51 protein-coding genes and 1 tRNA gene (1 of these 52 running past the window's edge) are annotated in these 57,671 nt (G+C 71.4%); 33 read left to right on the top strand and 19 right to left on the bottom strand.

What is annotated here, in order from left to right:
• Both ACWD26_RS20595 and ACWD26_RS20590 read right to left on the bottom strand, forming a co-directional pair.
• Positions 1–422, bottom strand: partial view of an MFS transporter gene (locus ACWD26_RS20595; RefSeq protein ID WP_451271992.1) — the 5' end (the start) only. 868 nt of this gene lie to the left of the window's left edge; the window shows 422 of its 1,290 coding nt (coding positions 1–422); it begins with the start codon at positions 420–422; its stop codon lies off the left edge, out of view.
• Positions 423–687: 265 nt separating this feature from the next.
• Complete coding sequence (locus tag ACWD26_RS20590) at positions 688–2,289, bottom strand: potassium/proton antiporter (protein WP_451271990.1); 1,602 nt, start codon at positions 2,287–2,289, stop codon at positions 688–690.
• A 233-nt stretch (positions 2,290–2,522) separates the two neighbouring features.
• On the opposite strand from ACWD26_RS20590, the gene ACWD26_RS20585 reads away from it, so the two are divergent.
• Positions 2,523–5,324: a penicillin acylase family protein gene (locus tag ACWD26_RS20585; protein ID WP_451271988.1), complete on the top strand. Its 2,802-nt coding sequence runs from the start codon at positions 2,523–2,525 to the stop codon at positions 5,322–5,324.
• A 103-nt stretch (positions 5,325–5,427) separates the two neighbouring features.
• Here the strand turns inward: ACWD26_RS20585 and ACWD26_RS20580 are convergent, their stop codons facing one another.
• Entirely contained in the window at positions 5,428–6,036 is a 609-nt protein-coding gene (locus ACWD26_RS20580) for a 5-formyltetrahydrofolate cyclo-ligase (protein ID WP_451271986.1), read from the bottom strand.
• A gap of 103 nt (positions 6,037–6,139) precedes the next feature.
• Here ACWD26_RS20580 and galU point away from each other — a divergent pair, with 103 nt between their 5' ends.
• From galU to ACWD26_RS20545, 7 genes are all read left to right on the top strand, one after another.
• Entirely contained in the window at positions 6,140–7,042 is a 903-nt protein-coding gene (gene galU / locus ACWD26_RS20575) for a UTP--glucose-1-phosphate uridylyltransferase GalU (RefSeq protein WP_451271984.1), read from the top strand.
• A 5-nt stretch (positions 7,043–7,047) separates the two neighbouring features.
• Entirely contained in the window at positions 7,048–8,370 is a 1,323-nt protein-coding gene (gene glp / locus ACWD26_RS20570) for a molybdotransferase-like divisome protein Glp (RefSeq protein ID WP_451271982.1), read from the top strand.
• Between the two features lie 84 nt (positions 8,371–8,454).
• A complete protein-coding gene (gene moaC, locus ACWD26_RS20565; RefSeq protein WP_451271980.1) occupies positions 8,455–8,937 on the top strand; it encodes a cyclic pyranopterin monophosphate synthase MoaC in 483 nt (160 codons plus the stop codon).
• Entirely contained in the window at positions 8,934–9,512 is a 579-nt protein-coding gene (locus tag ACWD26_RS20560) for a MogA/MoaB family molybdenum cofactor biosynthesis protein (protein ID WP_451271978.1), read from the top strand. Before moaC ends, ACWD26_RS20560 begins: the two co-directional genes overlap by 4 nt.
• 20 nt (positions 9,513–9,532) lie before the next feature.
• A complete protein-coding gene (locus ACWD26_RS20555) occupies positions 9,533–10,180 on the top strand; it encodes a GNAT family N-acetyltransferase (protein ID WP_451271976.1) in 648 nt (215 codons plus the stop codon).
• Positions 10,181–10,421: 241 nt separating this feature from the next.
• Positions 10,422–11,729 carry a divisome protein SepX/GlpR gene (gene sepX / locus ACWD26_RS20550; protein WP_451271974.1) on the top strand — a complete coding sequence of 436 codons (1,308 nt, stop codon included), beginning with the start codon at positions 10,422–10,424 and terminating at the stop codon, positions 11,727–11,729.
• A gap of 125 nt (positions 11,730–11,854) precedes the next feature.
• Positions 11,855–11,928, top strand: a tRNA-Ala gene (locus tag ACWD26_RS20545).
• Between the two features lie 4 nt (positions 11,929–11,932).
• On the opposite strand, the gene ACWD26_RS20540 is transcribed toward ACWD26_RS20545, so the two are convergent.
• From ACWD26_RS20540 to ACWD26_RS20530, 3 genes are all read right to left on the bottom strand, one after another.
• Complete coding sequence (locus tag ACWD26_RS20540) at positions 11,933–12,088, bottom strand: hypothetical protein (protein WP_451271972.1); 156 nt, start codon at positions 12,086–12,088, stop codon at positions 11,933–11,935.
• An 88-nt stretch (positions 12,089–12,176) separates the two neighbouring features.
• Positions 12,177–12,593, bottom strand: coding sequence for a hypothetical protein (locus ACWD26_RS20535; protein WP_451271970.1), 417 nt, complete (start codon positions 12,591–12,593; stop codon positions 12,177–12,179).
• An 86-nt stretch (positions 12,594–12,679) separates the two neighbouring features.
• Complete coding sequence (locus ACWD26_RS20530) at positions 12,680–13,162, bottom strand: GNAT family N-acetyltransferase (RefSeq protein ID WP_451271968.1); 483 nt, start codon at positions 13,160–13,162, stop codon at positions 12,680–12,682.
• Between the two features lie 238 nt (positions 13,163–13,400).
• Between ACWD26_RS20530 and ACWD26_RS20525 the strand changes: the two genes are divergently transcribed.
• Together ACWD26_RS20525 and ACWD26_RS20520 are read left to right on the top strand one after the other, a co-directional pair.
• Entirely contained in the window at positions 13,401–14,195 is a 795-nt protein-coding gene (locus ACWD26_RS20525) for an exodeoxyribonuclease III (RefSeq protein ID WP_451272332.1), read from the top strand.
• A gap of 128 nt (positions 14,196–14,323) precedes the next feature.
• Positions 14,324–16,507 carry an ATP-binding protein gene (locus ACWD26_RS20520; protein ID WP_451271966.1) on the top strand — a complete coding sequence of 728 codons (2,184 nt, stop codon included), beginning with the start codon at positions 14,324–14,326 and terminating at the stop codon, positions 16,505–16,507.
• 85 nt (positions 16,508–16,592) lie between these two features.
• On the opposite strand, the gene ACWD26_RS20515 is transcribed toward ACWD26_RS20520, so the two are convergent.
• Together ACWD26_RS20515 and ACWD26_RS20510 are read right to left on the bottom strand one after the other, a co-directional pair.
• Positions 16,593–16,970, bottom strand: coding sequence for a hypothetical protein (locus tag ACWD26_RS20515; RefSeq protein ID WP_451271964.1), 378 nt, complete (start codon positions 16,968–16,970; stop codon positions 16,593–16,595).
• On the bottom strand, positions 16,967–18,229 hold the full coding sequence (locus ACWD26_RS20510; RefSeq protein ID WP_451271962.1) for a hypothetical protein: 1,263 nt from the start codon (positions 18,227–18,229) through the stop codon (positions 16,967–16,969). Before ACWD26_RS20510 ends, ACWD26_RS20515 begins: the two co-directional genes overlap by 4 nt.
• Positions 18,230–18,622: 393 nt before the next feature.
• On the opposite strand from ACWD26_RS20510, the gene ACWD26_RS20505 reads away from it, so the two are divergent.
• Positions 18,623–21,829, top strand: a complete 3,207-nt coding sequence (locus ACWD26_RS20505) for an AfsR/SARP family transcriptional regulator (protein ID WP_451271960.1) — start codon at positions 18,623–18,625, stop codon at positions 21,827–21,829.
• Between the two features lie 224 nt (positions 21,830–22,053).
• Here ACWD26_RS20505 and ACWD26_RS20500 read toward each other — a convergent pair whose 3' ends face one another.
• Positions 22,054–22,734, bottom strand: coding sequence for a MerR family transcriptional regulator (locus tag ACWD26_RS20500; protein WP_451271958.1), 681 nt, complete (start codon positions 22,732–22,734; stop codon positions 22,054–22,056).
• A gap of 157 nt (positions 22,735–22,891) precedes the next feature.
• On the opposite strand from ACWD26_RS20500, the gene ACWD26_RS20495 reads away from it, so the two are divergent.
• The 4 genes from ACWD26_RS20495 to ACWD26_RS20480 all read left to right on the top strand — a co-directional run bounded on the left by ACWD26_RS20495 (position 22,892) and on the right by ACWD26_RS20480 (position 26,735).
• Positions 22,892–24,502, top strand: a complete 1,611-nt coding sequence (locus ACWD26_RS20495; RefSeq protein ID WP_451271956.1) for a flavin-containing monooxygenase — start codon at positions 22,892–22,894, stop codon at positions 24,500–24,502.
• Entirely contained in the window at positions 24,499–25,434 is a 936-nt protein-coding gene (locus ACWD26_RS20490) for an alpha/beta fold hydrolase (RefSeq protein WP_451271954.1), read from the top strand. The genes ACWD26_RS20495 and ACWD26_RS20490 overlap by 4 nt, the downstream gene beginning before the upstream one ends.
• Positions 25,431–26,324, top strand: a complete 894-nt coding sequence (locus tag ACWD26_RS20485; RefSeq protein ID WP_451271952.1) for an SDR family oxidoreductase — start codon at positions 25,431–25,433, stop codon at positions 26,322–26,324. Before ACWD26_RS20490 ends, ACWD26_RS20485 begins: the two co-directional genes overlap by 4 nt.
• A 105-nt stretch (positions 26,325–26,429) precedes the next feature.
• The gene (locus tag ACWD26_RS20480) at positions 26,430–26,735 is read left to right on the top strand and encodes a hypothetical protein (protein ID WP_451271950.1); all 306 of its coding nucleotides are present in this window, start codon (positions 26,430–26,432) and stop codon (positions 26,733–26,735) included.
• A 185-nt stretch (positions 26,736–26,920) separates the two neighbouring features.
• Here the strand turns inward: ACWD26_RS20480 and ACWD26_RS20475 are convergent, their stop codons facing one another.
• Positions 26,921–30,220 (bottom strand): S41 family peptidase, encoded by a 3,300-nt coding sequence (locus tag ACWD26_RS20475; protein WP_451272330.1) that lies wholly within the window; start codon positions 30,218–30,220, stop codon positions 26,921–26,923.
• A 317-nt stretch (positions 30,221–30,537) separates the two neighbouring features.
• Between ACWD26_RS20475 and ACWD26_RS20470 the strand changes: the two genes are divergently transcribed.
• The 5 genes from ACWD26_RS20470 (at position 30,538) to ACWD26_RS20450 (ending at position 35,686) form a co-directional block, all read left to right on the top strand.
• Complete coding sequence (locus ACWD26_RS20470) at positions 30,538–31,140, top strand: TetR/AcrR family transcriptional regulator (protein WP_451271948.1); 603 nt, start codon at positions 30,538–30,540, stop codon at positions 31,138–31,140.
• A 222-nt stretch (positions 31,141–31,362) separates the two neighbouring features.
• The gene (locus ACWD26_RS20465; RefSeq protein WP_451271946.1) at positions 31,363–33,633 is read left to right on the top strand and encodes an MMPL family transporter; all 2,271 of its coding nucleotides are present in this window, start codon (positions 31,363–31,365) and stop codon (positions 33,631–33,633) included.
• Between the two features lie 214 nt (positions 33,634–33,847).
• Positions 33,848–34,357, top strand: coding sequence for a DinB family protein (locus ACWD26_RS20460; RefSeq protein ID WP_451271944.1), 510 nt, complete (start codon positions 33,848–33,850; stop codon positions 34,355–34,357).
• On the top strand, positions 34,354–34,695 hold the full coding sequence (locus ACWD26_RS20455; RefSeq protein WP_451271942.1) for a hypothetical protein: 342 nt from the start codon (positions 34,354–34,356) through the stop codon (positions 34,693–34,695). Before ACWD26_RS20460 ends, ACWD26_RS20455 begins: the two co-directional genes overlap by 4 nt.
• Before the next feature lie 118 nt (positions 34,696–34,813).
• Positions 34,814–35,686 carry an intradiol ring-cleavage dioxygenase gene (locus ACWD26_RS20450; RefSeq protein ID WP_451271940.1) on the top strand — a complete coding sequence of 291 codons (873 nt, stop codon included), beginning with the start codon at positions 34,814–34,816 and terminating at the stop codon, positions 35,684–35,686.
• Here ACWD26_RS20450 and ACWD26_RS20445 read toward each other — a convergent pair.
• Both ACWD26_RS20445 and ACWD26_RS20440 read right to left on the bottom strand, forming a co-directional pair.
• Positions 35,670–36,452: a histidine phosphatase family protein gene (locus ACWD26_RS20445; protein ID WP_451272328.1), complete on the bottom strand. Its 783-nt coding sequence runs from the start codon at positions 36,450–36,452 to the stop codon at positions 35,670–35,672. The genes ACWD26_RS20450 and ACWD26_RS20445 overlap by 17 nt on opposite strands.
• Before the next feature lie 139 nt (positions 36,453–36,591).
• Positions 36,592–36,930 carry an SsgA family sporulation/cell division regulator gene (locus tag ACWD26_RS20440; protein WP_451271938.1) on the bottom strand — a complete coding sequence of 113 codons (339 nt, stop codon included), beginning with the start codon at positions 36,928–36,930 and terminating at the stop codon, positions 36,592–36,594.
• A gap of 233 nt (positions 36,931–37,163) precedes the next feature.
• On the opposite strand from ACWD26_RS20440, the gene ACWD26_RS20435 reads away from it, so the two are divergent.
• From ACWD26_RS20435 to ACWD26_RS20420, 4 genes are all read left to right on the top strand, one after another.
• Positions 37,164–38,264: an energy-coupling factor ABC transporter permease gene (locus ACWD26_RS20435; RefSeq protein ID WP_451271936.1), complete on the top strand. Its 1,101-nt coding sequence runs from the start codon at positions 37,164–37,166 to the stop codon at positions 38,262–38,264.
• 1 nt (position 38,265) lies between these two features.
• A complete protein-coding gene (gene cbiQ, locus ACWD26_RS20430; RefSeq protein ID WP_451271934.1) occupies positions 38,266–39,027 on the top strand; it encodes a cobalt ECF transporter T component CbiQ in 762 nt (253 codons plus the stop codon).
• Positions 39,015–39,788 carry an energy-coupling factor ABC transporter ATP-binding protein gene (locus ACWD26_RS20425; RefSeq protein WP_451271932.1) on the top strand — a complete coding sequence of 258 codons (774 nt, stop codon included), beginning with the start codon at positions 39,015–39,017 and terminating at the stop codon, positions 39,786–39,788. Before cbiQ ends, ACWD26_RS20425 begins: the two co-directional genes overlap by 13 nt.
• 177 nt (positions 39,789–39,965) lie before the next feature.
• Positions 39,966–41,708 (top strand): penicillin-binding transpeptidase domain-containing protein, encoded by a 1,743-nt coding sequence (locus ACWD26_RS20420; protein ID WP_451271930.1) that lies wholly within the window; start codon positions 39,966–39,968, stop codon positions 41,706–41,708.
• Positions 41,709–41,721: 13 nt separating this feature from the next.
• On the opposite strand, the gene ACWD26_RS20415 is transcribed toward ACWD26_RS20420, so the two are convergent.
• Complete coding sequence (locus ACWD26_RS20415; RefSeq protein ID WP_451271928.1) at positions 41,722–42,390, bottom strand: RBBP9/YdeN family alpha/beta hydrolase; 669 nt, start codon at positions 42,388–42,390, stop codon at positions 41,722–41,724.
• Between the two features lie 211 nt (positions 42,391–42,601).
• Between ACWD26_RS20415 and ACWD26_RS20410 the strand changes: the two genes are divergently transcribed.
• The 4 genes from ACWD26_RS20410 to ACWD26_RS20395 all read left to right on the top strand — a co-directional run bounded on the left by ACWD26_RS20410 (position 42,602) and on the right by ACWD26_RS20395 (position 45,535).
• On the top strand, positions 42,602–43,117 hold the full coding sequence (locus ACWD26_RS20410) for a YbaK/EbsC family protein (protein ID WP_451271926.1): 516 nt from the start codon (positions 42,602–42,604) through the stop codon (positions 43,115–43,117).
• Positions 43,114–43,959 (top strand): EamA family transporter, encoded by an 846-nt coding sequence (locus ACWD26_RS20405; protein ID WP_451271924.1) that lies wholly within the window; start codon positions 43,114–43,116, stop codon positions 43,957–43,959. The genes ACWD26_RS20410 and ACWD26_RS20405 overlap by 4 nt, the downstream gene beginning before the upstream one ends.
• An 80-nt stretch (positions 43,960–44,039) precedes the next feature.
• Entirely contained in the window at positions 44,040–44,315 is a 276-nt protein-coding gene (locus tag ACWD26_RS20400; RefSeq protein ID WP_257565008.1) for a DUF1876 domain-containing protein, read from the top strand.
• 167 nt (positions 44,316–44,482) lie between these two features.
• The gene (locus tag ACWD26_RS20395) at positions 44,483–45,535 is read left to right on the top strand and encodes a helix-turn-helix domain-containing protein (RefSeq protein WP_451272326.1); all 1,053 of its coding nucleotides are present in this window, start codon (positions 44,483–44,485) and stop codon (positions 45,533–45,535) included.
• 309 nt (positions 45,536–45,844) lie between these two features.
• On the opposite strand, the gene ACWD26_RS20390 is transcribed toward ACWD26_RS20395, so the two are convergent.
• The 4 genes from ACWD26_RS20390 to ACWD26_RS20375 form a co-directional block, all read right to left on the bottom strand.
• Positions 45,845–47,017, bottom strand: coding sequence for a serine hydrolase domain-containing protein (locus ACWD26_RS20390; protein ID WP_451271922.1), 1,173 nt, complete (start codon positions 47,015–47,017; stop codon positions 45,845–45,847).
• Positions 47,018–47,109: 92 nt separating this feature from the next.
• Entirely contained in the window at positions 47,110–47,616 is a 507-nt protein-coding gene (locus ACWD26_RS20385; RefSeq protein ID WP_451271921.1) for an organic hydroperoxide resistance protein, read from the bottom strand.
• Positions 47,617–47,762: 146 nt separating this feature from the next.
• Positions 47,763–48,236 (bottom strand): MarR family winged helix-turn-helix transcriptional regulator, encoded by a 474-nt coding sequence (locus ACWD26_RS20380; protein ID WP_451271919.1) that lies wholly within the window; start codon positions 48,234–48,236, stop codon positions 47,763–47,765.
• 37 nt (positions 48,237–48,273) lie between these two features.
• A complete protein-coding gene (locus ACWD26_RS20375; RefSeq protein WP_451271917.1) occupies positions 48,274–49,908 on the bottom strand; it encodes a penicillin-binding transpeptidase domain-containing protein in 1,635 nt (544 codons plus the stop codon).
• A gap of 237 nt (positions 49,909–50,145) precedes the next feature.
• On the opposite strand from ACWD26_RS20375, the gene ACWD26_RS20370 reads away from it, so the two are divergent.
• Positions 50,146–50,490 (top strand): hypothetical protein, encoded by a 345-nt coding sequence (locus ACWD26_RS20370; RefSeq protein WP_451271915.1) that lies wholly within the window; start codon positions 50,146–50,148, stop codon positions 50,488–50,490.
• Here the strand turns inward: ACWD26_RS20370 and ACWD26_RS20365 are convergent.
• Positions 50,487–51,341 carry a YwqG family protein gene (locus tag ACWD26_RS20365; protein WP_451271913.1) on the bottom strand — a complete coding sequence of 285 codons (855 nt, stop codon included), beginning with the start codon at positions 51,339–51,341 and terminating at the stop codon, positions 50,487–50,489. The genes ACWD26_RS20370 and ACWD26_RS20365 overlap by 4 nt on opposite strands.
• Positions 51,342–51,662: 321 nt before the next feature.
• A complete protein-coding gene (locus ACWD26_RS20360) occupies positions 51,663–53,402 on the bottom strand; it encodes a dolichyl-phosphate-mannose--protein mannosyltransferase (protein ID WP_451271912.1) in 1,740 nt (579 codons plus the stop codon).
• Positions 53,403–53,590: 188 nt separating this feature from the next.
• Here ACWD26_RS20360 and rsmI point away from each other — a divergent pair, with 188 nt between their 5' ends.
• The 4 genes from rsmI to ACWD26_RS20340 all read left to right on the top strand — a co-directional run bounded on the left by rsmI (position 53,591) and on the right by ACWD26_RS20340 (position 57,663).
• Complete coding sequence (gene rsmI, locus ACWD26_RS20355; protein ID WP_451271910.1) at positions 53,591–54,439, top strand: 16S rRNA (cytidine(1402)-2'-O)-methyltransferase; 849 nt, start codon at positions 53,591–53,593, stop codon at positions 54,437–54,439.
• Positions 54,440–54,793: 354 nt separating this feature from the next.
• The gene (locus tag ACWD26_RS20350) at positions 54,794–55,198 is read left to right on the top strand and encodes a hypothetical protein (RefSeq protein WP_451271908.1); all 405 of its coding nucleotides are present in this window, start codon (positions 54,794–54,796) and stop codon (positions 55,196–55,198) included.
• Between the two features lie 57 nt (positions 55,199–55,255).
• Positions 55,256–56,158: a TatD family hydrolase gene (locus ACWD26_RS20345; RefSeq protein WP_451271906.1), complete on the top strand. Its 903-nt coding sequence runs from the start codon at positions 55,256–55,258 to the stop codon at positions 56,156–56,158.
• Between the two features lie 155 nt (positions 56,159–56,313).
• Positions 56,314–57,663, top strand: a complete 1,350-nt coding sequence (locus tag ACWD26_RS20340; RefSeq protein ID WP_451271904.1) for a ubiquitin-like domain-containing protein — start codon at positions 56,314–56,316, stop codon at positions 57,661–57,663.
• The last annotated feature ends 8 nt before the right edge of the window (positions 57,664–57,671 follow it).

Genomic DNA, 57,671 nt, shown 5'->3' with positions numbered 1-57,671 from the left:
CGCACCATGGGGCCGATCTGCGGTACCGAGGCACCCGTCGGCACGGCGGCCGCGAAGAGCGCCCACAGGGGGGCGTCCGCGAGCGCGAGCGCGGTCAGGGAGAGACCCGCCAGGCCGTGGACGAGGACGCCGGGGAGCAGGACGGCGCGCTGGCCGTGACGGTCGGCCAGACGGCCGCTGTACGGGGCGAAGAGCGCCATGGAGACACCGGTCACGGCGGCGACGGCGCCGGCCGCCCCGTAAGAGCCGGTGGTGTGCTGGACCAGCAGCACGATGGAGATGGTCAGCATCGCGAACGGCTGGCGGGCCGCGAAGCCGGGGAGGAGGAACGTCCACGCGCCCCGGGTGCGCAGCAGCTGCCCGTAGCCCGGGCGGGACGCCTTCGAGGTGTTCGAGGTGTTCGAGGTGACCGTGGATGCCACGGCCGTGCCTTTCCGCCGCCTGGTAGCGCGCCCGTGCGGGGGGCGCCGAGAGCTGTCCTCTTGCGCTACTGCGGTAGATGCCGGCGCCCACTGCGAGGGGCGTCCCGGCCGCCATACGGTCGCGCCAGCTCTGCGTCAGACAGAGTTGGTCCGATCAAGTGCGCCTTCATCGTACAGGGGGAACGGCAGAGCCACCTGTGAAAATGAGCACCCTGGGCGGCCGTACCCCTGATTCCAGAGGGTGTGAACGGTACGAAACGTTCCCTTAACGACGGGACCCGCCGTTTCCGTTGCCCGTGCCCAGCCAGTCGGCCAGCTTGCCGCCCTGGCCGACGGCCCTCAGACGGCGTTCCGCCTGGTCCCGTACGGGGTCCGTGGCGACGACGAGCAGTTCGTCGCCGCGTCGCAGAACCGTGGTCGGCAGGGGCACGAAGGACTTGCCGTCGCGGACGACGAGGGTGACGGCGGCGCCCGCGGGCAGGCGCAGCTCGTTGACCTCGACGCCGTGCATACGGGACTTCTCGGGGATGGCGACGGACAGCAGATGGCCGCGCAGCCGCTCCAGGGGCGCCGATTCGATGCCGAGGTCGGCGGCCTCGTCGCCGGAGCCGCCGAGGCGCAGCTTGCGGGCCAGCCAGGGCAGGGTCGGTCCCTGGACGAGGGTGTAGACGGCGACCAGCACGAAGACGATGTTGAAGATCCGGCGGCTGCCCTCGACGCCGCTCACCATGGGGATCGTCGCCAGGATGACGGGCACCGCGCCGCGCAGCCCGGCCCACGAGAGCAGGGCCTGCTCGCGCCACGGCACCCGGAACGGCACCAGCGCGGCGACGACGCTCAGCGGTCGCGCCACCATCGTCAGCACCAGGCCGATGACGAGCGCGGGCCAGATGTCGTCGCCCATCTCGTGCGGGGTGACGAGCAGGCCGAGCAGCACGAACATGCCGATCTGGGCGATCCAGCCGACCCCTTCGGCGAAGCCGCGCGTGGCAGGCCAGTGGGGCAGCTTGGCGTTGCCGAGGACCATGGAGGCCAGGTAGACGGCGAGGAATCCACTGCCGTGGGCCAGGGCGCCCGCCGCGTACGCGGCGACGGCGATGGCCATGACGGCGATCGGGTAGAGGCCGGAGGCGGGCAGCGCGATGTGCCGCAGGCCCCAGGAGCCCAGCCAGCCCACCGCGAGTCCGATGGCGGCGCCGATCGCGAGTTCCAGCGCTATCTCGCCGATCAGGACGTACCAGTGTTCGACCGGTCCGGCGACGGAGAGCGAGGCGACGAGGATGACGACGGGGGCGTCGTTGAAGCCGGACTCCGCTTCCAGGGTGCCCGTCACGCGCGCGGGGAGGGGGATCTTGCGCAGCACGGAGAAGACGGCCGCCGCGTCCGTGGAGGACACGACCGCGCCGATGATGAGTGCCTGCCGCCACTCCAGCCCGATCAGGTAGTGCGCCCCCGTGGCCGTGACGCCGACGCTCACCGCGACTCCGACCAGCGCCAGGGAGCTGGCGGCCGGCAGGGCCGGCTTGATCTCCTTCCACTTCGTGCCGAGGCCGCCCTCCGCCAGGATCACGACGAGGGCCGCGTAGCCGATGACCTGGGTCAGTTCGGCGTTGTTGAAGTGGATGTCGCCGATGCCGTCCTGGCCCATGGCGATGCCTATGCCCAGGTACACGAGCAGGCTGGGGAGCCCGCTGCGCGACGAGATCCGGACCGCGGCGACCGCGACTAGCAGGACGATCGAGCAGACGAGCAGGAGCTGGTTGAGGTCGTGGACAGTCAGAGGGCCGTACCTTTCTCGCCGAACCGCACGTGGTTCCGAGTGTGGGGATGACGAGCACCGGATGCGGGCACGCGCGCGTGTGGGCATGCGAAGCCGATCACGGAAACCGTGCTGTTGCGGTTACTTCGGTGCAAGTACTTCGTTACCTTACCTAACTCTTGACGATTTCTTGACGCTTCCGAGGGCATGATCGAACGTCCCTCCGCGCCAGTTCCCGACTCCGCGTCAAGTCGTGTCGGGCCCTGCGCCTATGGTTGCTCCAGCGTTCAGTACAAAGCACAGCCCGACCTGCCGCTCGTGTTAGGACAGCAAGGACAGCGATGCCCACCGACACCACCGCCTCCTCCGGCCAGCAGTCCGGCAAGTCCGGCAGGAAGAAGGGGCGCAAAGTCCGCCTTCTCCTGATCGTCCTGGTCCTGGCCATCATCGGTGGCGTCGGCTACGGGGCTTTCTGGTCCGTCTCCACCGTCCGCGCCTCCTTCCCGCAGACCAAGGGCTCGATAACCCTGGACGGTCTGTCCGGACCGGTCGACGTCAAGCGCGACGGCAACGGGATCCCGCAGATCTACGCCTCCTCCGAGGAGGACCTGTTCATGGCGCAGGGCTTCGTCCAGGCGCAGGACCGGTTCTACGAGATGGACGTGCGCCGCCACATGACGGCCGGCCGCCTCTCGGAGATGTTCGGCGAGAGCCAGGTCGACAACGACGAGTTCCTGCGCACCCTCGGCTGGCACCGGATCGCCGAGGAGGAGTACGAGAAGACCCTCTCGGCCGAGACGAAGAAGTACCTCGACGCGTACGCCAAGGGCGTCAACGCCTACCTCGCCGGCAAGAGCGGCGACGAGATCTCCCTGGAGTACGCGGCCCTCGGCTTCGCCAACGACTACAAGCCCGAGGAGTGGGCCCCGGTCGACTCGGTCGCCTGGCTGAAGGCGATGGCCTGGGACCTGCGCGGCAACATGCAGGACGAGATCGACCGCGCCCTGATGACCAGCCGCCTCGGCCCCAAGCAGATCGACGACCTCTACCCGCGCTACCCGTACGACCGCAACAAGACGATCGTGCAGGAGGGCTCGTACGACGAGCTCACCGAGACCTGGTCGGACGGGTCCGGGTCGACGCAGGGCAGCGAAAGCTCCAGCCAGGGCACCGGCGGCACGGGGACGGGAACGGGCACCGGCGGCACGGGGACGGGCACGGGCACCGCCGGCACCTCCACGGACTCCTCGGCCCTCCAGACGCAGCTGGACGGCCTCTACAACGTCCTGGAGGACCTGCCCGAGGCCGTCGGCGTGAACGGCAACGGCATCGGCTCCAACTCCTGGGTCGTCTCCGGCGACCACACCATCACCGGCAAGCCGCTGCTCGCCAACGACCCGCACCTGTCGGCCTCGCTGCCTTCGGTCTGGTACCAGATGGGCCTGCACTGCAAGTCCGTCTCCGAGAAGTGCCGGTACGACGTGGCCGGCTACACCTTCGCGGGCATGCCCGGCGTGATAATCGGCCACAACGCGGACATCGCCTGGGGCATGACCAACTCCGGCGCCGACGTCACCGACCTCTACCTGGAGAAGCTCACGGGCGACGGCTACGAGTACGGTCGCAAGGTCCTGCCGTTCGACACCCGCGAGGAGACCATCGAGGTCGCCGGCGGGACGCCCAAGAAGATCGTCGTCCGCACCACCAACAACGGCCCCCTGCTGTCCGACCGCAACGACGAACTCGTCCAGGTCGGCAAGAAGGCCACCGTCGACCAGGACGCCCCCGACCGCGGTGACGGCTACGGCATAGCCCTGCGGTGGACCGCGCTCGACCCCGGCACCTCCATGGACGCCGTCTTCGCGATGAACCGCGCCGCGAACTGGGACGACTTCCGCGAGGCCGCCTCCCTGTTCGACGTCCCCTCGCAGAACCTGATCTACGCCGACACCGAGGGCCACATCGGCTACCAGCTGCCTGGCAAGATCCCCACCCGTGGCAAGGGCGACGGTTCGGTGCCGGCGCCGGGCTGGGACTCCGCGTACCGCTGGACCGGCTACATCGACCAGGACGAACTGCCGTACGAGTACGACCCGGAGCGCGGCTACATCGTCACCGCGAACCAGGCCGTCGTCGACGAGAAGTACCCGCACACCCTCACCACGGACTGGGGCTACGGCACGCGCGCGCAGCGGATCACCAGCCTCATCGAGTCGAAGATCAAGGGTGGCGGCAAGATCTCCACCGACGACATGCGGCAGATGCAGATGGACAACAGCAGCGAGATCGCCAAGCTGCTGGTGCCGCTGCTGCTCAAGATCGACGTGAACGACAAGAACGTCCGCCAGGCACAGAAGCTCCTGGAGGGCTGGGACTACACCCAGGACGCCGACTCGGCGGCCGCCGCGTACTTCAACTCGGTCTGGCGCAACATCCTCAAGCTCGCCTTCGGCGACAAGCTGCCCAAGGAACTGCGCGTCGAGGGCCAGTGCCTGTCGGTCGAGCCGGTCGGCACCACGGGCCCCGCCGACGAGGATCAGCGGGTCCGCGAGTGCGGCAGGCGTGACGCGGACCAGGCGCAGCCGGACGGCGGCGACCGCTGGTTCGAGGTGGTCCGCCGGATCATCGACGACCAGGACAACGACTGGTGGTCGACGCCGAAGACCCGCACCCAGAAGGCCGCCGACACCCGTGACGAGCTGTTCGCGCGGGCCATGCGGGACGCCCGTTGGGAGCTGACCGCCAAGCTCGGCAAGGACATCGACACCTGGAGCTGGGGCCGGCTGCACCGGCTGTTCCTGAAGAACCAGACCCTCGGCACCGAGGGCCCCGATTTCCTCCAGTACATGCTCAACCGCGGCCCCTGGAAGCTCGGCGGCGGCGAGGCCACGGTCAACGCCACCGGCTGGAACGCGGCGGGCGGCTACGAGGTCGTCTGGGTGCCCTCGATGCGCATGGTGGTGAACCTCGGGGACCTCGACAAGTCCAAGTGGATCAACCTCACCGGCGCCTCCGGGCACGCGTACAACGCGCACTACACCGACCAGACCGACAAGTGGGTCAAGGGCGAGCTGCTGACGTGGTCGTTCTCCGACAAGGCGGTCCAGGAGAGCACGAGCGACACGCTGCTCCTGAAACCGTGATCTCCCTGAGCCCGTCCGAGTACGTCCGAAGACGGAGATCTGAACACGTCTGAACACGGAAAGCGGCCTCCACGCACGCGTGGGGGCCGCTTTCGTGTCCGGGTCACCGGAACCGTCGTACTCCCGACGGGGTCACCGCCGCGTGCACCGGGCGGTCGTGGGGTTCCTCCGGGACCCGGTCCACGATCTCCGTGTCGTACAGCAGGACCACCAGGGCCGGGTCGGTGCCCGCGCGATCCAGGCGGGCGAGGACGCGGTCGTACGAGCCGCCGCCGCGGCCGAGGCGCATCCCGCGCGCGTCCACGGCGAGTCCCGGGAGCAGCACGGCGTCGGCGGTGGTGACGGCGTCCGGGCCGAGTCGCGCGCCGACAGGTTCGAGGAGCTCCATACGGCCGCCGCCGTGCCGCACGCGCGCGAGGGCGGCCTCTCCCTCGTAGACGCCCCAGTCGAGGTCGTTGTCGGGGAGCAGGACCGGCAGCAGGACGCGTACGCCCCGGGCGCGGAGTGCGTCGAGGAGCGCGCGGGTGCCGGGTTCGCTCCCCACGGAGACGTACGCCGCGACCGTGCGCGCGTGTGCCAGCTCGGGCAGATCGAGGGCCCGGCCCGCAAGGGCGTCCATCGAATTCCGGACGTCATCCGGCGTCAACCCGTTCCTCACCAGGAGGAGCTCTCGGCGCAACATTCGCTTGGAAAACTCCGGTTCAGGTCCCATCCGGCTCACAGGTTGCTCCAGTATTATTCGTAATCGGCTCATATGAGAGCGAATTCATCGGAGCCACAGATTCCCCACAAAGGCACCGGATATGGTTCGGCGCATGAGTGAGGCGAACCCCAGGATCAGCAAGGCTGTCATCCCCGCGGCGGGTCTAGGGACCCGGTTCCTGCCGGCCACCAAAGCGACTCCCAAGGAGATGCTGCCGGTCGTGGACAAGCCGGCGATCCAGTACGTGGTCGAAGAGGCCGTGTCGGCGGGGCTCGACGACGTCCTGATGATCACCGGCCGCAACAAGCGCCCCCTCGAGGACCACTTCGACCGGAACTACGAGCTGGAGTCCGCCCTCCAGAAGAAGGGCGACGCGGGCCGGCTCGCCAAGGTCCAGGAGTCCAGCGACCTCGCGACCATCCACTACGTCCGCCAGGGCGACCCCAAGGGCCTCGGCCACGCCGTCCTGTGCGCCGCCCCGCACGTGGGCGACGAGCCCTTCGCGGTCCTCCTGGGCGACGACCTGATCGACCCGCGCGACCCCCTCCTGAAGCGCATGATCGAGATCCAGGAGGAGCACGGCGGCAGCGTCATCGCCCTCATGGAGGTCGCTCCCGAGCAGATCCACCTGTACGGCTGCGCGGCCGTCGAGGCCACCGACGACGCCGACGTCGTGAAGGTCACCGACCTGGTCGAGAAGCCGGACCCGGCCGACGCCCCGTCGAACTACGCGGTCATCGGCCGCTACGTCCTCGACCCGAGCATCTTCGACATCCTGCGCCAGACCGAGCCGGGCCGCGGCGGTGAGATCCAGGTCACCGACGCCCTCCAGCAGCTGGCGGCGGACGAGAAGGTCGGCGGCCCCGTGCACGGCGTCGTCTTCAAGGGCCGCCGCTATGACACCGGCGACCGTGGCGACTACCTGCGTGCCATTGTCAGACTCGCATGCGAACGTGAAGACCTGGGACCGGACTTCCGGACCTGGCTTCGCAGTTACGTAGCCGAGGAGATGTAGCCACATTGAGCACCGCCGCGACCCGCAGCACCGGCCGGGACCACCTCTGGTCGGTGACCGAGCACCTGGAGGACATCCTCGCCACCGTCCGTCCCCTGGAACCCATCGAGCTGCAGCTCCTCGACGCCCAGGGCTGCGTCCTGGTCGAGGACGTCACGGTGCCGGTGTCACTGCCGCCGTTCGACAACAGCTCGATGGACGGGTACGCGGTGCGGGTCGCGGACATCGCGGGCGCGAGCGAGGAGTTCCCGGCCGTGCTCACAGTGATCGGGGACGTGGCGGCGGGCCAGGCCGAGCAGCCCCGGGTGGGCCCCGGTGAGGCCGCCCGCATCATGACCGGCGCCCCCCTGCCGCCCGGCGCGGAGACGGTCGTCCCGGTGGAGTGGACCGACGGCGGCCTCGGCGAGGGGCCCGTCTCCGGGATGCGCGCCCGCAGCGCGAGCCCCGAGGGCGCCGCCGGCCAGGTCGCCGTGCACCGCGCCGCCGAGGCACGCGCGCACGTACGCGCGAAGGGCAGCGACGTGCAGGCCGGCGAGCGCGCCCTGGCCGCGGGCACGATCCTCGGCCCGCCCCAACTCGGACTGCTGGCCGCCATCGGCCGCGCCACCGTACGCGTGCGCCCGCGCCCGCGCGTGGTGGTGCTCTCCACCGGCAGTGAACTGATCCCGCCGGGCGGGCAGTTGGCCGGCGGCCAGATCTACGACTCCAACAGCTTCGCCCTCACCGCCGCCGCCCGCGACGCGGGCGCGATCGGCTACCGCGTCGGCGCCGTCGCGGACGACGCCGAGACCCTCCGCTCCACCATCGAGGACCAGCTCGTCCGCGCCGACCTGATGGTCACCACCGGCGGGGTCAGCGTCGGCGCGTACGACGTCGTCAAGGAGGCCCTGGAGTCCGTCGGCGACGAGGACGAGGAGGGCGCCGGCATCGACTTCCGCAAGCTCGCCATGCAGCCCGGCAAGCCCCAGGGCTTCGGCACCATCGGCCCCGACCACACCCCGCTGCTGGCCCTCCCGGGCAACCCGGTGTCGTCGTACGTCTCCTTCGAACTGTTCGTCCGGCCGGCCATCCGTACCCTGATGGGCCTGACCGACGTCCACCGGCCGACGGCCACGGCGACCCTCAGGACGCCCAAGGCGCTGACCTCGCCCGCGGGGCGCCGGCAGTACCTGCGCGGGACGTACGCCGACGGGCAGGTCACCCCTGTCGGAGGCGCCGGATCGCACCTCGTCGCGGCCCTCGCGCACGCCGACGCGCTGATCGTGATCCCCGAGGACACCGAGTCGGTCGAGCCCGGCACCGAGGTCGAGGTCGTCCTGCTCGGCTGAACCATCGAGGGTGGCGTACCGTGTCGCGCACAGCAGACCGCGCGCCGCACCGCGACGGGCCCCGACCGGGAGCGCCACACCACCATGAGTACGCCGCAGGACCGACTGACCCACATCGACGAGGCGGGCGCCGCTCGCATGGTCGACGTCTCCGGGAAGGACGTGACCGCGCGCACCGCCCGCGCCAGCGGCCGGGTCCTGGTCTCGCCGCAGGTGGTCGAACTGCTGCGCGGCGAGGGAGTGCCCAAGGGGGACGCCCTCGCCACCGCGCGCATCGCCGGGATCATGGGCGCCAAGCGCACCCCCGACCTCATCCCGCTCTGCCACCCGCTGGCGGTGTCGGGCGTCAAGGTCGACCTGTCGGTCGCGGACGACGCCGTCGAGATCCTCGCCACGGTGAAGACCACCGACCGTACGGGCGTCGAGATGGAGGCCCTCACGGCGGTCTCCGTCGCCGCCCTCACCGTGATCGACATGGTCAAGGCGGTCGACAAGGGCGCGGTCATCACGGACGTCCGTGTCGAGGAGAAGACGGGCGGCAAGTCGGGCGACTGGAGCCGGGCATGACGACATCCACCGACGAAGCCCGCCCGGCCCCGTACCGCGCCCTGGTGGTGACCGCCTCCAACCGGGCCGCCGCCGGGATCTACGAGGACAAGGGCGGCCCGCTGATCGCCGAGGGGCTCGCGGGGTTCGGCTTCACCGTCGAGGGCCCCCAGGTCGTGCCCGACGGCGACCCCGTGGAGGCCGCGCTGCGGGCGGGGGTCGACGCCGGGTACGACCTGATCGTGACGACCGGCGGAACCGGGATCTCGCCCACCGACCGCACCCCCGAGGCCACCCGCGCGGTCCTCGACCACGAGGTGCCGGGCATCCCCGAGGCGATCAGGGCCTACGGCCGGGACAAGGTGCCGACGGCGGCGCTCTCCCGGGGGCTCGCCGGGGTCGCGGGCCGCACGCTGATCGTCAACCTGCCGGGCTCCACCGGCGGCGTACGGGACGGCCTGGCCGTACTGGAACCGCTGCTCCTGCACGCCGTCGACCAGATCCGCGGCGGGGACCACCCGAGGCCGACCGGGGGCGGCGCGAGCTCCCCGGCCGGGGAGGCCCCCTCCAGACCCAGCCCCGGGGGTGCGAGCTGAACAGCCCATCCTGGCCCGTAGTGCTGGTGGACGGCGATGTCGTCCTCCGGCCCATAAGGATGCGCGACCAGCGGGCCTGGCGTGAGGTCAACCGGCGCAACCGGGACTGGCTGCGGCCCTGGGAGGCGACCATTCCGCCCCCCACACCGAGCGGCCCCATCGCACACCGGCCGACGTACCGTCAGATGGTCCGTCATCTGCGGGCGGAGGCGAACTCGGGCCGGATGCTGCCGTTCGTGATCGAGTACCAGGGGCAACTGGTCGGCCAGTTGACGGTCGCCGGGATCACCTGGGGCTCGATGTGCTCCGGTCATGTCGGCTACTGGGTCGACGAGTCGGTCGCCGGGCGTGGGGTGATGCCGACGGCGGTGGCGCTCGTCGTGGACCACTGCTTCCGGACCGTCGGACTGCACCGCATCGAGGTCTGTATTCGCCCCGAGAATCGGCCCAGCCGACGGGTTGTGGAGAAACTCGGATTCCGCGAGGAAGGCCTTCGTCCACGGTATCTTCACATCGACGGCGCCTGGCGCGACCATCTCGTCTTCGCGCTCACCGCCGAAGAGGTCCCCGAGGGACTGCTCGGCCGCTGGCAGCGGGAACGGGCGCGGAACGCGGGTTCCGACGCGGGCACCCACGGACAGCGTGGACAGCACGGGCAGCACGGGTAGCGCGGACCGCATCAGGTCTGCCTCAATAAATGAAATGTGTGTTCGAAAAAAATGGATCGGACGGCGACAGACCGACGATCGAGTTGAACGAGTCGATGCGTTCTCGGCACGTTAATTTCGCGCTCTCGGCGGTCCGCTGATCGGATCGGTCACAAAAAAAGCTCGAAATATCAGCCAGATCGTGCGACACACCGGCTCAATTGGCGGATGGCCCCACGCAAACCCCTCTACCGTGTGAGGCGTGAGCAGCAGCGGCCTCATCTACGCAGTCATCGTCGGGGCCTGGGCCGCCTACTTGGTGCCGATGTGGCTCCGTAGGCAGGACGAGCTGAACGAAGCCCGTCCGACGGAACGCTTCAGCACCGCCATCCGGCTGCTTTCCGGCCGGGCGGGGATGGAGCGCCGATACGCCAAGGACCTGCGGGCGCGCTCCACCGAAGAGGGGGAGCCCAGCGCCGAACCGGACGACGTCACCGACTCGGTGGACGTCCGGGCCTTCGCCATGCCCCCGCACCGAGAGCACACGAAGGCACAACTGCCGGTGGAGCGGGGTGAGTCACCGCAGCAGGCCCAACCGGCGCAGCAGACCGGGAAACCGGTGGCGCAGGCACAGCCGGTCCCGCAGCAGGGCGGCCAGCCGTCGGCCAAACCGGGGGCGGCCCACGTACCCGCGCCCGCTCGTGCGAACCGTCAGGGCCGGCAGACGGCGGGCGCACGCCGGGGCGACTCGGCGGAGGCCAAGGCGCGGGCCCAGCGCTCGAAGGTGCTCGCGCGCCGGCGGCGTACGACCGTGATGCTCTTCCTCGCCTTCACGCTCGGCGCGGTCGTCGCGGCGGTCGGCGGACTCGCCTTCCTGTGGGCGCCGACCGTACCGGCGGTGCTGCTGAGCACCTACATCGCGCATCTGCGCCGCCAGGAGCGGAAGCGGTTCGCGTACACGATGGACCGGCGGCAGGCCGAGGCGGCGGCGCAGCGGCTGCGGGAGCGGCAGCCCCAGCGGCGGCGGCCGATGCCCGACCCGGTGGACACCGACGAGCCGGAGGACGGTCCAGAGAACGAGGAGACCCGGGCCGACCTGACCGCCCTCGCGGCCGACCGCCGTGCCCTCGTCGAGCAGACCGACCACGCCGAGTGGGTCGATCAGCAGCGTGAGCGCCAGCGGCGGCCCGTCCAGGGCGACAGCTGGGACCCGGTCCCCGTGCCGCTCCCGACCTACGTCACCGCGCCGGTGGCACCCCGGGCCACGTCCGGCGTCGACCTCGGCGCCCCCGACGCGTGGAGCTCCGCGCGCTCCAGCGCGGCCGACCCGAACGGCTCGTCGGGCGCCCCCTCGAACTCCGCGAACGTCTCCGCGCGTGAGCCGGAGCGGGAGCGTGGTGCCGAGGAGCACGCGGACGACGCCGGCGCGGGCGACGCGGCCGACGCTCCCGACGGCGGCCGTTCCGACGCCCGCCGCGCCGCGTCCGCGCGCCGCTCCCGCGAGCGGGGGCGTACGCCGCTCTTCGACCAGTACGAGGACGGCGACCGCCCCCGAGCGGCCAACGAGTGACCCGTTCCCGCCCGGACCTCCCACTCCGCTGACCAGCCACGAGCCGGTCGACAGTGGCTCGGCGGCCGCCCGGGAACGGATTTCCAAGCACCGCGATGGGGATGCTAGAGTTTCACTCGTTGCAAGGGCCTGTGGCGCAGTCCGGTAGCGCACCTCGTTCGCATCGAGGGGGCCAGGGGTTCAAATCCCCTCAGGTCCACGCATCACAGAGGCTCGCTCCCCTTACGGGGAGCGAGCCTCTGGTCGTTTTTCAGGCCCAAGTGGCGGGCCAGATCGCTGGCATGGAGGCGCGTCGAGGCCTCGACCAAGGTGGCGTACGCGTCGGTGGTGGCGCGGAAGCGGTGCCAGGCGGTGGTCATGATCGCGGCGGAGATCCATGCTCCAACCCCTGGGCCGCGGCGGGCTCTCCGACTGCATGTCCGTGGGGGAGTGGCTGTACGAGCGGGGTCACGGATGTGCGGCTGGCGGCTCCGTGATCGCGTCGAAGTACGGCCAGCCGTCCAGTTCGACCGTCTGGGACGACGGGTGGAGGGCCAGGTCCGGGGCGGCGGCGTCCAGGAGGCGGCGGACCGTGCCGGGCTCGTGGAGGTTGAGGTAGGTGTGGTCCGAGCGGCGGACCAGGGCGCCGGAGTCGAAGTAGCAGTTCGAGACGACGCGGTTCTCGGACGGGCTGAAGAGCAGGACCAGACGGCGGCCCCGTGGGCCGTCGGGGTAGAGCGACAGCTTGAGGCGGCAGTGGTCGTAGGCGACGCGGTGGGGGTCCCTCCCGCTCGAGCGAAGTCGAGAGTGGGGGAGTTGGCGGACGGTCCAGTGCCAGGTGGTGTCGCCCACGACGAGACGGCGCAGACGGGTGTTCTTCGTCACGGGGACACGGTAGGCGGCTGACCCTGCCGCGGGCACGGGATTTACGCGCCCGCGGTCAGGAGGCAGGGGGTCAGGCCGGGCACGGGTCATGGACCGAGCGGCTTGGCGAAGCACAGGCTCAGTTCGTGGAAGCGGTAGTAGCCGAACTTGGCGCAGGGCTCGTAGCCGCTGGAGGTGTAGAGGGCCACGGCCTCGGGCTGCTTGGCGCCGGTTTCGAGGACCATGCGGGCGCGGCCGCAGGCGCGGGCGTCGGACTCCAGTTCGGCGAGTATGCGGCGGGCCAGGCCCAGGCCGCGGGCCTCCGGGATGACGTACATACGCTTGATCTCGGCGTCCCCGTCCTGGTACCCCTCGTCGCTGGTGTCCTGCGTGCGCCAGCCGCCCGTGGCGAGGGGTCTGCCGTGCTCGTCGTAGGCGATCAGGTACAGCCCGGCGGGCGGTATGAAGTGCGCCGGGTCCATGTGCGTGGCGTCGCCGTCGTCGCCGTAGCGGACGCTGTACTCGGCCTGGACCTCGTCGTTCAGCTTGACGGCGTCGGGGTGGTCGAACGGTACGCGGCGGATAAGCATGTCCTGCATCGTACATCTATGCATGACGCCTCTTCGTCCGGCCGGGTACAACCGGAACCGGACGGGTCCTCCGGCTCGAACGTGGGCCCTCCCGGCTCCAACAACCACGTCCCCGTCCGTCCGGGCACGGGCGGCGGCGGAGCGCGCGGTCGCTGAGGAGGCCGGCGGGGGCGGGCGGCGGGGCACGCGCCGGGTAGCGTACGTGCCCTCTGCTACCCAGGAGAGTGCTGTGCTGACCGTGACCTCGGTGAACGTGAACGGGCTGCGGGCCGCCGCGAAGAAGGGCTTCGTGGAGTGGCTCGCCGGGACCTCGGCGGATGTGGTGTGCCTCCAGGAGGTGCGGGCCGAGCCCGAGCAGCTGCCGGCGGGTGTGCGGCAGCCCGACGGGTGGCATGTCGTACACGCGCCGGCCGCCGCCAAAGGGCGCGCGGGGGTGTCGCTCTACAGCCGTCGCGAGCCCGACCGCATCCAGGTCGGGTTCGGGTCGGCCGAGTTCGACGGCAGCGGACGGTACGTCGAGGCCGATCTGCCCGGCGTCACCGTGGCCAGCCTCTACCTCCCGTCCGGCGAGGTCGGGACCGAACGGCAGGACGAGAAGGTCCGGTTCATGGGGGAGTTCCTCGCCTATCTGAAGGAACTGCGGGAGCGGTCCGCCGCCGACGGGCGCGAGGTCGTGGTCTGCGGCGACTGGAACATCGCCCACCAGCGGGCCGACCTCAAGAACTGGCGGGGGAACACGAAGAACTCCGGGTTCCTGCCGGAGGAACGGGAGTGGCTGGGGCGGGTCTTCGACGAGGGGGACGGGGCGTACGTCGATGTGCTGCGTGCCCTGCACCCCGATGTCGAGGGGCCCTACACCTGGTGGTCGTACCGGGGGCGGGCCTTCGACAATGACACCGGGTGGCGCATCGACCATCAGGTGGCCACGGCCGGGCTCGCCGCCAAGGCGGTCAAGGGAGTGGTGGAGCGGGCCGCCACCCATGCCGAGCGCTGGTCGGACCATGCCCCGGTGACGGTGGTCTACGACCTCTGAGCCGCCACCGGTGGGCGACCGAAGTCACAGGTCGCTGACGCGTCCCGCCTGCGCTGCAACGGTTGTTCGATTGCTGTGCGGAAATACTCATCCCCAGAGGACGGTGCTTACCAGCCGGAGGGGGAGACGTGCGGGGGCAGGTTCCGGGTAGCCACAACGAGCTGGGCGGCGGCGTGCACGGAGCCAGCGTGCAGGCAGCCAACGTGTACGGCGGGATCCAGGTCCGCATGGGCGATCCAACCGCACCACAGCCACGCACCGCACCGCCTTGGCAGCTTCCGCCCGCCGTCCCCCTCACCGCTCGCAGGGTCGAGATCGAGCGCCTGGAACACCACCGCGTCTCGGTCTCCCGCCGCGGTCATCCCGTCCTCGCCGCGGTGAGCGGACTGGGCGGGGTGGGCAAGACGGCCCTCGCCCTGTCCTGGCTGCACGGGCTGCGCCCGGAGTTCCCGGACGGCCAGTTGTACGCGGACCTGGGCGCCCGGTCGCCGTCCGGGCCCGCCGATCCCGCAGAGGTGCTGAGCGGCTTCCTCCGCGGTCTCGGGGTGCCGCCGCGGCAGGTGCCCCGGGGGCTGGACGAACGGGCCGCGCTGTACCGGTCGTTGACCGCCGAGCGCGCGCTCGTGATCCTGCTCGACGACGCGGCGACGGCGGCCCAGGTACGCCCGCTGCTGCCGGGCGGCCCGAGCGTCACCCTCGTGACCGGTCGCCGGCGGATGTCCGGACTGGCACTCGAAGGCTGCTACCAGATGCAGCTGGAGCCGCTCGGCCCGGAAGCCGCGGTGGAACTGCTCGCGGAGACCCTCGCCGACGACCGGGTGGCCACCCAGGCCGACGACGCCCGCGCCCTCGTCGGTCTGTGCGCCGGGCTGCCGCTCGCCGTGCGCGTCGCGGGAGCGCGGCTCGCGGCCCGGCCGGGCAGACGGATCACCACGATGGTGCGGGCTCTCGCCGCCGAGCAGGGGCGTCTGGACGCGCTCGCGATCGAGGGCGACCACGGTGTCAGGGCCGCGCTCGACCTGTCGTATCGGGGGTTGCCCGCGTCGGCGGCCCGGCTCTACCGGTTGCTCGGAGTCCACCCCGGACGGGAGTTCGGCAGCGCGGTCGCGTCGGCGGTCCTGGCGCGCGGGCCTGCCACCGGTGGGTCCGGCCCCACGCTCGGCCCGGACGACGCGGAGCGGTCGCTGGAGAATCTGTACGACGCCAATCTGCTGATCGACGCGGGCGAGGACCGCTACCGTTTCCACGACCTCGTCCGTCTGCACGCCGTGGAGAAGGCCGAGCAGGACGAGCCCGAGGCCGAACGGGCGGCGGCCTTCCGCCGTATCGCGGACCACTATCTGGCCACAGCCACCCGGGCGGAGAAGACCGTCGAGCCCTATCACCCGCTGCGGGAGCGGTCCTACGGCCCGGGCCCGGTGGTGGAGGGGGACCCCGGATCGGGACCACGCGCCGCTCTCGACTGGCTGGAGCGGGAACTGCCCCAGTTGATGTCGGTGATCCGGCGCGCCAGGGCGGCGGGCGCGGCGGAGGCCTGCTGGCAGCTCGCCGACGCCATGGGGCCGCTCTTCATCCGTCGCAAGCACTACGACGAATGGCTCAGCGCGTACGAGGAGGGGCTGGGAGCGGCGCGCGAGGTGGGCGACACACAAGCCGCGTGCCGGATGCTGACCTCCGGGGGCCAGGGCGAGCTGGGGAGCGGAGCGTACGAGCGGGCGCTGGGGATGTTCGAGGAGGCGGCCGGACTCTTCACCTCCATCGGGGACCTGCTCGGCCACGCCCGTACGCTCAATTACCGGGGACTGGCCCACCAGCGTCTGGGGCGACTCGACGAAGCGGCGGCCCTTTTCGCCCGCGCGGCCGTCGAACTCCCCCGGCACGGGGACGAACGCGCGGGCGGGCTCGCCCGGCTCAACGCGGCCGACATCGACCTCGCCCTCGGCCGTCCGGAGCGAGCGGCCGAGGCTGCCGCCGTGGCACGGGCCGTACTGCTGGCCGTGGACGACCCCTACAACGCCGCACGTGCCGCCACCCTGCTCGGCCGGTCGGCGCTGCTCCGGGGCGAACTCGACGAGGCGGAACCCCTGCTCTCCGAAGCGCTCGCCGACCTCGGTGCCGTGGGGGCCGAAGCCGAAATGGCTCGTGCGCTCCACCTCCTGGCCGATGTCGCCGAGGGCCGGGGGGATCGCACCCTCGCCCGGGAGCGCTGTCGCCAGGCGCTCGCCCTGGCCACCGTGGCGAACCAGCCGGGACAGGCCGACGAACTGCGCGAACGGCTGCGGTCGTTGGCCGAGGACGAGGGCGCCGGATGACCGGGGCGGTGCCTGATGACCGGGGCGGTGCCGGATGGCTGGGACGGTGCCGGATGACCGGGACGGTGTGCGTCCGGTACGTCGTTCATCGGGCGCCCGTCATCAGCCACGCGTGTGCCAGTGACGCCCACACCGGCCAGGGACGCAGGGCCGCGTGCCGTTCGGTCAGGAGCAGCCGTATCGGTGCGCGGCCGTACGGGCCCACGCGCAGCCAGCACCTCCCTGTCCCGGCGTGCACCGCGACCACCGCCGTGCCCGGATGGCCGGCGGCGAGGGCGTCGGCCGCGCTGTCACCCGCCCCCGGCGCCACCAGCACATCGGCGAGCGCGGGCCAGGGCGGCGGGGCGGGCAGCTCCACTCGCAGATGCTCGTCGAAGACCGGCGGGCCGCCGGCCGGCCCTGTCGGCGTGACGCGAACGTAGTGGGCCCACGGTCCCGGCGTCCGCTGTTCCTCGGTGTTCACGGCCCGGTACCTCCCGACCCGTCGTACCGCACGAGGACGGGCGGCGCCGCCGCCTCCGGAGCGGGGCGGGCGCCCGGGGCGCGCAGGCGCAGCTTCCGGTAGATCAGGGCGCGCATCCTTCGGCCGAACCGGCCCGGTTCCGAACTGATCCGGGCCGCGACCCGCGCGTACCGGTCCGGGCGGTGGTCGGCGGAACTCTGCCGCAGCTGGCGGAGCAGCGACCGGCCGGTGTCGATCCGGGGCGCCAGGGAGTGGAGCTCCGCCATTGGCGAGGAGGGATCGAGGTCGGTGTCCGGTGCGGAGGAGGTCAGCAGACGGGCACCCGTCATCGTCCCGTAGAGCGATACGGAGCCGTGGTCCCCCACGAGGTAGTCGGCCGCGACCACGGCGCCGCACCACTCCGAGTGCTGGCTGACCAGTCCGACGCCGCTGCGGCTCAGCCCGGCGAACGCGCTGCGGATGTGCCATTCGCTGTGGGCGTTCCAGACGTTCGAGTGCAGCATGACGACGATGCGGAAGTCCTCCCGGGGAAGCTGGGCGGCCAGCTGTTCCAGCAGGTCCCAGTGGCGTCCGAGCAGCGAGTCGGGTCCCCACGTCGAACAGACGAGGACCAGTTCCTGCCAGGGCACCGTGCCCAGGGCTCTGCGGTACAGGTCGCGCGTGGGCAGACTCGCCGCGACGCGGTCGTAGCAGGGGTCTCCGACCACCTCGGCGACGGGCAGTGCCTCGGGGCACTCCTGGCCGAGGCGGGTGCGGTCGTCCTCGTGGGCGAGGACGATCGCCGCGGGCACCACCACCCCGTCACGGATCAGCCACTGCCGGCCCAGTCCGTACACCTCGCGCACCGCCGGGAGACGGCCGCGACGGTCGCCGGGCGGGGAGACGCGCTTGTTGTACGAGGCGCCGTGCGGGAGCACGATCACCGGGACGTTCAGTTCGTGCAGGCCTCCGTAGCTCGCGGCCAGCGCGAGGTCGAAGCGTGTGTGCACCGCCTGACCCCAGGGCACGACGAGTGCCCTGGTGTTCTCCAGGAACTCGTCCACGCCGTGGTTGAAGACGTCACCGGCCACGGTGAACAGGACCTGCACCCGAGGATCACCCTCCAGCAGCCGGACCGCGTCGAGCAGTCGCCGGGCGGAGGTCACCGTGTGCACGACGGCGAGCACCCGCTTGCGGATGCGGAAGGTCGCCCAGCGCTCGACGTCCAGACGTAAGGGCACGGCAGGGCGCCGATCGGCGTCCGGCATCAGCAGACTCATGTGAACTCCCCCGTGAACCAACAGAGTTGAGGAGTGGCCCCAGGAATCGTGCGCGGCCACAGGATGGGGTCTGCCCGGACGGTTTGACGGCGCCCTTGCAGAAAACTTGCACCTCGCGCGTGCGGCCCCACTGCTCGGTTGCGTGCGCCCCTTCGCGCGACTGTGCGCCCTGCCTTGCACCTCTGTTCTATCCGTCACGGTGGCGACAGTGAGACACGAGGTGGACAGATGTGCGATCCACCGGCCGTCTGTGCGGAAACCGCGGCGCGAGGAAAAACGCCTGAAGCAACGCTGGACGGAGCGCCTGAAGCAACGCTGGGCGAAGCGCCTGACGGCAAGCCTGACGAAACGCCTGGAAGAAACGCCTGGACGAAGCGGAACCACCTGGGGGAAGTGGTGCACCTTCTTGCGCTCGGGCCGCTCGAACTGTGGCACGGGGGACGGCAGTACCCGCTCGGATCCCTGAAGGAGCGCCGGGTTCTGGCGGTCCTGCTGTACGCCCAGGGCGACCCGGTCGCCGTCGATACGCTCGTCGAACGCGTCTGGGACGACGACGAGGTGCCGGTGACCGCGGTGGAGACGCTGCACACCTACCTCTCCCGGCTGCGCAACCGACTGCGCCGTGCCGTCGGTGATCTGGCGCTGCTGGAGCGGCCGTCCCCACGCCGCTACCGGTTGCGCCTCCAGCAGACGGACGACGTGGACTTCGTACGGCTGCAACGGCTGCGCGACGAGGCGCGCGCGGCGGCCGGGCGCGGTGACCGGGAGTACGCCGTCGGGCTGCTGCACACCGCCGCGTCACTGTGGCGGGGAGAGCCGTTCGCGGAGTTCACCGGCGACTGGGCCGCCTCCGCCCGGGCGCGACTGACCGAGGACCATCGCCGGGTCCGGGAGGAACGCATCCGGCTGGAGCTGGAGCTCGGCCGCCACGCCGATCTCCTGGGCGAACTCCATGAGCTCGTCTCCCTGAACCCGCTGGCGCAACAGGCGGTCGCCACCCTGATGCTGGCCCTGTACCGGTCCGGCCGGGACGGCGAGGCGCTCGCCCTGTACCGCACCACCCGGCTGAGACTGAGCGAGGAACTCGGCATCGACCCCGGCATCGAGCTCCAGGACCTGCAACGCCGCATCCTCGGCCAGGACCCCGCCCTGCGGGAGCACCGCCCGGCGGTGGTCGGGCAGGGGGCGGGCCAGGGGGACGCCGTGCGGGCCGCGGATCGTGCGCCGAGGAGTCCGGGGAGCAGCCTGCCGCGTGACACCAGGGACTTCACCGGCCGCACGAGCGAACTCGACATCATGCTGGCCGACCACGTCCGCGACGGCAACGGGACGGCACTGCCCGTCACGGTGGTGCACGGCATGCCCGGAGTCGGCAAGTCGGCGCTGATCGTGCACGCGGCGCACCGGATGCGCGGGCGCTACCCGGACGGCCAGTTCTACGTGGATCTGCGCGCCTACGGCGACCAGCCGCCCTACGATCCGGCGGACGCCCTGGCCTTCCTGCTGCACACCGTTGGTGTCCCCGATCCACTCCCCGCCACCTTGGACGAGCGGACCGCGCGCTGGCGTGAGTGGACCGCCCGGCGCCGGGTGCTTCTCGTGCTCGACAACGTCCGGGACGCCGAGCAGATACGCCCTCTGCTGCCCGGCTCGCCGGACTGCCACGCGCTCGTGGCCAGCCGCAACAGGCTCACCGAACTGGACGGCGCCACATCGCTGCTCCTGGACGTGCTGTCGGTGTCCGAGGCCGGTGCGCTCTTCGCCCGGATCGCGGGGGCGGCCCGGGTCTCCGACACGGCGGCACTGCGCCGCGTCGTGGAACTGTGCGGCCGGCACCCGCTCACGCTGCAGTTGCACGCGAGCCGGTTCCGGCACCGGGACACCTGGGATCTGGAATACGTCGCGGACCGGCTGGACGGCGCCACCGACCGGCTGGAGGAGTTCGACGAGCGGGTCGCCGCCGCCCTGCAGATGTCCTGCGCCGACCTCGACGCCTCGGCGCGCCGGCTGTTCCGCCGGCTGGCGTTGCATCCGGGCCCCGACATCACCCTGGAGGCGGCGATGGCGCTGTCCGGGGACGTCGAGCCGGGCGCGGTACGCCGTGCGGCCGAGTCCCTGCTGGACCGCCACCTCCTGGACGAGCCGGTCCGGGACCGCTATCAACTCCACGATCTGGCACGCGCCTTCGGCGTCCGACTGGCCCGCCAGGAGGACCCGCCGGCCGAGCGTCGTGCGGCACTGCGGCGGCTGATGTCGTACTACCTCACCGCCGCCGACCGGGCGGACCGGCTCGCCTACTCGCGGCGTCGTCGACGGCACGTCCCGGCGGAGCTGATCGCACCGATCACACCCGGGTTCACCACGGCTGCACACGCCGAGTCCGCCGCTGACGAGGCATCCGTGTGGCTGTCGGTGGAGCGCGGCAATCTGCTGGCCGTGGCCCGCACGGCCGCGGGGGAGTTCCCCGAGTTCGCCGCGCTGTTCCCGCATGTGCTCGCTCACTCCCTCCAGCGCTGGGGCACGCACGACATCACCGCCGAACTGCAGGCCGCCGCCCTCACTGTGCTGCGCTCGGGCGAGGATCGACCGGCCCTCGCCCGGACACTCGTGGAGCGGGCGAGCGTCCTGGCCCGGGAGGACCACAACGCGGCCCTCGCCGCCGCGACCGAGGCGCTCGCGCTGTTCGAAAATCTCGGTGATTCCCGGGGCCGCGCCGACGCGTTGCTCGAGATCGGCCGGGCCCATCTCGGGGCCGCTCGCGGTGAGGCGTGTCTGCGGGAACTGGACCGTTGCCTCGTGCTCTACCGAGCGGTCGACGACCGGCTCGGCATCGCCGCGGCCCTCAACGTGCAGGGCACGGCCCGGGTGCACCGGGCGGAGTACACCGAGGCGACGCACTGCTTCCGGACCGCGCTGGTGATCCACCGCGAACTGCGCGACCGTCACGGTGAGGCGATCGCCTGGAACAACCTGGGGGACATCCGGCTCGCTCTGGGGCTCCATGAGGAGGCCCTCTACTACTACGAGCACGCCTTGGTCCTGATGCACGAGATCGGAGGGAAGAAGGAGCTGGCGATTCTCGACACCAACATCGGTGCCGTGTACTCCGCCACCGGTCAGCCGGAGCGGGCGCTCGCCTGCTTCCGTCGGGCCTTGGCCAGCCACCGGGCGTGCGGGGACGCCATCGGTGAGGTCAACACCTTGATCTCGCTGGGCGATACATGCGCGAGTTCCGGACGCACGGCGGATGCCCTTGCCCACTTCGGGGCCGCGGAGGAGGTTGCCCGGCGTATTGACAATCCGTACGAGCGGCAGCGGGCGCTCCTCGGAATTGCCGACACGCATTACGCGGAGAGGCGGTGGGGCATCTCGCTGGAGACCTATCGGAACGCGCTTTCCATCGCGCACGAGCACAGCTATTCAATGTGTTCGGCGCGGGCACTGGCCGGTATTTCCCGGGCGGGTCTCCGAATGCATGACATCCCGTCCGCCCGGGCTCACGCGGAACGCGCGATGGTGATGTACCGGAGGCTCGGGGCGGACGGGGAGGCAGCTGAACTGCACCGCCTGTTCGACGACTGGGGTGCTACCGGCTCCTGAGAGCCGGGGGGCTCACCAAATGCACTCGGCGTGCGCGGCAGTCATGTTCATGACCCATAGGGCGGCGGTGGCGAGCAGGATGGAAAACGTACGCACTGGTCTCCCGATTCGAGCGAGCGTCCGAAGTTAGGGCGTCTGGTCGACCGACTCGGAAACAGTAGCCCACGTGGCGGGCGTGATTTAACGATTCTCCGTCCCTCTAATGGGTGATTTTTCTTCGAGGTCTATTCATTCTGACTTTGTTTATATGTCGACTCTTGCAGTCGCCGGTCCAGCGCCATCGACAGCTCCGCCTCCGCCACGCTCTTCGCCAGGGGTCGCAGGCGTTGGAGGTCCTCCGGGGTGTGGCCCGGCTGGGTGAGGATCAGGTCGGTGAAGAGGGTGGCCAGGGCCTCGGCGTGTTCGCGGACGCGGCGGCCGGCCGCGAGGACGTCGGCGAGGGGGACGCCCTCGCGGACCAGTGCGGCCGAGACGTCGAGGAGGCGGCGGCTGATGTGGACGATCTCGCCGCCGTCGGTGGCGAGATAGCCGAGGTCCAGGGCGGCGGAGAGGTTCTCCGGGGTCGCCTGGTCGCCGAAGTGGTCGGCGAGTGCCTCGGGGGTGAGGCGGACCGGGACCTCCTCGGTGGGGGCGCCCAGGCCGAGCAGTTCGCCCACGTGGCGGCCCTGGTCGAAGGCCTCGGCCAGCTCGGCTATGCCGCTCAGGGTGTGGCCGCGCTCCAGCAGCGCCGAGATCGTGCGCAGCCGGGCCAGGTGGGTGTCGTCGTACCAGGCGATCCGGCCCTCGCGGCGGGGTGGCGGGATCAGTTTGCGCTCCCGGTAGAAGCGCAGGGTGCGTACGGTGATGCCGGCCGCCTCGGCCAGCTCCTCCATGCGGTACTCGTGTCGCTCGCCGTCTTCTGCCACGCGCGCAGCCTATGTCGTACCGCTGGTAACTCCAGAGCGCCCGACCCCTACCCATCGGTACGGTCCTGCCCTACGCTCCCCACTGCGCCAGTGATTACTGGCGCGGACCTGAGGTGCGGACGCGGTGGGCGCACGCGATGAGGCGTGGAGGTACCGGATGGGCAGGCGCGGGGACGAGGGCGGGCCGGAGCGGGGGCCGCATGTGCGGGTGGCGGTGATCGGGTCAGGGTTCGGCGGGCTCGGGGCGGCGGTACGGCTGCTACGCGAGGGGATCACCGACTTCGTCGTGCTGGAGCGGGCCGGTTCCGTCGGCGGCACCTGGCGGGACAACGACTACCCGGGCTGCGCCTGCGATGTGCCGTCCCACCTCTACTCCTTCTCGTTCGCGACCGACTACGAGTGGCCGCGCGCCTTCTCCGGCCAGCAGCACATCCGGGCCTATCTGGAGCATGTGACGGATGTCTTCGGGCTGCGGCCTCATCTGCGCTTCGACTCCGAGGTGTTGAGGATGGCCTGGGACGGGGAGCGCTTGTGCTGGGAGATCGAGACCAGCGGCGGGCGGTTGTCCGCCGATGTCGTCGTCTCCGCGACCGGGCCGCTCTCCGACCCGAGGATCCCGACCGAGGCCGAGCTGCCGGGGCTCGGCTCCTTCCCCGGCAAGGTCTTCCACTCCGCCCGCTGGGACCACGGCTACGACCTGCGCGGCAAGCGCGTCGCGATGATCGGTACGGGCGCCTCCGCGGCCCAGATCGTGCCGGCGATCCAGCCCGAGGCCGGCCGGCTGACCCTCTTCCAGCGGACCCCGCCCTGGGTGCTGCCGCGCGTCGACCGGCCCATCGGCGGCGTCGAGCGGTGGCTGCACCGGCAGCTGCCCTTCACCGCGCGGGCCCGGCGCGGAGCGCTGTGGGGCATCCGGGAGTTGCAGGTCCAGGCCTTCACCAAGCGCCCCAAGGTGCTGGGCGTGGTGGAGCAGGTGGCCAGGCGGCATCTGGCCCGTGCGGTCAAGGACCCGGACCTGCGCGCCCGCCTCACCCCCGACTACCGCATCGGCTGCAAGCGCATCCTGTTGTCCAACTCCTACTATCCGGCGCTCACCCGGCCGAACGTCGACGTGATCACCTCCGGGCTGGCCAAGGTCGACGGCTCCACGCTCGTCGCCGCCGACGGGTCCACCGCCGAGGTCGACGCGATCGTCTTCGGCACCGGGTTCCATGTCACCGACCTGCCCATCGCCGACCGCGTCGTGGGCGCCGACGGCCGGACCCTCGCCGAGGCCTGGGCCGACCGCGGGATGCGGGCACTGCGCGGGGCGTCGGCCGCCGGGTTCCCGAACTGGATGACGATCATCGGGCCCAACACGGGCCTCGGGAACTCCAGCATGATCCTGATGATCGAGTCCCAGCTCAACTACCTGGCCGACTTCGTACGGCAGTTGGACGTGCTCGGCGGCCGGGTCGCCCTCGACGCCCGGCCCGCCGCCGTGGATGCCTGGAACGAGCGCGTGCAGCAGCGCATGGAGCGCACGGTCTGGAACACCGGTGGCTGCACCAGCTGGTACCTCGACGCGAACGGCCGCAACACCACCGTCTGGCCGGGGACGACAGCTGAGTTCCGGAGTGCGACGCGGCGGGTCGACCTGAGTGAGTACGAGGTGCTGCGGGTAGCTCGGCCGCGTACGGAGGAATCCGGCGGGGCGAGGAAGAGCGGTACGGAGGAATCCGGCGGGGCGAGGAAGAGCGGTACGGAGAAGGTGGAGGCCGGAGCGTGACCCGACTGACCCATGTGAAGCACGGGCCCTACGCGCCGCCCGTCGCCGTACGGGAGTTGGCGGCCGAGTCCGCCGACGGGGCGCGGCTGCACGTCGAGGTCCATGGGCCGGAGGACGCCCCGGTCGTGGTGCTCGTGCACGGCTGGACGTGCTCGACCGCGTTCTGGGCGGCGCAGATCCGCGAACTCTGCGTCGACCACCGGGTCGTCGCCTACGACCAGCGCGGCCACGGCCGCAGTCCCGCCTCCCCCGTGTGCAGCGCGGACGCCCTCGCCGACGATCTGGAGGCGGTGCTCGCGGCGACGCTCGCGCCGGGCGAGAAAGCGGTGCTGGTGGGGCACTCCATGGGCGGGATGACCCTGATGGCAGCCGCCGGGCGCGCGGGATTCCGGGAGCACGCGGCGGCCGTTCTGCTGTGCAGCACCGGCAGTTCGCGGCTGGTCACCGAGTCGCTGGTCGTGCCCCTGCGGGCCGGGCGGGCACGCACCTGGCTCACCCGGAAGATCCTCGGCTCCCGGGCGCCGCTCGGGCCGGTCACACCGATCGCCCGGCGGATCCTCAAGTACGCGACGATGGGCCCCGGTTCGTCGCCCGTGATGGTGGAGGCGTGTGCGCGAATCGTGCACGCGTGTCCGGCCAAGGTGCGCCACGCCTGGTCGCACGTCCTCGACACGCTCGATGTCGACCACGGCGTACGGGAGTTGACGGTGCCGACGGCCGTCGTCGTCGGCACGGCGGACCGGATGACCCCGCCCGTGCACACGCGGACCCTGGCCGCCGCGCTGCCCGATTGTGTGGGCGTGAGCGAGCTGACCGGCGTCGGGCACATGGCGCCGGTGGAGGCACCGGAGGCGGTCACCGCCCGGATACGCGGGCTGGTGACGATGTACGTACGTGCTGGGCGGGACGAGTTGGAGGAGGCGGGCGCATGAGTAGGGGCAGCACCCTTGAGGGGCGGGTCGCGGTCGTCACCGGGGCCGCGCGGGGCGTCGGGGAACTCCTCGCGCGCAAGCTCTCGGTGCGCGGGGTGAAGGTCGCGCTCGTCGGGCTGGAGCCGGACGAGCTGAAGCGGGTGTCGGAACGGCTGTACGGCGAGAGCCAGTACTGGCACGCCGACGTCACCGACCACGAGACCATGACGCGGGTCGCGGCCGAGGTGAAGGAGCGGTTCGGACGGGTCGACATCGTCGTCGCCAACGCGGGCGTCGCGAACAGCGGGCCGTTCGTCGACTCCGACCCCGACTCCTGGCGCCGCGTCATCGAGGTCAACCTCGTCGGATCGGCCGTCACCGGGCGGGCGTTCCTGCCCGCGCTGATCGAGAGCCGGGGGTATCTGCTGCAGATCGCCTCCCTCGCGGCGATCACCCCGGCGCCGATGATGACGGCGTACTGCGCGTCCAAGTCGGGCGTCGAGGCGTACGCGCACTGTCTGCGGGCCGAGGTCGGGCACCAGGGGGTCGGCGTCGGGATCGGGTATCTGTCCTGGACCGACACGGACATGGTGCGCGGGGCCGACAAGGACGAGGCGCTACGGGAGTTGCGGGAGCGGCTGCCGTGGCCGGCCGGCAAGACGTATCCGCTCGGGCCGGCCGTCGACCGGCTCGTCGCTGGGATCGAGCGGCGGTCCAGCCATGTGTACGGGCAGTGGTGGCTACGGGGGACGCAGGGCGTACGGGGGTATCTCCCGGGCCTCATCGGGACGTTCGCGCCGCGCGAGGTGCGGCGGATGGAGCCGCGGCTTCGCGGGGTCGCCAAGGGGCTGGTGGGGGCCGGCGGGGCGGCGGACGAGCGGACGCGGGGGGTGGGAGCGCCGGGGTCCTGATCACCGGGCGTTGACCGAGCGTTACTGATCGAAATGCGTGGGATGTCCGCCCGTGTTTGTCTGGTTGAGCCCCGATCCCCTCACCCACTACGGGAGTGAATCCACATGGGCATGAAGGACCAGTTCCAGGACAAGGCCGAACAGCTCAAGCAGCAGGCCAAGCGGAAGTCCGGCCAGTCGCCGGAGGAGTCGCGTGGGCGTTCCCCCGAGGAGCGTGCGCGGCAGGAGCGCGAGCGGTCGGCTCAGCGGCCTGGCGAGCGGGAGCGCGAGCGGTCGGCTCAGCGGCCTGGCGAGCGGGAGCGTGAGCGCACGCACGGGCAGCCGGAGCGTGGTGCTCAGCGGCGGGACGAGGAGACCGAGCGGTTGATGCGGGACGAGGAAGACCGGTTCCGGCAGGACTACGACGCGTAGCCGCTGCGCTGGGCTTGGCCGGATGCGTGGGGCGCCCTCCTTTTTTTGGGGGTGCCCTGCGTTTTTGTTTGCCTTTTTGGGTGCGTTGTCGGGTGCGGGTGGGTGGGGGCTGGTCGCAGTTCCCCGCGCCCCTTCGACGCTTCGCGTCGTTGCGTAGTTCCCCGCGCCCCTATAGTGCGCCCCTTTCAGGGGCGTTTCGGGAGCTTCGGGCGGGATCTGTTGGGGGTGTTCGTGTAGTCCGGAGGGGTTGCCGCTGGGGTGGTGTGGAGGAGGTTCAGGGCCAGGGTCACCGCGGCGGCCAGTTGGGTGTGGCGGCCTTCCGCCCAGTCCAGGGGGGTGCGGAGGGTTTCCAGGTCCGGGGTGACGCCTCTGTTCTCGATGGTCCAGCCGTACGCGTCGAACCAGGCGGCGTTCATGGGGACGGTGATGACGGTGCCGTCGCCGAGCTGGTGGCGGCCGGTCATGCCGACGACGCCGCCCCAGGTGCGCTGGCCGACGACGGGGCCGAGCTCGAGGAGTTTGAAGGCCGCCGTGATCATGTCGCCGTCGGAGGCCGTCGCCTCGTCCGCCAGGGCGACCACCGGGCCGCGCGGGGCGGACGAGGCGTACGAGACCGGCTGGGCGTCCCTCGTCAGGTCCCAGCCCAGGATCGTGCGGGTCAGTTTCTCCACGACCAGCTCGCTGATGTGACCGCCCGCGTTGCCGCGTACGTCGACGATCAGGGCGGGCCGGGACACCTCCATGCGCAGGTCGCGGTTGAACTGGGCCCAGCCGGAGCCGCCCATGTCCGGGATGTGCAGGTAGCCGCAGTGGCCGCCGCTCAACTCCCGTACGACCTCGCGGCGTTTGGCGACCCAGTCCTGGTAGCGCAGGGGGCGTTCGTCGACGAGGGGGACCACGGCGACGCGGCGGGAGCGGCCCGCGACCTCCGCCGGAGTGAACGTCAGCTCGACGGTCGTACCGCCCGCGCCCGCCAGCAAGGGGTACGGGCCCGTCACCGGGTCCACCGGGCGGCCGTCGACGTGGGTCAGGACCGCGCCCTCCCGGATGCCCGTGCCGGCCAGGGGGGAGCGGGCCTTGGAGTCGGACGAGTCGCCGGGGAGGATGCGGCGGACGGTCCACCCCGCCTCCCGGTGGACGAAGTTGGCGCCCAGCAGGCCCTGGCGGCGCTGGTAGTGGGGCGGGCCCTCGTTGCGGCGCGCGGCGGAGACGTAGGCGTGCGAGGTGCCCAGTTCGCCCAGCACCTCCCTGAGCAGGTCCGCGAACTCGTCGGGGGAGGCGACCCGTTCGACCAGGGGGCGGTACTGGTCCAGGACGCCGTCCCAGTCGATGCCGCTCATCCGCGGGTCCCAGAAGTACGCGCGGATCAGGCGGCCGGCCTCCGCGTACGACTGGCGCCACTCCGCCGCCGGGTCGACCTCGTGCATCACGCGCCGCAGGTCGATCCAGACGGTCGAGTCGCTGTCGCCGGCCTCGGTCGCGGGGACGGCCCGCAGATCGCCCTCGTCCACGACGACCAGCCGTGAGCCGTCGCCGCTGACCGCGAACCAGTCCAGGTGCTCGACGAGTTCGGACTTCTTCGCCTTGCTGATGTTGAAGTACTCGAGGGTCGGGCGGCCGGTCATGTCGTCCGGGTTGGCGAAGGTCTCGCCCAGGGCGCCCGAGATCGGCCAGCGCAGCCAGACGAGGCCGCCGCCCGCGACCGGGTGGAGCGCCGAGTACTTGGAGGCGGTGACCGGGAAGGGCGTGACCCGGTTCTCCAGGCCCTCGGTCTCGACGGTCACCGTGCCGCCGGTGTCCTCGTCCTCGGCCGGGTCCATGCCCCCGGCCACCGGGCGGCCGTCGGGGTTCAGGGCGAACGGGGAGGGTGTGGCGGAGGAGAGGGGGACCAGGTAGGGGCGGCAGCCGAGCGGGAAGGAGAGGTCGCCGGTGTGGACGTCGTAGACCGGGTCGAAGCCGCGCCAGGAGAGGAAGGCGAGGTAGCGGCCGTCGCGCGTGAACACCGGGTTCTCGTCCTCGAAGCGGCCATGTGTGACGTCGACGATGTGCCGGTCCTTTATCCGGGCCATCTTGATCTGGCGGAGCGTGCGGCCGATGCCCGGGTGGGACCAGGTCAGCCAGGCGCCGTCCGGGGAGAAGGCGAGGTCGCGGACGGGTCCGTTGAGGGAGGTGATGAGTTCGGTGACCTCGCCGTTCGATTCCTCGGTGGCGTCGAGGAGGAGCAGGCGGCCGTCGTTCGCCGCGATGGCGAGGCGTTCGCCTTCCGGGTCCGCCACCAGTTCCAGTACGCGGCCCAGGTCGCCGGAGGCGAGGCGGCGGGGCTCGCGGTCGCCGGTCGCCCGGGGGAGGTAGGCGATCTCGATCGCGTCCTCGCCGTCCGCGTCCGTCACGTACGCCACCTGCCCGCCGGAACCGAGCATCTCCGGCAGCCGGACGCGGACGCCCGGGGTGTCGGCGATGGTCCGGGCGGGGCCGTCGCGGTGGGTCAGCCAGTACAGGCTGCCGCGTACGACGACCGCGCTCGCCCGGCCCGTGTCGTCGACCGAGAGACCGTCGACGTGCTGGGCGGCCGGCACCTGGTACGGCCGCCGCCCGGTGAGCGAACCGCCGAGCCGTACGTCGAGCCGGCGCGGGACGGCGTCGGGGGACAGGTCGTCGACGAGCCACAGGTCGCCCGCGCACTGGTACACCACCCGGGAGCCGTCGCTCGCCGCGTGCCGGGCGTAGAAGGTGTCGTGATCGGTGTGGCGGCGCAGGTCGGAGCCGTCGTACGCGCAGGAGTAGAGGTTGCCGACGCCCTCGTGGTCGGAGAGGAAGGCGATCCGGCCGCCGACGAACAGGGGGGAGTGGAGGTGCCCGTCGAGGTCGGCCAGCAGCCGCTCGCCGTGCAGCCAGAGCCGGCCCGTGGCACCGCCCCGGTAGCGCTTCCAGGAGGCCGGTTCGTGGGGCGGGGTGCCCGTGAGGAGCAGGGTCCTGCGCTCGCCGTCGATCTCGGCGACCTGGATGTCGGAGACCGGGCCCCAGGGGAGCTTGCGGCCGGGGTCTCCGTCCGTGCGGACCTTGTAGGCCCAGGTGTAGTACGAGAACGGCTCGCCGTGCGAGGCGACGGCCAGGATGTCCGAGCGCCCCTCGGCGTCGGATTCAGGGGGCGTCCAGCCGCGGACCTCGGTGTCGGGGCTGCCCCAGTGGGTCAGCCGGCGCGCGGGCCGGCCGCCGTCCACGGGGGCCAGATGGATCTCCGGGACGATGCTGCGCCAGCTCGTGTACGCGATGAGCCGGCCGTCGGGCGAGAAGCGCGGGCCGGCGACCTTCGTACGGTCGACGGTGAGCCGCCAAGCGCGCTCCGAACCGTCGAGCGGGGCCAGCCACAGGTCGTCCTCGGCCACGAAGCAGAGGCGGTCGCCGCTGAGGTGGGGGAAGCGGAGGTAGCCGGAGGCTCCGGCGGTGGTGTCGTCCACCTCGCCGCCGGCTGCCCGCTCGTACACGTCGCTCACCTCCCCATGCTTTTACGCGTCGGAGGGCGCGGCAACTCGTGAAACCGGCCGACGACCGACGACCGACGACCGACGACCGACCGGCGCACGGCCGGACCGGCGGACCGGCGGACCGGCGGACCGGCGGACCGGCGGACGGGCGGGTGACCCACGACACGAACGAAACGGTTTCGTTTTCTTTGACTCCCGGGGTATCTTAATAAGCGTACGAAACCGTTTCGTTCTAGAGGCGGGGTGTCCGGCCCGTGCCCTGCCGCGTGGCCGGTAGCCTTGTCGCCTCGAACGTCCAGCCGGAGCAGGGGAGTGGGATGACTGAGACCGCGACGGTGCGCCGCAGTCGGATCACGCCGGAGCGCGAGGCCGAGCTCTACGCGGCCGTGCTCGACCTGCTCCGCGAGGTCGGCTACGACGCCCTCACCATGGACGCCGTGGCGGCCCGCACCCGCTCCAGCAAGGCCACCCTCTACCGCCAGTGGGGCGGCAAGGCCGAGCTGGTCGCGAAGGCGATGCGGCACAACAAGCCGGGACCGGACATCAGCTCCGTCGACACCGGGTCCCTCCGGGGCGACATGCACGCGCTGGTGAGGAGCCAGGACGACTGCGCCATGGAACAGAACTCCGCGCTGATGCGGGGCCTGGCCATGGCGATCCACGGGAATCCCGACCTCCTGAAGGCGTTCCGCGAGCTGATCATCGAGCCCGAGATGCTGGAGCTCCGCCATGTGCTGCAGCGTGCCGTCGACCGGGGCGAGGTCCGTCCGGACAACCCGGCCGTCGAATATGTGCTGCACATGCTCATCGGAGCCTTCGTCGCGAGGGGTCTGATCGAGGACCTGCCGCCCACGCAGGACTTCCTGGTTTCGTACATCGACGCCGTGGTGCTCCCCGCCCTCGGTGTACCGACCGACTGACCGACAGCCCGACCTGACCGCGTAGCCGCCCTCCCGGGCGGTCCCCCTCACCTGACGCGACCTCCCCCACCTTTCGGCTCCGCTCAAGGCGGGAGGTGCCCCCCTCGTCGTCGGGCCGATCACCCCTGCCTCTTCTCTGCCTTCCCCACCTTTCCCACCCTCGGCACGGGTCGATCCGTCCTGCCCTCCTGCACGTCCACGACTTGAACGGGAGTACCCCCCGTGGCCACGTTCCTCTACAAAATGGGTCGACTCGCCTTCCGGCGACGACACTTGGTAGCCCTTGTCTGGGTGGCACTGCTGACGCTCGCGGGTGTCGGCGCCGCCTCCGCGCCCGCCGCGGGCTCGACCTCCTTCTCCATCCCCGGCACCGAGGCGCAGAAGGCCTTCGACCTGCTGGAGGAGCGCTTCCCCGGCATGAGTGCCGACGGCGGCACCGCTCGGGTCGTCTTCAAGGCCCCCGAGGGCGAGAAGATGACGGACGCCGCCAACAAGGCGACCGTCGAGGACACTGTCAAGGAGCTGAGCACCGGCTCCGAGGTCACCTCCGTCACCGACCCGTACCAGACGCAGGCCGTCTCCCAGGACGGCACCGTCGCCTACCTGCAGGTGAGTTACGACGTCCCCGGCATGGAGCTGAAGGAGTCGTCGCGGGAGGCCCTGAACGAGGCCGTGCAGGACGCGCGGGACGGCGGGCTGACCGTCGACGCCGGCGGTGACGCGCTGCAGGCGGCCGCGGAGGCCGGGGTCGGCGAGATCATCGGTATCGCCATCGCCGCGGTCGTCCTCGTGATCACCCTGGGCTCGCTGGTCGCGGCCGGACTGCCGCTGCTGACGGCGATCATCGGCGTGGGCATCGGCGTCGCCACCATCACCGCCCTCGCCAACGCCCTGGACCTGGGCTCGACCACCTCCACGCTGGCGGCGATGATCGGCCTCGCGGTCGGCATCGACTACGCCCTCTTCATCGTCTCCCGCTACCGGGCCGAGCTGGCCGAGGGCCGCGACCGCGAGGAGGCGGTCGGACGGGCCACCGGCACGGCGGGCTCCGCGGTGGTCTTCGCCGGCCTGACGGTCGTGATCGCCCTGGCCGGCCTCTCGGTCGTCGGTGTCCCGATGCTGACCAAGATGGGCGTCGCCGCGGCGGGCACCGTCGTCATCGCCGTCCTGATCGCCCTGACCATGATTCCGGCCCTGCTCGGCTACGCGGGCGGGAAGGTCCAGCCGGCGGACGCGAAGAGCAAGCGGTTCGGCCGAGGGAAGGCCGCGGCCAAGCAGGAGCAGGGCGGGCAGGAGCAGGGGCAGCCGGTCCAGGGGCAGCAGACCAAGGCCAACATGGGCACGCGCTGGGCGAGCTTCGTCGTCCGTCGCCCTGTCGCCGTACTGCTCCTCGGCATCGTCGGCCTCGGCGCCGTGGCGGTTCCCGCCACCTCGCTGGAACTGGGCCTGCCCGACGACGGCTCGCAGCCCACGTCCACCACCCAGCGCCGCGCCTACGACCTGCTGTCGGAGGGCTTCGGGCCCGGGTTCAACGGCCCGTTGATGGTCGTGGTCGACGCCGACGGCAGCGCCGATCCGCAGGCGGCCGCCACCAAGGTGGGCGACGAGATCAAGGGCCTGAAGGACGTCGTGACGGTGACCCCGGCGACGCCCAACAAGGCCGGGGACACCTTCATCATCACCGTCATCCCGGACTCCAAGCCCTCCTCGCCGCAGACCGAGGACCTGGTCCACTCCATCCGTGACGCGGGCGTGGACATCAAGGGCGAGACGGACGCGGAGGTGCTGGTCACCGGCACCACGGCCATGAACATCGACTTCTCACAGAAGATGAACGACGCCCTGATCCCGTACCTGGGTCTCGTCGTGGGTCTCGCCTTCCTCCTCCTCATCCTGGTCTTCCGCTCGATCCTGGTCCCCCTGAAGGCGGCTCTCGGCTTCCTGCTGAGCGTGCTCGCCGCGCTGGGCGCCGTCGTCGCGGTCTTCCAGTGGGGCTGGCTGGGCGGCCTGATCGGCGTCGAGGAGACCGGACCGATCATGGCGATGATGCCGATCTTCATGGTGGGTGTCGTCTTCGGCCTGGCGATGGACTACGAGGTCTTCCTCGTCACCCGCATGCGCGAGGCGTACGTCCACGGGGAGAAGCCCAGCCAGGCCGTCGTGACCGGCTTCAAGCACGGCGCCCGCGTGGTGACGGCCGCGGCGATCATCATGATGGCGGTCTTCGCGGGGTTCATCACCTCCAGCGAGTCGATGGTGAAGATGATTGGTTTCGGCCTCGCGATCGCCGTCTTCTTCGACGCGTTCGTGGTCCGCATGGTCATCGTCCCCGCCGTACTCACGCTCCTCGGCGACAAGGCCTGGTGGCTGCCGAAGTGGCTGGACCGTGCCCTGCCGAACGTCGACGTCGAGGGTGAGGCCCTGCGGACACCGGACGACGCCGCGAAGAAGTCGGCCGACGACGACGAGGACAGGGAGCTGGTCCGCGCGTGACGTGACTCTGCGTCCGACGTGACGGACGGCAGCCGAGCAGGACCGGCAGCCGCGCAGGACCGCCGGTGAGGGCCCGTGGGGACGGGAGCCCTCACCGGCTTTCCGCGTGTGAGGGGACGGCCGGGTGGGGTGGCGTTGGGCGGGCCGGTAGCTTGGGCGGCCGACATCAGGGTCTTCTTCGACAAGGTCCGCCGAGGATGAGGAGCACCGACCAGTGGCCGACGACCAGCGCGTGGACCCGCCCCACTTCGGCACCGAACGCGAGACGCTCCGGGCCTTCCTCGACTACCACCGGGCGACCCTCGCCATGAAGTGCGAGGGCCTCACGGACGAGGAACTCCGCAGCCGGTCGATGCCTCCGTCGACGCTCTCGCTGCTGGGCCTCGTCCGGCACATGGCCGAGGTGGAACGCGCCTGGTTCCGCCGGGTGTTCGAGGACCACGACGCCCCCATGGTGTGGTCGAAGGAGATCGACTTCCAGGCGGCGTACGACGCGAGCGCCTCGACGCGGGCGGAGGCGTTCGGGGCGTGGGAGGCGGAGGTGGAGACCTCACGCCGTATCGAACGGGAGGCGGAGTCCCTGGACCTGGCCGGCCATCAGCCGCGGTGGGACGAGGAGGTCTCGCTACGGATGGTCATGATCCACGTGCTGCTGGAGTACGGCCGCCACAACGGCCACGCGGACCTTCTGCGGGAGGGGCTGGACGGGGTGGTGGGGGCGTGAGCGGGTCGGCGGAGCCTCGGGCGATCCGGCCCTCGTGCCGTGAACGCCTGCGCCGGGCGGACCAGCGCGTCGCGGTCGGCGTAGGGGCAGGGGACGTCCTGCTGTGCGGCGTGCTTCTGCTGATGGCGGTCGGGGCGTTGTTCGTGGAGCCCACCACCCGCGCGGAGGAGACCGAGGCCTGGCATTCCGCGGGCCGGATCTACCTGTACTGGCTCGTGGGCGGGCTGGTTCTGTTCCCCGTGCTGAGGCTGACGCGGACGCTGGTCGTCCATCTGACCGCGATGATCGTGACGCCTGTCGTGCTGTTCGCGCTCGTGATGCTGTCGGCCGCACGGTGACGGAAGGCCGCGCCGCCTGACAGGAACGCCATGGCGGAGACCTGGGAATCTCACAGGAATCGCTCATAGCATCACGCGCATTCCATGACGGGAACATTCGGAAGGCGCGGTTCGGCACATGAGCACAGCACCCAAGAGCAACGGCCACGGCCACGGCCACGGGCATGGCCACCACCACGACGACGAGTTCGACAGAGGACTCTCCTACGACCTCCCCGTGTTCGCCCGCCGCCGCATGATCAGACTGCTGGCCGGCGCGAGCATGGTCCCGCTGGTGGCGGCCTGTTCCACGGACGAGTCCAGCACCGCCTCGTCGGACTCGTCCTCCTCAGGTTCGGCCTCGACCGGCTCCTCCGGCTCGGACTGCGAGGTCATCCCGAACGAGACCGCCGGCCCGTACCCCGGTGACGGCTCGAACGGCCCGAACGTCCTCAAGGAGAGCGGTGTCGTCCGCCGCGACATCACGAAGAGCTTCGGCTCGGCCAGCGGCGTCGCCGAGGGCATCCCGCTGACGGTCACGCTGACCATCGTCGACCAGTCCTCCGGCTGCGACACCCCGATGGAGGGCGCGGCCGTCTACCTCTGGCACTGCGACCGGGCGGGCCTCTACTCCCTCTACTCCGAGGGAGCCACCGAGGAGAACTACCTGCGCGGCGTCCAGGAGGCCGACGAGAAGGGCCAGGTCACCTTCACGTCGATCTTCCCCGCCTGCTACACGGGCCGCTGGCCGCACATCCACTTCGAGGTGTACGGCAGCCTGGACGACGCCACCGCCGCCCAGAACATCGTCGCCACCTCGCAGCTCGCCTTCCCCAAGGACGTCTGCGACACCGTGTACGCCACGGACGGCTACGAGCAGAGCGTCCAGAACCTCGGCCAGCTCTCCCTGGAGACCGACAACATCTTCAGCGACGGCTACGACCAGCAGCTCGCCACCCTCGAAGGCAGCACCGACAAGGGCTACACGGCCACGCTCACGGTGCCGGTGTAACCCGGCCGCCGGCCTCCGGCCCAGTCGAGACCCCCGGCCCAGCCGTAACCCCCGGCCCAGTCGAGATCCCCGGCTCGGCGACGTCGAGGTGCGTCGTGTCCCCCCACCGCGTCAGCCGCAACCGTCCCCCGTCGCGGTCCCACCGTGAGACCGAGGCGTTGGGGACGGGCGGCAGCCGTCCGGGGAGCGCCGCACCCAGCCCCGCGCACACCAGGCGCAGGGCCACGGCGATCGCGTCATGGGCGACCAGCAGCACCCGCCGGCCGGGTGCCACCCGGTCCAGCTCGCCGACGAAGTCCCGTACCCGCAGCACCACGTCGGTCAGCGCCTCCCCGCCCGGCGGCCGGTAGAACCAGTCACCCAGCAGGGCCCGCCGCGCCGCCTCCTCGGGCGAGCGGACCCGCATCGCGCCGGGCGGGTGCATCTCGAAGACGCCCATCTCCCGGTCCCGCAACCGCTCGTCGACGAGCAGCGGAGGCGGGACGGCCACCCGTGGATGCCCGGCCATCAACTCCCAGGTCTGCCGGGCCCGTACGTACGGCGAACAGACCACCAGGTCCGGCCCCCGGCCACCGCCGTCGCCGCTCTCACCATCACCCCCACCACCGGAGATCCCGGCCAGCCACCCACCCAGCGCCCCGCCCTGCGCGCGGCCCAGCTCGGACAGCGGAACCTCGGAACCCCGGCCCGGCAGCGGCTCGGTCGACCCGGTCCGCTCGGCCTCGGCGTACGCGACGTTCGCGGTGCTCTGCCCGTGCCGTACCACCCACAGCGAGGCGAGCGCGTACGGCGGCGCCAGCCCCTCACCGTCCCTCTGCGCTGTCACGCGTCCCCCCATGCGGCGTGCGGCGGCCCCCCGCTCCACGCCGTCATGCATACCCCCGCACATCCCGGGGACGCCCTCCTCAGCGCGCCACGGGCGCAGCCGTGTACGTCCGCCGCAGAAACCGCGTCAGCGCCTGCGTGTCGAACTGCATGACCTCGACACCCTGGGCGGAGTGGAACTCCATGACGGCCTGGACGCGGCCGCAGGGCCAGATGCTCACGGGGCCGGCGGTCGTGGGGGCGCGGAGGCCGCGTTCGAGGACGTCGCGGGGGAAGGTCCACTCGTCGGGTCCGGGGAGGCGTACGCGGACGGTGGAGGCGTCGGGGTCGTAGCGGAGGATGACCGGCACGGTGTCCAGGTCATCGGGGGAGTCCGTGACGACATGGGCCCTGGCGTACTGCTCGACGGTGACAGACATCGGGCTGCTCCTCACGCTGAGTGACCCAAGCGGAAGCTGTGAATCCGCTGTCCACTGTCCACTGCTTCTCCAATGTCGCATATTTTCCGCCACCCGCCTCCGGAGCGGGCTCGGCGAGACGTTCGCTAATCGTCCCCCACGCGCTCTTGCAAGAAGCTCGCAATAGGGCTCTATCATCGTAAGGTTCCAGCCATCCCGGTGGCCCTGCCCCGACCAGGAGAGCGAGCCCTCGCATGCACGTCCCCGACGGATTCATCAACGCCCCCGTCTCGGCGGTCGCCGGAGTCGTCGCCGCCGGTGCGGTCGCCGTGAGCCTGCGCGGCGCCCGGCGTGAGCAGGGGGGCACCTCCCGCGCGAGCGAAGTCGAGCGTGGGGGAGAGCGCACGGCACCGCTCGCGGGACTCGTCGCCGCGTTCATCTTCGCCGTGCAGATGCTGAACTTCCCGGTGGCCGCCGGCACCAGCGGACATCTCCTCGGCGGGGCGCTGGCCGCGATACTCGTGGGCCCCTACACAGGGGTCCTCTGCGTGTCCGTGGTGCTCCTGATGCAGGGCATCCTCTTCGCCGACGGCGGCCTCACCGCCCTCGGCGTGAACATCACCATCATGGCGGTCGTGACGTCCCTCGTCGGATACGCCGTCTTCCGGGGGCTCGTGAAGCTCCTGCCGAAGACGCGCCGCTCGGTCACCGTCTCCGCGTTCGTCGCCGCCCTGCTCTCCGTGCCCGCCTCCGCCGCCGCCTTCACGCTCGTCTACGCGATCGGCGGCACCACGGACGTGCCGCTCGGCTCGGTCCTCACCGCCATGGTCGGCGTCCACACCCTCATCGGCATCGGCGAGGCCGCGATCACCGCCGCGACGGTCGGCGCCGTCATCGCCGTACGACCGGACCTCGTGCACGGCGCCCGAGGCCTGACCGCCCCGCTCAAGCTCCGCGTCAACGGCGAACTGGTCGACGCCCCCGCCGCCGAGCCGAAGCCCGCCCCCGTCGCCGCCCGCTCGACGCGCAAGTTCCTCCTCGCCGGTCTCGGCGCCTCCCTCGTCCTCGCCGGTGTCGTCAGCTTCTACGCCTCCGCCGACCCCGACGGCCTGGAGAAGGTCGCCGCCGACAAGGGCTTCGACGCCAAGGTCGAGGACCACGCCGCCGCCGACTCCCCGCTCGCCGACTACGGCGTCGAAGGCCTCACCGACGCCCGTCTCGCCGGCGGTCTCGCGGGCGTGATCGGCGTCGGCGTCACCGTCGTCGCCGGGACGGGGATCTTCTGGGCCGTACGCAAGCGGCGTACCGGCGAGGGCGACGCCACGTCGCCCAGCTCCGTGCCCGAGAACGTCTGACATGGGCGCCGGCCACGCCCACAAGCTCTACCGGCACGCGCACTCGCCCGTGCACGCCCTGCCGCCGCACACCAAACTCGCGGCCGTCTTCGCCTTCGTGGTCGTCGTGGTGTCGACGCCCCGGGAGGCGATGTGGGCGTTCGGGCTGTACGCCGTGCTGCTGGGCGTGGTCGCGTACGCGGCCCGCGTCCCCGCCCGGTTCCTGCTGCGGCGGTTGCTGATCGAGGTCCCGTTCGTCGCGTTCGCCGTGCTCATGCCGTTCGTGGCGCAGGGCGAACGCGTCGAGGTCCTCGGGATGTCGCTGAGCGTCAGCGGGCTGTGGGGCGCCTGGAACGTCCTCGCCAAGGGGACGCTGGGCGTCGCCGCCTCCGTCCTCCTCGCCGCCACCACCGAACTCCGCGCCCTCCTCCTCGGCCTCCAGCGCCTCAGACTCCCGCCGCTGCTCGTCCAGATCGCGTCCTTCATGATCCGCTACGGGGACGTCATCACCGACGAGATGCGGCGGATGCGCATCGCGCGCGAGTCACGCGGCTTCGAGGCGAGTGGCGTACGGCACTGGGGTGTGCTCGCCAAGACCGCCGGGGCGCTGTTCATCCGCTCGTACGAGCGGGGCGAGCGGGTCCATCTGGCCATGATCAGCCGGGGGTACGCGGGCACCATGCCCGTCATCGACGAGGTGACCGCGTCCCGGGCGCAGTGGTCGTACGCCTTCGCCCTCCCGGTCGCCGCGCTCGTCGTCTGTCTGCTGGGATGGACCCTGTGACCACCGATGCCATCACCCCGTCCCTCGAAGTCGCCGGCCTCGCCTTCGCCTACCCCGACGGCCACCAGGCCCTCTTCGGCGTCGACTTCGCCATCGGACGCGGCGAACGGGTCGCGCTGCTCGGGCCGAACGGGGCCGGCAAGACCACCCTCGTCCTGCACCTCAACGGCATCCTGACCGGGGGCGCCGGGACGGTGACCGTCGCCGGGATGCCGGTCGGCAAGCGGCACATGGCCGAGATCCGGCGGAAGGTCGGCATCGTCTTCCAGGACCCCGACGACCAGCTCTTCATGCCGACCGTGCGGGAGGACGTGGCCTTCGGGCCGGCTGCGGCGGGGATGAAGGGGCCCGAGCTGGAGGCCCGGGTGGACCGTGCCCTCGAACGGGTCGGCATGGCGGAGTTCAAGGAACGGCCGCCGCACCACCTCTCCTTCGGGCAGCGCCGCCGGGTGGCCGTGGCCACCGTCCTCGCCATGGAGCCGGAGATCCTCGTCCTCGACGAGCCGTCCTCCAACCTCGACCCCGCGTCGCGCCGCGAACTCGCCGACATCCTGCGGTCCTTGGACGTCACCGTCCTCATGGTCACGCACGACCTGCCGTACGCCCTCGAACTGTGCCCGCGCTCGCTGATCCTCAGCGAGGGGGTCATCGCGGCGGACGGGGCGACGGGTGAACTCCTCGCCGACGACGAGCTGATGCGGGCCCATCGGCTGGAACTGCCGTTCGGCTTCGACCCGCGAACGGCGACGTCTCGTCGGTGACGGGGGAGGCGGCTGAGAGCCACGCCCCGCGAGAGCCGCGACGGGGTGCTCTTCATCGCGGGGTACGGGTGTCCGTACATATCCCCGGCCGAACCCACGGAGTGATCCCCGGGACTCTAGTGTGGGTGTTCTCGTTGAGGGACGAGAGGCAGCCGGGGGCAGCGGAAGGTCGGGAGCGTGGGTAAGAGAAGGCGTGTCGACGAGCGGAAGACCGTGAAGTCGGGCAGGTCACGGCGGCACCTCGTGCTGGGCGGTGTGGCGGTCGTGGCCCTCGGCGGCGGGGCGTTCGCCGTGTACACGGTGTTCGGCGGTGGCGCGGCGGCCAACGACGGTTCGTCCGACGCCAAGGCCGTGAAGAGCGGCCCCCTGTCCGCCGGCGAGGTCCGTACGGCCGCGACCGCGTTCCTGACCGCCTGGCAGAAGGGCACCGTCGCGAAGGCCGCCGCCGCCACGGACGACTCGGCCGCCGCGAGGACCGCGCTGACCGGCTTCACCAAGGACGCCCACATCAAGGACGTCACCCTCACCCGGGGCAAGCGCACGGGCGACAAGGTTCCGTTCACGGTGAAGGGCACGGTCTCCTACAAGGGCACGGACAAGCCGCTGACGTACGAGTCCGCCCTCACCGTCGTACGGGCGGAGAAGGACGGCGAACCGGTCGTCGACTGGCAGCCGTCCGTCGTCCACCCCGACCTCGACGAGGGCGACCGGCTGGTGACCGGCGAGGCGGGCACGCCCCCGGTGAAGGCCCTCGACCGGGACGGCGGCGAGCTGACGACGGAGAAGTACCCGTCGCTGGGCTCGGTGCTGGACGGTCTGCGGGAGAAGTACGGCAAGAAGGCGGGCGGCAAGGCGGGGGTCGAGCTGCGGATCGTCCGCGCCGACCCGGCCGAGGACGAGTCGGACGACAAGTCCTCCGCCAAGCCCACGAACTCCACCAAGTCCACCAAGTCCGCCAAGGAGAAGGCCGACGACAAGACGCTGCTGGAGCTGAGCGAGGGCACCCCGGGGGAGCTGAAGACGACGCTCAGCCCGTCGCTGCAGGCCGCCGCCGAGGAGCAGGTGAAGGCCACGAAGCGGGCGTCCGTGGTCGTGATGCGCCCCTCGACCGGCGAGATCCTGGCCGCCGCGAACTCCAGCAGCTTCAACGTGGCGTTCCAGGGCTCGCTCGCCCCCGGCTCCACCATGAAGATCGTGTCGTCGGCGCTGCTCATCGACAAGGGCCTGGCCTCGGCGGACAAGGTCCACCCGTGCCCCAAGTTCTCGTCGTACGGCGGCTGGAAGTTCCAGAACGACGACAAGTTCGAGATCAAGAACGGCACGTTCAAGGCGAGTTTCGCCCGCTCCTGCAACACCGCCTTCATCTCCCAGGCGAAGGAGCTGGACGACGACTCCCTGACCCAGGAGGCCCAGCAGGTCTTCGGCCTCGGCCTGAACAACTGGGCCATCGGCGTGTCCAGCTTCGACGGCGCGGTGCCGGTGCAGAGCGACGCCCCGATGGCGGCCTCGCTGATCGGGCAGGGCGGGGTGCGGATGAACCCGCTGAACATGGCGTCGGTGGTGTCGACGGCCAAGACGGGCGTCTTCAAGCAGCCGTACCTGGTCCCGCCGACCGTCGACAACCGCACCCTCGCGACGGCCTCCCGGCCCATGTCCGACACCGTCCGCTCCCAGCTGCGCGACCTCCTCCAGTACACCGCCGCGGCCGGTACGGCGGCCGAGGCGATGTCGGGCCTCGGCCCGGACTACGGCGCCAAGACCGGCTCCGCCGAGGTCGACGGGCAGAAGGAACCCAACGGCTGGTTCACCGCGTGGAAGGGCGATCTGGCCTCCGCCGGCGTCGTCCAACAGGGCGGCCACGGCAGCGAGTCGGCGGGCCCGATCGTGGCGGCGCTCCTCAAGGCGGGCAGCGGGGGCTGAGCCACCGGGCCGCTCAGCTCTCGGGGGCGGGCACGCGGTGCCCGGAGCGGCCGTGGACCGGCAGCTTCTCGTACGTCTCCGGCGCCGTGTGCAGGCACCAGTCGAACAGCGACGGCCAGGGACCGTAGCCCGCGTCCAGGTCCAGATGGGCCTGGCCGGGCAGCACGTCGGCGGGCAGGCCCAGCGGTTCGGCGTACGTCGTGGCCGCGCCGTGCGGGCAGTACGGGTCGTTGTCGCCGGCGACGATCCGGGTGTACGAGGCGGCCTCGGCCAGCCGCGCGGGGCTCAGCTCCGGCGGGGCGAACTCCGCGATCTCCGGGTGCTCCAGGGCGACCTCCGGGGCGGGCGGGGCGACGAGCAGGACGCGGTCGACGGGGCCGGGCAGGATGTCGTCCCGCGCGACCGCGTGCAGCCACAGCAGACACGCGAGGCTGTGGCAGACCACCGTGATCCGCCGCTCCGCCAACTCCCCCAGCAGCGCGTCCAGTTCCGCCAGCCAGCGCTCCAGGTCCGGGTCGTCCGCCTCCGGGAGCCGCGGGTACGCCACCTCGTGGCCCAGGTCGGTGAGGCGGTCCGCCAGCCAGTGCTGCCAGTGGGCGGCGGGCCGGTGGTTCTGCCAACCGTGCAGGATCAGGAACGCGCGGCTGTCATGGGCTGTCGGAGTCGGCGGAGTATCTGTCATCCCACGATCGTCAGCGAAACGGATCACGCGGTCCAGTGCCGTCTCTGTGGCTGGATGGAGTTTCTCGAGCGGGAGGTGCCCCCACCAGGGGCGCGGGGAACTGCGCGACCAGCCCCCACTCACCCGCACCCGCCAACGCTCCCGTGCCCCCGAACTCTCCCGCGTCACAACCCGGTCGCGTGGCCGGTACACGCACCGCTAGCGTGCCCGCATGACCAACGACGTCGCGCAGGACACCGAGGGCTCCGGAGCCCACCCCCGTTTCGCCGAGGCACTCACCACGCTGGGGCTGGGCGAACTGCACGCGGAGATCCGCCGGTTCCCGGAGGCCACGAGGACCGCCGCGGAGGCGGCCGCCGCGCTCGGCTGCGAGTTGAGCGAGATCTGCAAGTCGCTGATCTTCGCGGCGGACGGCGTCCCCGTGCTGGTGCTGATGGACGGCGCGTCCAGGGTGGACGTGGAGCTGGTCCGGCGGGAACTCGGCGCGGAGAAGGTCACCCGGGCCCGCGCCGACGTCGTACGGGAGACGACCGGGTACGCGATCGGCGGGGTCCCGCCCTTCGGGCACCGGACCAGGACCCGTGTCCTCGCGGACCGCTCGCTCCTCGACCACGCCACGGTGTGGGCGGCGGCCGGTACCCCGCACACCGTCTTCCCCATGGACCCCAAGGCCCTGATCACGCACGCGGGTGCCGACCTCGTGGACGTCCGCGAGCGGCACGCGTGACGCCCCTCGTCGCCGCGGCGGTGCTGCTCGCGGCGGTGACCCACGCCAGTTGGAACGCGATCGCCCACAAGATCACGGACAAGCTGGTCGGCTTCACGCTGATATCCGGCGGCGGCGCGCTGATCGGGTTCGGGATGGTGCCGTTCGTGCCGCTCCCGGAGGCCGGCGCGTGGCCGTATCTCATCGCCTCGGCGGTCATCCACCTCGTGTACTTCGTGCTGCTGATGGCGTCCTTCCGGTTGGGCGACTTCGGACAGGCCTACCCCCTCGCACGCGGCTCCGCGCCCCTCGTCGTGACCGTCCTCGCCGCGGCCTTCGCCCACGAGGTGCCGGACGGCTGGGCCGCGGCCGGCATCCTGCTGAGCTGCGCCGGACTGACCGGGGTCGCCCTGTGGGGCCTGCGCGGCAGCCGGCCGCACCGGGCGGCGATCGGGGCGGCGCTGGCCACGGGGCTGTCGATCGCGGCGTACACGGTCGTGGACGGCCTCGGCGTACGGGCCTCCGGGTCCGCCCTGAGCTACATCGCCTGGCTGATGGCCCTGGAGGGGCTGGCGCTCCCCGCGTACATGCTCTGGCGCCGGCGCGGGGAGACGGTCGCGCTGCTGCGGCCGTTCGCCGCCGTGGGCCTCCTCGGAGCCGCGCTGTCCGTGGCGGCGTACGGGCTGGTCCTGTGGGCGCAGACGAAGGCGGAGCTGGCGCCCGTCGCGGCGCTGCGGGAGTCGTCGATCATCGTGGGGGCGGCGATCGGGGCGGTGTTCTTCAAGGAACGGTTCGGAGCGCCACGGATCGTGGCGGCGGGGCTGCTCGTGGTGGGGATCGGGCTGATGCTGCGGGCCGGATAGGCGCGGTTCGTGCCGGGCAGGCCGTGCGTCGGCGGGCGCGGAGGAGCACTCTGGAAAGAGCGGATCCGGAGGTGATCGTCATGATGAAAACCGCTGTCGGATGGCACATCGAGCTGGAGTTCCAGGAGGACGATCAGCGCACACGGGCGGCCGCCCTCGTACGGCTCCCCGACGGGAAGGAAGTACGCGCCAACGGCTACGCCAGCCGCCACCACACCGACCCCAATCAGCCCCGGGTCGGTGAGGAGATAGCCGGCGCGAGGGCCCTGAACGAGCTCGCCATGAAGCTCCTCACCAAGGCCCACGACGAGATCGACGAGGCATCGGGCAGGACGTCCCACCCGATAGCCCTCTGAAACTCCCGATGAACACGGCCGATGGCCACGGTGGACGGCCACGGCCGATGAACACGGCTGATCAACACGGCTGATGAACACAGCCGTACGACGGCCGTTGGCCCCCGCCCGGGCGCAGCCTCCGGGGGTCCAACGGCCCTCGTACGGGCCTGTGGTTGACTGAGTCCGTGTTGCACGAGTCGGTCTTCCGGTCCGTGGACCTCCCGGTGGACGCCCGGTTCGAGGCCTGGGCGGAGCTGATGCGCCGTACCCACGCGCCCATGGTCCTGGTCCCCAAACCGCTGTCGACAGCCGACCGCGCCGCCGACTACTACGCCCACCAACGCCTCATCACCCTCGGCGACGTGGCGATCTGGCCGGCCAGGTTCGATCCCATGGTGTTCCGCCGCACCCCGAGGCTGATCCGTCAGTCCGACCCGGAGACGTTCCACCTCTCGCTGCTCATGGGTGGCGCGGGCCTGGCCAGCTGGGGACGGGAGCAGGTCGCGTACGGGGTCCGTGACTTCCATGTCAGTTGTTCGTCGAAGGCGTTCGACGTCGAGACCGGCACCGAACAGGTCACCACGGTCGGTATCGAGATACCACGCTCGCTCGTCGCCCTCCCCGCGCGGCAGGCGGACCGCGTGGTCGGCAGCAGTCTGTCGGGCCGCGAGGGCCTCGGCGCGCTGCTGGCGCAGTTCCTGACGCAGCTGGCGGCGGACACGACCCCGTACCAGCCGTCCGACGCGCCCCGCCTCGGCCAGGTCGTCGCCGACCTGATCACCGCGCTCTTCGCCCACACCGTCGACACGGCACCGCGGCTGACGCCGGAGGCCCACGGGCGGACACTGCTGCTGAACATCAGGGCGTTCATACGGCGGCACCTGGGCGACCCCGAGCTGACGCCCGCCGCCATCGCCGCCGTGCACCACATCTCGCGCAGCTATCTGCACCGGCTCTTCCAGACGGAGGGCCTCACCGTCGCCACGTACATCCGCGACCAGCGGCTGCGGAACGCGTACCGCGACCTCACCGATCCCGATCCCGTGCTGCGGGCCACGCCGATCCACGCGATCGGGGCCCGCTGGGGGTTTCCGCGGGCCGCCGAGTTCAGCAGGGCGTTCCGTACGGCCTACGGGGTGCCGCCGAGTGAGCTGCGGCGCGAGGTGGCCGCCGGGCGGGTGGCGGACAGTCGGGTGGCAAAGAGCCAGGTGGCGGACAGTGGACTCGTTGCCAAGTGACAGTGGACCGTCAGCCAACGACAGGGGCCGGGATTGCGCGCATCCTGGTGATCGCCGCCACGGAGGGCGGCCGTCCGGATCTCCGGGATCGGGCCAGGACACCAGCGGGGGAGCCCTGGGCCGGTTCGGCCGCTCGCCGGGACGGCCGCCCTCGTGGTGTTCGCCGGGCACCTGATGGCTCGGAGGCGACGGCTGTTGGCCGGCGGCTGCGGGTCGTTCGTGGCTGGTCGCGCGGTTCCCCGCGCCCCTGAAAGGGCTTCGCCCCTGAAAGGGCTTCGCCCCTGAAAGGGCTTCGCCGCTTTCAGGCCCTCAGCGCACTGAATCCCTCACCGCCCTCACCAGCGCCTGGGCCCTCGGGTCCGCCGTGACCGTCTTGCGGTAGCCGTTCGTGATGTAGCCGAAGGCGATGCCCGTGTCCGGGTCGGCGAAGCCGAGGGGGCCGCCTCGGCCGGGGTGGCCGAGGGACCCGGCGCCCAGGAGCGGGGAGGCGGTGCCGTGGAGCATGTAGCCGAGGCCGAAGCGGGTGTTGATGACGAGGACGCGGTCGGGGCCGGAGGACTCCTCGGCGCGGGCCGCTTCCAGGGTCGCCGGGCTGAGAAGCCGTACGCCGCCGACCTCGCCGATGAGCGCCGCGTAGAAGCGGGCCAGGCCCTCCGCCGTGGCGATGCCGTTGGTCGCGGGGAGGGCGGAGGCGCGGTACGCGGGGTCGTTCTGGTCGGGGAACGGGGTGATCGCGGCGAAGGCGCGACGCGTGAGGGAGTCCGGGTCGTCGTAGGCCTCGGTGACCGAGCGCTTGGCGCGGACCCGCAGACCGCCCGCCGGCTCGGGCGCCGACTCCAGCCGGCCGGCGCGGCCCACCCGGCCCGTCGCCGCCACCGACTCCGGCAGCCCCAGCCACAGGTCCCCGTCCAGGCCCAGCGGGGCCGCGATGTCCGACGCGATCCACTCGCCGGTCCCCCGGCCGGTCACGCGCCGGACCAGTTCGTCCAGCAGCCAGCCGTACGTGAGGGGGTGGTAGCCGTGGCCGGTGCCGGGCTCCCAGGCGGGGGCCTGTGCGGCGACGGCCGCGGGGCCCCGGCGCGGGTCCAGCGCCTCGGCGGGGGTGAGGGGACGGTCGAGGACCGGGAGTCCGGCCCGGTGGTTGAGGATGTGCCGGACCAGCACGCCGTCCTTGCCGTGCGCCTTGAACTCCGGCCAGTACCGGCCCACCGGCGCGTCGAGGTCCAGCTCGCCGCGCTCGGCCAGCATCAGCGGTACGGCGGCGGCGACACCCTTCGTCGCCGAGCGCATGATCTGGGCGGTGCCGTGCTGCCAGGGGGTGGTGCCGTCGACGTCCCGGGTGCCGGCCCACAGGTCGACGACCTTGCGGCCGTGCCGGTACACGACGACGGCCGCGCCCCGTTCGCCGAGCGCCTCGAAGTTGCGTACGAAGGCGGCCCTGACCGGCTCGAAGCCCTCGGCGACCGTACCGTTCACGTCCACGCCGGTGCTCCCTGTCCGTTCACTCGCCCCACTCGCCACGACGACGGGTGCAACGTACCCGCCCGGTCCCGGATTCCCCCGCCCGGGGCGGCTCAGCCCAGCAGGATCGTGACGTCGATGTTGTCGCGGGTCGCGTTCGAGTACGGGCAGACCTGGTGGGCGGCGTCGACGAGCTTGGCCGCGATGTCCTGGTCGATGACCGGGAGGGAGACGCTGAGGGCGACGGCGAGGCCGTAGCCGCGCTGCCTGTTGGGGCCGATGCCGACCTTCGCGGCGACGGTGGAGCCGGTCAGGTCGTAGCCCGCGCGGCGGCCGACGAGGACCAGCGCGTTGTGGAAGCAGGAGCTGTACCCGGCGGCGAACAGCTGCTCGGGGTTGGTGCCGTTGCCGTCGCCGCCCATCGCCGGCGGCATCGCGACCTTGAGGTCGATCTGGCCGTCCTGGCTGCTGATGAAGCCGTCGCGGCCGCCGTGCGCGGTGGCCTCGGCGACGTACATGATCTTCGTCGGGCGCGTGTCCGGGCGGCCGTCGGAACGGGTGTCGGCACCGGTATCGGCAGCGGTATCGGGACGGATCTCCACCGCGGCGTCGTCAGTCATGCCCTTGGCCTCCCCCAGGACGAGCGCGTGGCCTCCCCAGGACAGGCGCGCACGAATACATCGTGCACAAGGTACCGGCCGGTAGGAAGTGAGCGGTTACCAGGGGGTAGTAACCATGGGTAACGCAAGGTCACCGCCGACCGCGCTCAGCGGCCCGCCGCCTTCGTCGCCCGTGCCGTCAGCTGCCACAGTTCCTCGCGCAGCCGGGCCACCTCGGGATCCTGGAGGCCGGTGGCGGCCGCCAGGGTGGCCGGGACGGCGGTCGCGCGGTCGCGGAGCTGTTCACCGCGTCCCGTGAGCGCGACGCTCACCGAGCGCTCGTCCCGCACCGACCGCTCCCGGCGCAGCAGCCCGGCCGACTCCAGCCGTTTCAGCAACGGCGAGACCGTGCCGTAGTCGAGGCGCAGAGCGCCCGTCAGTTCCTTGACGGTGGTCTCACCGTGCTCCCAGAGGCAGAGCATGACCAGGTACTGCGGGTAGGTGAGGCCGAGTTCGTCGAGCAGCGGACGGTACGCGGCGGTGACCGCGCGCTGGGCCGCGTACAGGGCGAAGCACAACTGCTCGTCGAGGAGCAGCGAACCCGGCCGGTTCGTATCCGCTTGGTTCGTCACGGGGTTCATTGTCGCGGACCCGTACGGCGTGACCCGGACCGCGCACTCACCCCCCGGCCTTCAGCACCTCCACCACCATCGGCCCGGCGGCCTCACCGCCACGACCGCCGCCCTCCGACATCGCCGCGGCGGCCACATCCCCCCGGAACGCGGTGAACCAACTGTCCGCCTGGGCGTTCCCGTCGATCTCCGCGGACCCGGTCTTCGCGCCGATGTCCCCACTCAACCCCGACATCACGCCCGCGGCCGTCCCCTGCGGCTGCGTCGCGGTCATCCTCATCATCTGCTTCAACTGCGAGGCGGTGCCGGCCTTCAGCCCCTTGGCCGTGGCCAAGTCCCGGTCGTCCAGCTCCGGCGAGACCAGGTACGGCTGCCGGAACGTCCCCGTGATCGCCGTCGCCGTCACTGACGCCATGTTCAGCGGGTTCATCAACACATCCCCCTGCCCGATGGCATTGGCGGCCCGGTTCGGCCCGCCGGAGGGCGGCACCTTGCCGTCCATGGAGACGATGCCCGTCTTCCAGTCGTCCCGGGCGAGCCCGAACCGTTCCTGCGCCTCCTTGGTCAACGACGCGTCGTTCATCGGTCCTTCGTCGATCAGCTTGATGAAGGCCGTGTTGCAGGACCGCATGAAGCTGTTGGCGAGCGAGGCGCTCTCGTCGGCCTTCAGGCCCGGCAGGTTCTTGAAGGTCTGGCTCTGCCAGGTGGCCGTGTCGGGGCAGGGGGCGGGGCCGTTCATGGAGGTCACGCCGTTGTCGATGAGCGTCGCGGCGGTGATGATCTTCATGGTGGAGCCGGGCGGGAGTTCGCCCTGGAAGGCCGCGTTGAAGCCGTCCTCGCGGTGGTTGGCGACCGCCAGCACCTGCCCGGTGCTGGGCTGCAGCGCGACCACGGACGACTCGGCGTACTTCTTGACCGCCTTCTCGGCCGCCGCCTGCACCCGCGCGCTGATGGTCGTCTCCAGCCTGCCCGCCTTGCCCTCGGCGAGGGTGAGCAGCGTGGTGTCGGCCGCGTTGGTGGTGGTGTGCCGGATGCCGAGCTCGACACCGGGGGTGCCGCCCGCGTCGGCGCCGTAGCGCTCGCGCAGGGTGTCGAGGATCGGCCCGAGGGAGGGGTACTTCTCCTTGGTCAGCTCGGTGCCGTCCCGGTCCACGGCCTCGATGGGCGGCGCCGCCGCCTCCCCGATGAACAGCCTGTCGCCGGCCTTGAGTTCGGGATGCACCACGGACGGCTGCCAGTCGACCAGAGCCCGCCCGGTCGTCTTCCCCCGCACGACGGTCAGTTCGCTCTTGTACGCGAGCTTCTTGCTCTTGCCCTCGTACGACACCCTCGCCGTGACGGAGAACGGCACGGTCCGGCCGCCGGCCCCGGTCGGCTTCCCGGGTTCGATCCTCACGTCGTCGATGCGCGCGGCGTCGACGAAGCTGGTGAACACCGCCCCCGCGTCCGCCGCGTCGTTCGTGTACGACGACGCCGTGACCGCGTCGCCCTTCTCCCAGGCCCCGAAGAACTTCTCCGTCGTCTCCCGGACCTCGTCGGAACCGGGCGGCCCGGTCTGCTTCTGCGCGCCCGGCCCCTCCCCGTTCAACGCGGTCACGAAGTTGTACCCGCCGTACCCGGCGCCCCCCACCATCACCGCGAACACTCCGCCGACTATGGCGACCTTGGCCCCCTTGCGCATGACGCGACCCCCCTTTTTTTGAACACGTTCAGCAACCGCTTACCGCGGCTCACTGTAAGCAGGGAGGGGTAATGGGCGGGAAAAATGCTTCCTGTGTGTTCCCTGATTGTTAGGCGGCCGGACCCCAAGGGCCGCCTTCAGGCCATCACGCCCACCTATCCAGCCACATCCGCGACCGCTCTCTGCCGGGCGGGTGCACCCTGGATGAGTCCGGTCGTGCGGGGGCAGGGAGGGCCCATGAAGGGGAACGATCCGCACATCCATGTCGCGTCGAAGGTGGTGCACGACGATGCCGCCGTCCGCACCATGGTGGCATCCACGTTCGGTCTGGCCGGAGACCTGCCGAGCCTCGTCACTACCGGATGCGGGGTCCGGGTGCCGTATGCGATGACCTCTCCACGTCCGGACCGGGTCACCTGCCTCGCCTGCCGCGAGCACGCGCGGCGCGAGCACCTGCGCTTCGCGGAACAGGTCGAACACCTGAGCCGCATGCCGGGATCGACCATCAGCCCCGCCCGGGGAAAGCTGGCCGCGGACAGGCACCGTGACCTCGCGCAGGCGTTCTCCGACGCCGAGGGCTAGCCCTGGACCGTGAGCCGGGCCAGGTCGAACCGGTGGGCGGCGAGGTCCTCGGAGCGGATGAGCCAGTAGAGGGAGCCCTCGTCGCCCCAGGTCGTCTTCGCGTCGCTGTCGCTGCGGAACTGGGCGAGCAGGACCCAGCGTTCGGCTTCCCGGTCCAGCGGTCGGTCGCCCCACGCGTGCATGCCGCCGAGCGTCGCGTTCGCGATCTCGTACTCCACCGGGCCCTGGACAGGCACGGCGTGGCCCCCGATCTGGTGGTCGATCCGGGTGCGCAGCCGCCCGAAGGCGCGGACGAACGCTTTGAGCTCGGCCGGGGTGTCGCGGGGGTGGGGCCAGGGCCGGGTGTCGCCGAGCAGGGCTCGCCGGGCCTGGGGCAGCCACAGGTCCGGGGCGCTTTGCCCGGTGTCCGCACCGAGTTCCACGCGCGGGAACGCCTCCAGAGCAGGGGGCGTGTCCGCCGGCAGGACCGGGGTGTTCTCCGGGACGTACAGCACCTGGGCCCCGGCCCAGGTCTCAGGGTCGTCGACGGACACGAAGGCGTCTTCGTCCACCTGACCGTCGAAGTAGAAGAAGAGCAGGGTTCCATCCCGGGGGAACTCCTCGGCGAGCCCGTCTCGGGGCAGTGCGGCACACCGCACCGAAGCGACGAAGGACAAGGGCCCGTAACCGGGCCACTCGGGCCAGGCGGCCCCCGCCGGAAGCTCCGGGGCGCCGCCGAGAACAGCCACGATCCGCTCGTCGGCTTCGGCCGGGCGCAGGCGGGCGCACGGGCGCAGGAGCGCTGTCCAGCGCTGAACCAGACCACCGGGAAGATGCTCGGCAGCGATCCCGGAGTACGGCTCATCAGTCATGACATCCATCATTTCGGACCCCACCGACGCTCCCCCGAACCCGGGACCCCCATTACAGGATTACGTAGCCGGTTACGTGGTTCCACTGAGCCCGGTTCTTCCCGAGCATGTTCTTGCCGGTCCCGGTCCTGCCACGACCCCAGTGCGAACTTCCGCGCCTGGAAGTGATGCTCTGGACCTGATGTGTCGGACCAACACCCGACTCCACGCGGGATCAGTGATGTTCCCTGACCGCCTCGCCGCCGTCGAGGGCACCTCGGCCGAGGCCCGGGCGTACCGGCGATATGTGGCCAGGCTCCGCGATCCTCTTCCTCTGCCCCGCTAGACCCACGTATCCAGCCACATCCGCGACCGCCAGCTGTCGATAGGGATCGGCTGGCCCGTGTAGAGGGGCCAGAAGTAGATGAAGTTCCAGACGATGAGCAGGACCAGGACGCCGGCCGCCGCGGCGCCGGCGACGTGGCGGCGTTCTGTGGCGCGCGGTGGGCCGAGGAGCGCGCCGATCATCATCGTGACGGCGAGGCAGAGGAAGGGGAGGAAGACGACGGCGTAGAAGAAGAAGATCGTGCGCTCCTGGTAGAGGAACCAGGGGAGGTAGCCGGCGGCGATGCCGCAGGCGATCGCGCCGGCGCGCCAGTCGCGGCGGAAGAACCAGCGCCACAGGACGTAGAGGACCGCGAAGGCGGCGGCCCACCAGAGCAGGGGCGTGCCGATGGCGAGGACCTCGCGGGCGCACTTGTCGGCGGTGTCGGCCGGGCAGCCGTCGTTGCCGGGGGTGGGGGACTCGTAGAAGTACGAGACGGGGCGGCCGACGACGATCCAGCTCCACGGGTTCGACTGGTACGTGTGCGGCGACGACAGGCCGACGTGGAACTCGTAGACCGCGTGCTCGTAGTGCCACAGGCTGCGCAGCCAGTCCGGCAGCCAGCTGAACCAGCCGCCCCTGCCCTCGGTCGCCGCCCAGTCGCGGTAGTAGCCGCCGGTGCCGTCGTCCGGGGAGAGGATCCAGCCCGTCCAGGAGACCAGGTAGGTCGCGATCATGACCGGGACCGTGGAGAGGAACGCCAGGCCCAGGTCGCGCTGGAGCGTGGCGATCAGCGGCTGGCGGGCGCCGGCGACCTTGCGGGCCGCGTAGTCCCACAGCACCGTCATGATCCCGAAGAACACCATGAAGTACAGGGCGTTCCACTTCGTGCCGAGGGCCAGGCCCAGGCAGAGGCCCGCCAGCCAGCGGTACGGGCGCCAGCCCAGGCGGGCCGTCTCGGCGATCAGGGAGTTGGGGCGTACGACTCCGTCGCCGTCCGGGGGGAGGGCGGCGGCCAGGCGTTCTCGTGCCCGGTCCCGGTCGATGACCAGGCAGCCGAACGCGGCCAGCACGAAGAACATCAGGACCTGGTCCAGCAGCGCCGTCCGGCTCATCACGAAGTGCAGGCCGTCCACCGCCATCAGCCCGCCCGCGAGGCAGCCGAGGAACGTCGAGCGGAAGATACGGCGGCCGATACGGCACAGCATGAGGACGGAGAGGGTGCCGAGCAGAGCCGTCATGAAGCGCCAGCCGAACGGGTTGAACCCGAACATCAGCTCGCCCAGCCCGATGACGTACTTGCCGACGGGCGGGTGCACCACATACGCCGGGTCCGTCGGGATCGGGACGTTCCCGTTGTTCTGGAGGATCAGCTCGTTGGCGTTCTTGGCCCAGTTGACCTCGTACCCGCGGTGGACGATCGCCCACGCGTCCTTGGCGTAGTACGTCTCGTCGAATATCACCGCCTTGGGGCTGCCCAGGTTGTAGAACCGCATCAGCCCGGCGACCAGCGTCACCAGCAGCGGACCGCCCCACGCCGACCAGCGCACGAGGCGTACCGCCACCTCCTCGCGCAGCCCGAGCACCGCCCACAGCCGTGGGCTGGGCCGGGTGTACGGGGGCACCAGGCGGTCGCGGACGTCGCTTCTCGGCGGCGTCGCGTAGCCGAATCGGCGCAGCCGCTGCTGCCACGACGGCCGCTGCTCCTGGGTGGCCTGGTCCTGCCGGGTGTCCGTGGAGGACGCGGTACTGGTCACGGCGCCATCGTAGGGAACACCGCTGTGGGAGTCCCGTGGGACGAGAATGTGGGGGCGCGCTCCGCTGGGTTGGGCCAGCCGCCTAATAGCTCGGGGGCGCGTGTGGTTTCGCGGCTGCGGGTGGGTCGTGGCTGATCGCGCCGTTCCCCGCGCCCCTGCCGGGGCTGCGCCCCTGGGAGTATGGGGGCGTGACAGGAACCCTTGTGTTGGCAGGCACCCCCATCGGTGACATCGCGGACGCGCCGCCCCGGCTCGCCGAGGAGCTGAGCGGGGCGGATGTGGTCGCCGCCGAGGACACGCGGCGGCTGCGCCGGCTCACCCAGGCGCTGGGGGTCCAGCCGGTCGGGCGGATCGTCTCCTACTTCGAGGGCAACGAGGCCGCGCGTACGCCGGAACTCGTCGAGGCGCTGGTGGGCGGCGCCCGGGTGTTGTTGGTCACGGACGCGGGGATGCCGTCGGTCTCCGACCCCGGGTACCGGCTGGTCGCCGCGGCGGTGGAGAAGGACATCCGCGTCACGGCCGTACCCGGACCGTCCGCGGTTCTGACCGCCCTCGCGCTGTCCGGGCTGCCCGTCGACCGGTTCTGCTTCGAGGGGTTCCCGCCGCGCAAGGCCGGGGAGCGGCTCGGGCGGCTGCGCGAGGTCGCGGAGGAGCGGCGCACGCTCGTCTACTTCGAGGCGCCCCACCGCCTCGAAGCGACGCTCACGGCGATGGCCGAGGTGTTCGGGGCCGAGCGGCGGGCCGCGGTCTGCCGGGAGCTGACCAAGACGTACGAGGAGGTCAGGCGCGGGCCTCTCGGGGAGCTGGCCGAGTGGGCGGCGGCCGGCGTCCGGGGTGAGATCACCGTGGTCGTCGAGGGGGCGCCGGAGAAGGGTCCCGAGGAACTCGACGCCGAGGAGTTGGTGCGGCGGGTTCGGGTGCGGGAGGAAGCGGGGGAGCGGCGCAAAGAGGCGATCGCGGCGGTGGCGGTGGAGGCCGGGGTGCCGAAGAGGGAGGTCTTCGACGCGGTCGTCGCTGCGAAGAGGGCCGCGCCGTAAGGGGGCTGGGTGCGTAACCGGTGCGGGTGCGGGTGTGTGGGGGGCCCGCACCCACGCGGCGGAACCGCGGATCGACACAGCCCCGCGCCCCTCAAAAGCAGGGGCTGCGCACCGTGCTTTTTGCCACGAGCCACCCGCACCCGGCCACGCGCCATCACCCCAACGGCGCAGCACGGCCCATGGCCTGGCAAAGCTGAGCAAAGCACAGCCCTCGCACCGACAGCCTTCCCACAAGGGCAGGCCAAAACGGCTTCAACAGTCGGCAGGTGGCGTGCGTTCGGGGTCGGCCCGGGAGTCCACTAGGTGGTGAGGACGTACACGTCGTCGCCGTCCAGCGGACAAGAGGAGCTGGCAATGACCGAGATCGCAGAGCGGGCCGTACTGCGCGACACCGCCACCGCCGTCGTTCACGAGTCCTATTCCTTCGCCTGCATGCGCTGCGGGCACGGGTGGGAGCAGTCGTACGAGATAGAGCACCACGACGACGCCCGGGGGCGGGACTTCGTGATGTACGTGGCCGACGGCGAGGTCGTGCCGTCCCCGCTGTCGAGGCCCACGTGCCAGAACTGCGACGGTCATGTCGTCCGGATCATGCGGGCGGGTCAGGTGTCGTCCGTGCGGGACGCCGAGCGGCAGCGGTACGCGCTGAAGCCCCGCCCTGAGACGGCGGAGATGGACGCCGACGCGGCGAAGCCCAAGGAGCATCACCACTGGCACCTGGCCGACCTGCTGCACCCGTTCCACCGCAAGGCGAGCTGACCTCCCCCAGCGAGCCTGGAGCGCATGCCCCGATCGTGCGATTCGTAGGATCGGGGCATGCCTTCGAACGACTCCGGCAACGCGTCCGGCAAGAACGACAAGAACGCCGCGCCCCCGCTTCCCGAACCCCTCCGGGTGCCGGTCGCGGATTCGCACACCCATCTGGACATGCAGTCCGGCACCGTCGAGGAGGGCCTCGCGAAGGCCGCCTCGGTGGGGGTGACGACGGTCGTGCAGGTCGGCTGCGACATCAAGGGCTCGCGCTGGGCCGCCGAGACGGCCGAGCGGTACGAGGCGGTCCACGCCACGGTCGCGCTGCACCCCAACGAGGCACCGCGCATCGTCCACGGCGACCCCGACGGCTGGTCCCGGCAGGGCGCGCGTACGCCCGGCGGTGACGCGGCGCTCGACGACGCCCTCGCCGAGATCGACCGGCTGGCCGCGTTGCCGCAGGTCAAGGGGGTCGGGGAGACAGGGCTCGACTACTTCAGGACCGGGCCGGAGGGCAAGGCCGCCCAGGAGCGGTCGTTCCGCGCGCATATCGAGATCGCCAAGCGGCACGGCAAGGCGCTGGTCATCCACGACCGCGACGCCCACGACGACGTGCTGCGGGTCCTGAAGGAGGAGGGCGCGCCCGAGCGGACCGTCTTCCACTGCTACTCCGGCGACGCGGCCATGGCGGAGATCTGCGCCGGGCACGGCTACTTCATGTCCTTCGCCGGGAACATGACCTTCAAGAACGCCCAGCCGCTGCGCGACGCCCTCGCCGTCGCGCCTCTCGAACTCGTCCTCGTCGAGACCGACGCGCCCTTCCTGACGCCCGCGCCGTACCGCGGACGGCCCAACGCGCCGTATCTCATTCCGGTCACGGTCCGGGCGATGGCCGTGGTGCGGGGGATCGACGAGGACACGCTGGCGACGGCGATCGCGGCGAACACGGCGAGGGCGTTCGATTACTGACGGATCACGGTTCGTCGGCCGTTCGAGGGACGCGAAAAGATGATCAGCGGCCCGTGTCGCGACACAGAGTGACCGCGTTGCTTTGGAGGGTGACCGGAGTCCGCTAGGTTCACGTCGCCCGACCCGGACCCGGATCCCCTCTGGAGCGTGTCGTCGTGAGCAATGTGCAGTCCTCGCAGTCGCCGCAGTCGCCGTCGTACGAGATCTACGAAAGCCATGGCCCGGACGGTACGAGCAGGCAGCCGGCGTACGACGCCGAGACGCTGCCGTACGGGGGCCACGCGGACACGTACCGGCCCGCGTACGAAGAACTGGCGGGCTTGGGCCCCGAGTCCGCCGAGCCCGTCGAACCGGTCAGCCGTGGGCGGGCCTTCTCCCGGCGGGCCGTGCGGCGCAGACGGGCGGCCGAGCGGGCCACCCCATTGCGGCGGCTGCTGCCGCAGGCGCTCGTGGTGGCGTTCCTCGCCGGCGGGACCTCCGCGTTCGTGGCGAAGGACAAGGCGATCGAGCTGACCGTCGACGGGCGGCCGCGCACGCTGCACACCTTCGCCGACGACGTCAGCGAGCTGCTCGCCGACGAGGGGGTCGCCTTCGGCGCCCACGACGTCGTCGCCCCCGGCCCCCGCACCGCCCTGAGCAGCGGTGACGAGATCGCCGTGCACTACGGGCGGCCCGTCGCCCTCACCCTCGACGGTGACCGGCGCGAGGTGTGGACGACCGCCCGCACGGTGGACGGGGCACTCCAGCAGCTCGGAGTGCGTGCGGAGGGCGCGTACGTGTCGACCTCGCGCTCCCGGCGCATCGGGCGCGAGGGGCTGGAGCTGGACGTCCGTACCGAGCGCACCGTCACGATCATGGCGGACGGGCGGACGCGGACGATCCGTACGAACGCGGCGACCGTGGGGGAGGCCGTGGAGCAGGCCGGGGTCACCCTGCGCGGGGAGGACACCACCTCGGTCGCGTGGTCGAGCTTTCCGCGGGACGGGCAGACCGTGACCGTGCTGCGGGTGACCAGGTCCAGGGAGGTACGTGAGGAGCCGATTCCGTTCCGGGTGCGCCGTGTCGAGGACTCCTCCCTCTTCCGGGGCACCGAGGTCGTCGAACGGGCCGGCCGGCCCGGGACCCGGCGGGACACGTACGCGCTCCGGACGGTCAACGGGGTCAGGGAGCGGCCCCGGCTGCTGCGTACGGAGGTCGTGCGTGAGCCGCGGGATCAGATCGTCAAGGTGGGCACCAAGCCGATGCCGACGTCGGTGGCCGGTGGGGAGGGGCTGAACTGGTCGGGGCTGGCGGCGTGTGAGTCCGGGGGGCGGGCCAACGCGGTCGATCCTTCGGGGACGTACGGGGGGCTGTATCAGTTCGATACGCGGACCTGGCAGAGTCTTGGGGGGAGCGGACGGCCGCAGGACGCCTCGGCCGCCGAGCAGACCCTTCGGGCGAAGAAGCTGTACGCCCAGCGGGGGGCCAGTCCTTGGCCGCATTGTGGTGCGCGCCTGCGGGGTTGAGGGCGCGG

The sequence above is a fragment of the Streptomyces sp. NPDC002787 genome (assembly GCF_053592095.1).
Note: the sequence above shows the minus strand (reverse complement) of the source record. Positions and strands in the feature narration are given on the sequence as shown.

Coding starts and splice junctions, on each gene's coding strand:
- ACWD26_RS20510 (WP_451271962.1), bottom strand. CDS start 18,229: ATGAGTCTGCTGATGCCGGACGCCGATCGGCGCCCTGCCGTGCCCTTA.
- ACWD26_RS20540 (WP_451271972.1), bottom strand. CDS start 12,088: ATGACCACCGCCTGGCACCGCTTCCGCGCCACCACCGACGCGTACGCC.
- ACWD26_RS20470 (WP_451271948.1), top strand. CDS start 30,538: ATGACTGAGACCGCGACGGTGCGCCGCAGTCGGATCACGCCGGAGCGC.
- ACWD26_RS20370 (WP_451271915.1), top strand. CDS start 50,146: ATGAAGGGGAACGATCCGCACATCCATGTCGCGTCGAAGGTGGTGCAC.
- ACWD26_RS20380 (WP_451271919.1), bottom strand. CDS start 48,236: ATGAACCCCGTGACGAACCAAGCGGATACGAACCGGCCGGGTTCGCTG.
- ACWD26_RS20485 (WP_451271952.1), top strand. CDS start 25,431: ATGAGTAGGGGCAGCACCCTTGAGGGGCGGGTCGCGGTCGTCACCGGG.
- ACWD26_RS20450 (WP_451271940.1), top strand. CDS start 34,814: ATGAGCACAGCACCCAAGAGCAACGGCCACGGCCACGGCCACGGGCAT.
- ACWD26_RS20580 (WP_451271986.1), bottom strand. CDS start 6,036: ATGGGACCTGAACCGGAGTTTTCCAAGCGAATGTTGCGCCGAGAGCTC.
- cbiQ (WP_451271934.1), top strand. CDS start 38,266: ATGGGCGCCGGCCACGCCCACAAGCTCTACCGGCACGCGCACTCGCCC.
- galU (WP_451271984.1), top strand. CDS start 6,140: ATGAGTGAGGCGAACCCCAGGATCAGCAAGGCTGTCATCCCCGCGGCG.
- ACWD26_RS20590 (WP_451271990.1), bottom strand. CDS start 2,289: ATGCCCACACGCGCGCGTGCCCGCATCCGGTGCTCGTCATCCCCACAC.
- ACWD26_RS20400 (WP_257565008.1), top strand. CDS start 44,040: ATGATGAAAACCGCTGTCGGATGGCACATCGAGCTGGAGTTCCAGGAG.
- ACWD26_RS20410 (WP_451271926.1), top strand. CDS start 42,602: ATGACCAACGACGTCGCGCAGGACACCGAGGGCTCCGGAGCCCACCCC.
- ACWD26_RS20350 (WP_451271908.1), top strand. CDS start 54,794: ATGACCGAGATCGCAGAGCGGGCCGTACTGCGCGACACCGCCACCGCC.
- ACWD26_RS20365 (WP_451271913.1), bottom strand. CDS start 51,341: ATGACTGATGAGCCGTACTCCGGGATCGCTGCCGAGCATCTTCCCGGT.
- moaC (WP_451271980.1), top strand. CDS start 8,455: ATGAGTACGCCGCAGGACCGACTGACCCACATCGACGAGGCGGGCGCC.
- ACWD26_RS20560 (WP_451271978.1), top strand. CDS start 8,934: ATGACGACATCCACCGACGAAGCCCGCCCGGCCCCGTACCGCGCCCTG.
- ACWD26_RS20530 (WP_451271968.1), bottom strand. CDS start 13,162: ATGCTTATCCGCCGCGTACCGTTCGACCACCCCGACGCCGTCAAGCTG.
- ACWD26_RS20585 (WP_451271988.1), top strand. CDS start 2,523: ATGCCCACCGACACCACCGCCTCCTCCGGCCAGCAGTCCGGCAAGTCC.
- ACWD26_RS20415 (WP_451271928.1), bottom strand. CDS start 42,390: ATGACAGATACTCCGCCGACTCCGACAGCCCATGACAGCCGCGCGTTC.
- ACWD26_RS20440 (WP_451271938.1), bottom strand. CDS start 36,930: ATGTCTGTCACCGTCGAGCAGTACGCCAGGGCCCATGTCGTCACGGAC.
- ACWD26_RS20480 (WP_451271950.1), top strand. CDS start 26,430: ATGGGCATGAAGGACCAGTTCCAGGACAAGGCCGAACAGCTCAAGCAG.
- ACWD26_RS20495 (WP_451271956.1), top strand. CDS start 22,892: ATGGGCAGGCGCGGGGACGAGGGCGGGCCGGAGCGGGGGCCGCATGTG.
- ACWD26_RS20385 (WP_451271921.1), bottom strand. CDS start 47,616: ATGACTGACGACGCCGCGGTGGAGATCCGTCCCGATACCGCTGCCGAT.
- ACWD26_RS20435 (WP_451271936.1), top strand. CDS start 37,164: ATGCACGTCCCCGACGGATTCATCAACGCCCCCGTCTCGGCGGTCGCC.
- ACWD26_RS20345 (WP_451271906.1), top strand. CDS start 55,256: ATGCCTTCGAACGACTCCGGCAACGCGTCCGGCAAGAACGACAAGAAC.
- ACWD26_RS20375 (WP_451271917.1), bottom strand. CDS start 49,908: ATGCGCAAGGGGGCCAAGGTCGCCATAGTCGGCGGAGTGTTCGCGGTG.
- ACWD26_RS20425 (WP_451271932.1), top strand. CDS start 39,015: ATGGACCCTGTGACCACCGATGCCATCACCCCGTCCCTCGAAGTCGCC.